56 protein-coding genes (1 of these 56 running past the window's edge) are annotated in these 57,671 nt (G+C 36.0%); 26 read left to right on the top strand and 30 right to left on the bottom strand.

Going from position 1 to position 57,671, the window contains the following annotated elements; translation table 11 throughout:
* The 6 genes in view from ACTF48_RS04145 to ACTF48_RS04120 are tightly spaced (at most 44 nt apart) and all read right to left on the bottom strand, a layout consistent with a single transcriptional unit that may run on beyond the window.
* Positions 1 to 1,216 carry the 5' portion of a methyltransferase domain-containing protein gene (locus ACTF48_RS04145; RefSeq protein ID WP_438961880.1) on the bottom strand. Its footprint begins 818 nt before the window's first position, so 1,216 of the gene's 2,034 nt are visible here — the first part of the coding sequence; its start codon is at positions 1,214 to 1,216; its stop codon lies off the left edge, out of view.
* Between the two features lie 44 nt (positions 1,217 to 1,260).
* The gene (locus tag ACTF48_RS04140) at positions 1,261 to 2,499 is read right to left on the bottom strand and encodes an ABC transporter ATP-binding protein (RefSeq protein ID WP_438961879.1); all 1,239 of its coding nucleotides are present in this window, start codon (positions 2,497 to 2,499) and stop codon (positions 1,261 to 1,263) included.
* Positions 2,492 to 3,322, bottom strand: coding sequence for a polysaccharide pyruvyl transferase family protein (locus ACTF48_RS04135; RefSeq protein WP_438961878.1), 831 nt, complete (start codon positions 3,320 to 3,322; stop codon positions 2,492 to 2,494). The genes ACTF48_RS04140 and ACTF48_RS04135 overlap by 8 nt, the downstream gene beginning before the upstream one ends.
* Complete coding sequence (locus ACTF48_RS04130; RefSeq protein WP_438961877.1) at positions 3,322 to 4,179, bottom strand: ABC transporter permease; 858 nt, start codon at positions 4,177 to 4,179, stop codon at positions 3,322 to 3,324. Before ACTF48_RS04130 ends, ACTF48_RS04135 begins: the two co-directional genes overlap by 1 nt.
* Before the next feature lie 42 nt (positions 4,180 to 4,221).
* Entirely contained in the window at positions 4,222 to 6,669 is a 2,448-nt protein-coding gene (locus ACTF48_RS04125; protein WP_438961876.1) for a polysaccharide biosynthesis tyrosine autokinase, read from the bottom strand.
* A gap of 1 nt (position 6,670) precedes the next feature.
* Positions 6,671 to 7,489 carry a polysaccharide biosynthesis/export family protein gene (locus tag ACTF48_RS04120; protein WP_438961875.1) on the bottom strand — a complete coding sequence of 273 codons (819 nt, stop codon included), beginning with the start codon at positions 7,487 to 7,489 and terminating at the stop codon, positions 6,671 to 6,673.
* Positions 7,490 to 7,833: 344 nt separating this feature from the next.
* On the opposite strand from ACTF48_RS04120, the gene ACTF48_RS04115 reads away from it, so the two are divergent.
* The 6 genes from ACTF48_RS04115 (at position 7,834) to ACTF48_RS04090 (ending at position 12,939) form a co-directional block, all read left to right on the top strand.
* A complete protein-coding gene (locus tag ACTF48_RS04115; protein WP_438961874.1) occupies positions 7,834 to 9,714 on the top strand; it encodes an ABC-F family ATP-binding cassette domain-containing protein in 1,881 nt (626 codons plus the stop codon).
* Between the two features lie 113 nt (positions 9,715 to 9,827).
* On the top strand, positions 9,828 to 10,805 hold the full coding sequence (locus tag ACTF48_RS04110; RefSeq protein ID WP_438961873.1) for a hypothetical protein: 978 nt from the start codon (positions 9,828 to 9,830) through the stop codon (positions 10,803 to 10,805).
* A gap of 99 nt (positions 10,806 to 10,904) precedes the next feature.
* Positions 10,905 to 11,096: a GIY-YIG nuclease family protein gene (locus tag ACTF48_RS04105; protein WP_438961872.1), complete on the top strand. Its 192-nt coding sequence runs from the start codon at positions 10,905 to 10,907 to the stop codon at positions 11,094 to 11,096.
* 158 nt (positions 11,097 to 11,254) lie between these two features.
* Positions 11,255 to 12,022 carry an O-methyltransferase gene (locus ACTF48_RS04100; RefSeq protein WP_438961871.1) on the top strand — a complete coding sequence of 256 codons (768 nt, stop codon included), beginning with the start codon at positions 11,255 to 11,257 and terminating at the stop codon, positions 12,020 to 12,022.
* A gap of 57 nt (positions 12,023 to 12,079) precedes the next feature.
* Positions 12,080 to 12,781 carry an ABC transporter ATP-binding protein gene (locus ACTF48_RS04095; RefSeq protein ID WP_438961870.1) on the top strand — a complete coding sequence of 234 codons (702 nt, stop codon included), beginning with the start codon at positions 12,080 to 12,082 and terminating at the stop codon, positions 12,779 to 12,781.
* Positions 12,769 to 12,939 carry a hypothetical protein gene (locus ACTF48_RS04090; protein WP_438961869.1) on the top strand — a complete coding sequence of 57 codons (171 nt, stop codon included), beginning with the start codon at positions 12,769 to 12,771 and terminating at the stop codon, positions 12,937 to 12,939. Before ACTF48_RS04095 ends, ACTF48_RS04090 begins: the two co-directional genes overlap by 13 nt.
* A gap of 262 nt (positions 12,940 to 13,201) precedes the next feature.
* Here the strand turns inward: ACTF48_RS04090 and rimO are convergent, their stop codons facing one another.
* Positions 13,202 to 14,506, bottom strand: a complete 1,305-nt coding sequence (gene rimO, locus ACTF48_RS04085; protein ID WP_438961868.1) for a 30S ribosomal protein S12 methylthiotransferase RimO — start codon at positions 14,504 to 14,506, stop codon at positions 13,202 to 13,204.
* A 130-nt stretch (positions 14,507 to 14,636) separates the two neighbouring features.
* On the opposite strand from rimO, the gene ACTF48_RS04080 reads away from it, so the two are divergent.
* Both ACTF48_RS04080 and ACTF48_RS04075 read left to right on the top strand, forming a co-directional pair.
* Entirely contained in the window at positions 14,637 to 15,338 is a 702-nt protein-coding gene (locus ACTF48_RS04080) for a class I SAM-dependent methyltransferase (RefSeq protein ID WP_438961867.1), read from the top strand.
* Complete coding sequence (locus ACTF48_RS04075; RefSeq protein WP_438961866.1) at positions 15,335 to 16,039, top strand: VanW family protein; 705 nt, start codon at positions 15,335 to 15,337, stop codon at positions 16,037 to 16,039. The genes ACTF48_RS04080 and ACTF48_RS04075 overlap by 4 nt, the downstream gene beginning before the upstream one ends.
* Before the next feature lie 68 nt (positions 16,040 to 16,107).
* Here the strand turns inward: ACTF48_RS04075 and ACTF48_RS04070 are convergent, their stop codons facing one another.
* The 8 genes from ACTF48_RS04070 to guaB form a co-directional block, all read right to left on the bottom strand.
* Positions 16,108 to 16,434, bottom strand: coding sequence for a hypothetical protein (locus ACTF48_RS04070; RefSeq protein WP_438961865.1), 327 nt, complete (start codon positions 16,432 to 16,434; stop codon positions 16,108 to 16,110).
* A gap of 221 nt (positions 16,435 to 16,655) precedes the next feature.
* Positions 16,656 to 17,609 (bottom strand): signal recognition particle-docking protein FtsY, encoded by a 954-nt coding sequence (ftsY, locus tag ACTF48_RS04065; RefSeq protein WP_438961864.1) that lies wholly within the window; start codon positions 17,607 to 17,609, stop codon positions 16,656 to 16,658.
* Between the two features lie 168 nt (positions 17,610 to 17,777).
* Positions 17,778 to 17,930: a DUF4295 domain-containing protein gene (locus ACTF48_RS04060; RefSeq protein ID WP_438961863.1), complete on the bottom strand. Its 153-nt coding sequence runs from the start codon at positions 17,928 to 17,930 to the stop codon at positions 17,778 to 17,780.
* 6 nt (positions 17,931 to 17,936) lie between these two features.
* On the bottom strand, positions 17,937 to 18,119 hold the full coding sequence (gene rpmG, locus ACTF48_RS04055; protein ID WP_339143222.1) for a 50S ribosomal protein L33: 183 nt from the start codon (positions 18,117 to 18,119) through the stop codon (positions 17,937 to 17,939).
* A gap of 19 nt (positions 18,120 to 18,138) precedes the next feature.
* The gene (rpmB, locus tag ACTF48_RS04050) at positions 18,139 to 18,378 is read right to left on the bottom strand and encodes a 50S ribosomal protein L28 (RefSeq protein WP_438961862.1); all 240 of its coding nucleotides are present in this window, start codon (positions 18,376 to 18,378) and stop codon (positions 18,139 to 18,141) included.
* A gap of 149 nt (positions 18,379 to 18,527) precedes the next feature.
* Positions 18,528 to 19,775, bottom strand: a complete 1,248-nt coding sequence (locus ACTF48_RS04045) for a competence/damage-inducible protein A (protein ID WP_438961861.1) — start codon at positions 19,773 to 19,775, stop codon at positions 18,528 to 18,530.
* 110 nt (positions 19,776 to 19,885) lie between these two features.
* The gene (locus tag ACTF48_RS04040; RefSeq protein ID WP_438961860.1) at positions 19,886 to 20,500 is read right to left on the bottom strand and encodes a fumarylacetoacetate hydrolase family protein; all 615 of its coding nucleotides are present in this window, start codon (positions 20,498 to 20,500) and stop codon (positions 19,886 to 19,888) included.
* 3 nt (positions 20,501 to 20,503) lie between these two features.
* Positions 20,504 to 21,976, bottom strand: a complete 1,473-nt coding sequence (gene guaB / locus ACTF48_RS04035; protein ID WP_438961859.1) for an IMP dehydrogenase — start codon at positions 21,974 to 21,976, stop codon at positions 20,504 to 20,506.
* A 244-nt stretch (positions 21,977 to 22,220) separates the two neighbouring features.
* On the opposite strand from guaB, the gene ACTF48_RS04030 reads away from it, so the two are divergent.
* The gene (locus ACTF48_RS04030) at positions 22,221 to 24,437 is read left to right on the top strand and encodes a TonB-dependent receptor family protein (protein WP_438961858.1); all 2,217 of its coding nucleotides are present in this window, start codon (positions 22,221 to 22,223) and stop codon (positions 24,435 to 24,437) included.
* 83 nt (positions 24,438 to 24,520) lie between these two features.
* On the opposite strand, the gene ACTF48_RS04025 is transcribed toward ACTF48_RS04030, so the two are convergent.
* Positions 24,521 to 25,318: a class I SAM-dependent methyltransferase gene (locus tag ACTF48_RS04025; protein ID WP_438961857.1), complete on the bottom strand. Its 798-nt coding sequence runs from the start codon at positions 25,316 to 25,318 to the stop codon at positions 24,521 to 24,523.
* Between the two features lie 82 nt (positions 25,319 to 25,400).
* On the opposite strand from ACTF48_RS04025, the gene ACTF48_RS04020 reads away from it, so the two are divergent.
* From ACTF48_RS04020 to ACTF48_RS04005, 4 genes are all read left to right on the top strand, one after another.
* The gene (locus ACTF48_RS04020) at positions 25,401 to 26,042 is read left to right on the top strand and encodes a flavin reductase family protein (RefSeq protein ID WP_438961856.1); all 642 of its coding nucleotides are present in this window, start codon (positions 25,401 to 25,403) and stop codon (positions 26,040 to 26,042) included.
* Between the two features lie 8 nt (positions 26,043 to 26,050).
* Positions 26,051 to 26,194 (top strand): DUF2256 domain-containing protein, encoded by a 144-nt coding sequence (locus ACTF48_RS04015; protein ID WP_438961855.1) that lies wholly within the window; start codon positions 26,051 to 26,053, stop codon positions 26,192 to 26,194.
* A gap of 246 nt (positions 26,195 to 26,440) precedes the next feature.
* Positions 26,441 to 27,769 carry a DASH family cryptochrome gene (locus tag ACTF48_RS04010; protein WP_438961854.1) on the top strand — a complete coding sequence of 443 codons (1,329 nt, stop codon included), beginning with the start codon at positions 26,441 to 26,443 and terminating at the stop codon, positions 27,767 to 27,769.
* A 182-nt stretch (positions 27,770 to 27,951) separates the two neighbouring features.
* A complete protein-coding gene (locus ACTF48_RS04005) occupies positions 27,952 to 29,493 on the top strand; it encodes a cryptochrome/photolyase family protein (protein WP_438961853.1) in 1,542 nt (513 codons plus the stop codon).
* 184 nt (positions 29,494 to 29,677) lie between these two features.
* On the opposite strand, the gene ACTF48_RS04000 is transcribed toward ACTF48_RS04005, so the two are convergent.
* From ACTF48_RS04000 to ACTF48_RS03985, 4 genes are read right to left on the bottom strand one after another with little or no spacing between them, the layout of a single operon-like run.
* On the bottom strand, positions 29,678 to 30,232 hold the full coding sequence (locus ACTF48_RS04000; RefSeq protein ID WP_438961852.1) for a type 1 periplasmic binding fold superfamily protein: 555 nt from the start codon (positions 30,230 to 30,232) through the stop codon (positions 29,678 to 29,680).
* Between the two features lie 51 nt (positions 30,233 to 30,283).
* A complete protein-coding gene (locus ACTF48_RS03995; protein WP_438961851.1) occupies positions 30,284 to 32,737 on the bottom strand; it encodes a TonB-dependent receptor in 2,454 nt (817 codons plus the stop codon).
* A gap of 43 nt (positions 32,738 to 32,780) precedes the next feature.
* The gene (locus ACTF48_RS03990; RefSeq protein ID WP_438961850.1) at positions 32,781 to 33,065 is read right to left on the bottom strand and encodes a hypothetical protein; all 285 of its coding nucleotides are present in this window, start codon (positions 33,063 to 33,065) and stop codon (positions 32,781 to 32,783) included.
* Between the two features lie 55 nt (positions 33,066 to 33,120).
* Complete coding sequence (locus tag ACTF48_RS03985; protein WP_438961849.1) at positions 33,121 to 35,094, bottom strand: putative porin; 1,974 nt, start codon at positions 35,092 to 35,094, stop codon at positions 33,121 to 33,123.
* Positions 35,095 to 35,269: 175 nt separating this feature from the next.
* On the opposite strand from ACTF48_RS03985, the gene ACTF48_RS03980 reads away from it, so the two are divergent.
* Positions 35,270 to 35,854 (top strand): ribonuclease HII, encoded by a 585-nt coding sequence (locus tag ACTF48_RS03980; RefSeq protein WP_438961848.1) that lies wholly within the window; start codon positions 35,270 to 35,272, stop codon positions 35,852 to 35,854.
* A 183-nt stretch (positions 35,855 to 36,037) separates the two neighbouring features.
* Entirely contained in the window at positions 36,038 to 38,470 is a 2,433-nt protein-coding gene (locus tag ACTF48_RS03975; protein ID WP_438961847.1) for a hypothetical protein, read from the top strand.
* Between the two features lie 124 nt (positions 38,471 to 38,594).
* Here ACTF48_RS03975 and lipB read toward each other — a convergent pair whose 3' ends face one another.
* Both lipB and ACTF48_RS03965 read right to left on the bottom strand, forming a co-directional pair.
* Positions 38,595 to 39,290: a lipoyl(octanoyl) transferase LipB gene (gene lipB / locus ACTF48_RS03970; protein WP_438961846.1), complete on the bottom strand. Its 696-nt coding sequence runs from the start codon at positions 39,288 to 39,290 to the stop codon at positions 38,595 to 38,597.
* A gap of 39 nt (positions 39,291 to 39,329) precedes the next feature.
* Positions 39,330 to 39,488 carry a YqaE/Pmp3 family membrane protein gene (locus tag ACTF48_RS03965; protein ID WP_438961845.1) on the bottom strand — a complete coding sequence of 53 codons (159 nt, stop codon included), beginning with the start codon at positions 39,486 to 39,488 and terminating at the stop codon, positions 39,330 to 39,332.
* A 188-nt stretch (positions 39,489 to 39,676) separates the two neighbouring features.
* On the opposite strand from ACTF48_RS03965, the gene lysS reads away from it, so the two are divergent.
* From lysS to ACTF48_RS03945, 4 genes are all read left to right on the top strand, one after another.
* Positions 39,677 to 41,368 carry a lysine--tRNA ligase gene (lysS, locus tag ACTF48_RS03960; protein ID WP_438961844.1) on the top strand — a complete coding sequence of 564 codons (1,692 nt, stop codon included), beginning with the start codon at positions 39,677 to 39,679 and terminating at the stop codon, positions 41,366 to 41,368.
* 31 nt (positions 41,369 to 41,399) lie between these two features.
* Complete coding sequence (locus ACTF48_RS03955; RefSeq protein ID WP_438961843.1) at positions 41,400 to 41,969, top strand: OmpH family outer membrane protein; 570 nt, start codon at positions 41,400 to 41,402, stop codon at positions 41,967 to 41,969.
* A 151-nt stretch (positions 41,970 to 42,120) separates the two neighbouring features.
* Positions 42,121 to 42,546: a hypothetical protein gene (locus ACTF48_RS03950; RefSeq protein WP_438961842.1), complete on the top strand. Its 426-nt coding sequence runs from the start codon at positions 42,121 to 42,123 to the stop codon at positions 42,544 to 42,546.
* 112 nt (positions 42,547 to 42,658) lie between these two features.
* Positions 42,659 to 43,033: a hypothetical protein gene (locus ACTF48_RS03945; RefSeq protein ID WP_438961841.1), complete on the top strand. Its 375-nt coding sequence runs from the start codon at positions 42,659 to 42,661 to the stop codon at positions 43,031 to 43,033.
* 89 nt (positions 43,034 to 43,122) lie between these two features.
* Here the strand turns inward: ACTF48_RS03945 and hemL are convergent, their stop codons facing one another.
* The 6 genes from hemL to ACTF48_RS03915 all read right to left on the bottom strand — a co-directional run bounded on the left by hemL (position 43,123) and on the right by ACTF48_RS03915 (position 49,956).
* Positions 43,123 to 44,415: a glutamate-1-semialdehyde 2,1-aminomutase gene (gene hemL / locus ACTF48_RS03940; protein ID WP_438961840.1), complete on the bottom strand. Its 1,293-nt coding sequence runs from the start codon at positions 44,413 to 44,415 to the stop codon at positions 43,123 to 43,125.
* Positions 44,415 to 45,263 carry a glucosaminidase domain-containing protein gene (locus ACTF48_RS03935; RefSeq protein WP_438961839.1) on the bottom strand — a complete coding sequence of 283 codons (849 nt, stop codon included), beginning with the start codon at positions 45,261 to 45,263 and terminating at the stop codon, positions 44,415 to 44,417. The genes hemL and ACTF48_RS03935 overlap by 1 nt, the downstream gene beginning before the upstream one ends.
* Complete coding sequence (locus ACTF48_RS03930; protein WP_438961838.1) at positions 45,253 to 46,197, bottom strand: 1-aminocyclopropane-1-carboxylate deaminase/D-cysteine desulfhydrase; 945 nt, start codon at positions 46,195 to 46,197, stop codon at positions 45,253 to 45,255. Before ACTF48_RS03930 ends, ACTF48_RS03935 begins: the two co-directional genes overlap by 11 nt.
* 142 nt (positions 46,198 to 46,339) lie before the next feature.
* Positions 46,340 to 48,151 (bottom strand): GNAT family N-acyltransferase, encoded by a 1,812-nt coding sequence (locus ACTF48_RS03925; protein ID WP_438961837.1) that lies wholly within the window; start codon positions 48,149 to 48,151, stop codon positions 46,340 to 46,342.
* 49 nt (positions 48,152 to 48,200) lie between these two features.
* The gene (locus tag ACTF48_RS03920) at positions 48,201 to 49,487 is read right to left on the bottom strand and encodes an aspartate kinase (RefSeq protein ID WP_438961836.1); all 1,287 of its coding nucleotides are present in this window, start codon (positions 49,485 to 49,487) and stop codon (positions 48,201 to 48,203) included.
* Positions 49,474 to 49,956, bottom strand: coding sequence for a GNAT family N-acetyltransferase (locus ACTF48_RS03915; protein WP_438961835.1), 483 nt, complete (start codon positions 49,954 to 49,956; stop codon positions 49,474 to 49,476). Before ACTF48_RS03915 ends, ACTF48_RS03920 begins: the two co-directional genes overlap by 14 nt.
* A gap of 118 nt (positions 49,957 to 50,074) precedes the next feature.
* Between ACTF48_RS03915 and fbp the strand changes: the two genes are divergently transcribed.
* The 5 genes from fbp to ACTF48_RS03890 are packed head-to-tail and all read left to right on the top strand — an operon-like array spanning position 50,075 to position 54,325.
* Positions 50,075 to 51,085 (top strand): class 1 fructose-bisphosphatase, encoded by a 1,011-nt coding sequence (gene fbp / locus ACTF48_RS03910; protein ID WP_438961834.1) that lies wholly within the window; start codon positions 50,075 to 50,077, stop codon positions 51,083 to 51,085.
* Between the two features lie 41 nt (positions 51,086 to 51,126).
* Positions 51,127 to 51,480: a fructose 1,6-bisphosphatase gene (locus ACTF48_RS03905; RefSeq protein WP_438961833.1), complete on the top strand. Its 354-nt coding sequence runs from the start codon at positions 51,127 to 51,129 to the stop codon at positions 51,478 to 51,480.
* A gap of 15 nt (positions 51,481 to 51,495) precedes the next feature.
* A complete protein-coding gene (locus ACTF48_RS03900) occupies positions 51,496 to 52,323 on the top strand; it encodes a cell envelope biogenesis protein OmpA (protein WP_438961832.1) in 828 nt (275 codons plus the stop codon).
* Between the two features lies 1 nt (position 52,324).
* The gene (locus ACTF48_RS03895) at positions 52,325 to 52,804 is read left to right on the top strand and encodes a Rab family GTPase (protein WP_438961831.1); all 480 of its coding nucleotides are present in this window, start codon (positions 52,325 to 52,327) and stop codon (positions 52,802 to 52,804) included.
* Between the two features lie 6 nt (positions 52,805 to 52,810).
* Positions 52,811 to 54,325, top strand: a complete 1,515-nt coding sequence (locus tag ACTF48_RS03890; RefSeq protein ID WP_438961830.1) for an ATP-binding response regulator — start codon at positions 52,811 to 52,813, stop codon at positions 54,323 to 54,325.
* Positions 54,326 to 54,335: 10 nt separating this feature from the next.
* Here ACTF48_RS03890 and ACTF48_RS03885 read toward each other — a convergent pair whose 3' ends face one another.
* On the bottom strand, positions 54,336 to 54,764 hold the full coding sequence (locus ACTF48_RS03885) for a TerB family tellurite resistance protein (RefSeq protein ID WP_438961829.1): 429 nt from the start codon (positions 54,762 to 54,764) through the stop codon (positions 54,336 to 54,338).
* Positions 54,765 to 54,816: 52 nt separating this feature from the next.
* The gene (locus tag ACTF48_RS03880; RefSeq protein ID WP_438961828.1) at positions 54,817 to 55,749 is read right to left on the bottom strand and encodes an NAD-dependent epimerase/dehydratase family protein; all 933 of its coding nucleotides are present in this window, start codon (positions 55,747 to 55,749) and stop codon (positions 54,817 to 54,819) included.
* A 181-nt stretch (positions 55,750 to 55,930) separates the two neighbouring features.
* Here ACTF48_RS03880 and ACTF48_RS03875 point away from each other — a divergent pair, with 181 nt between their 5' ends.
* Together ACTF48_RS03875 and ACTF48_RS03870 are read left to right on the top strand one after the other, a co-directional pair.
* On the top strand, positions 55,931 to 56,455 hold the full coding sequence (locus ACTF48_RS03875) for a hypothetical protein (RefSeq protein ID WP_438961827.1): 525 nt from the start codon (positions 55,931 to 55,933) through the stop codon (positions 56,453 to 56,455).
* A 54-nt stretch (positions 56,456 to 56,509) separates the two neighbouring features.
* Positions 56,510 to 57,532 carry a ligase-associated DNA damage response exonuclease gene (locus ACTF48_RS03870; RefSeq protein WP_438961826.1) on the top strand — a complete coding sequence of 341 codons (1,023 nt, stop codon included), beginning with the start codon at positions 56,510 to 56,512 and terminating at the stop codon, positions 57,530 to 57,532.
* Positions 57,533 to 57,671 lie beyond the last annotated feature (139 nt).

Below are 57,671 nucleotides of genomic sequence, written 5' to 3'. Positions count from 1 at the left end.
GCGGTATAGCCCATTGCCAATTTGAAATTTCATTAGTATTTGTGTCACTTAAAAATAGACCACCACCACCGACTACTATTGCATCATGATCATTTAAAATTTCAATTAATTTATCGTCAACATTGGAATGTATATTAATTAGTGACCATTGAATCTTTCCTAAATTGACTTCATATTCCCTTCTTACCGCTTGAAACAGTGCGATATCACCAGTATTACCAGATCCATGTAAACCAATATGAGCTATTCTAATTTTATCCGTGAGTAACGATGTTGAACTCGATTTAAAACCAGTTTTTAACTTTAATAATTTCCTTTTGGTATTAACAACAAACTTGTAAAGTTCATATTTGACCTTGTAACCTATAGAACTTCTATTATCATTATTTGACTTTTTTTCTTTTACTAAATTAGAGATTCTTAAGCACTCCTTACTAGGTAAATTAGCTGAATTTAACCTTCTTGATTTCTTAGCTATTATATTTATAAAACCTCTATGTAATTCTAAATTAATTATTTCAAACCCTAAGTCTTCTAGAAGAAATTTTAGTGTGTTGTTTGAAAATGAATTTATGTGTGGAGCCCAAAAGAAATGATCTAAACTTGGACCATACAAACTATCTAATGTTGGACATTCTATATATACAATACCATTAACATTCAGTGAATTAAAAATTTTCTGCAAAAACACTCTAGGATTACTAACATGTTCTATAACATGAAAATTTGCTATTAAATCGTATTTATCTTGACATTCATAGTTTTCAAAAAAAAGTGAATCTATTTCTAAGGCATATGTTTTTCTGCCGTAATCGGAATATACATAATCAGGTTCTATTCCCTTAACGGTTTTACCTGCGGCTTGACAGAGTCTCAGAAAAGAACCAGCACCACAACCTATTTCCAAGACTGTTTGGATATTATCAAAATCTTTTGATGGTAGAGATTCAACCAATTTAGAATAGTTCTTAAATGCGATTGATTCAGCTCTTGAGATTTTACTAGGGGAAGGTTTTTCACTTCCTCTTGCTGTTGAGGAAAAATCACCATTCAAGTACAAATTCTCATGACTTTCATTTGTAGGTCTTGGGATAACCATTACGAAACCACAATTTTTACAAATACAATTATTTAACTCATTTTGAAAACGATCTCGATTGTGCAACAATTCAAATTCCATTTTGTCGCATAATGGACATTCTTGATCTGAAAACATAATTAGTAAGTTAGTTAATATCTCTTTAAGGTAAAAAGAACCTGTTATTCCTGTTCCATTTTGATGGTGACTTTAAACTGACCTGGTCTATTTTTCCTATAGCTTAATTCTTCAATAATAGTAAAATTGAGTTTATCTTTATGTGTGGAAATCACTTTATTATACTCATCTCTAAATCCAAAAGTCACCAAATAATCACCTTCAACGAGAGTATTATTTGGGATTTTTATAGTTACAACGTTAGATTGATTTCTGATTATACTATTGTCATCTTGCGAATCATAAAAGAAAAGCACTTTATAATCCTTATCCCTGAGATAAAACGACAAAAACATTTTTTCCATTCTATTATTGAGCAAATCAAATCTGAAATTAATTTCTTCAGTAGTGTCAAATATATTTTTTAAATCTTCTGACAATATTGATACACACTTTAAAACCTTTGGAGATTCTGGTTTAAAAAAAATATTATTTCCAGCTTTTCTGGAGTCAAATTTCAAATAAGTATTTACGGCTAGCTTTGTATCACCATTAAAAGTAGAATAACCATTCTCCAATACAACACATCGAGTACACAAATCCTGTACCGCAGCCATATTATGACTCACAAAAAGCACCGTACGACCACTGGTATTTGAAATATCCTGCATCTTCCCGATCGCCTTTTTCTGGAACTCTGCATCACCTACGGCAAGTACCTCATCTACCACAAGAATATCGGGTTCTAGAAATGCCGCTACCGCAAAACCCAGTCGCACACGCATCCCACTAGAATAGCGTTTTACAGGAGTATCTATGTACATCTCACAACCTGAGAATTCTATAATATCATCTATTTTACTAGCGATCTCTGCCTTAGTCATTCCTAGGATCGCTCCATTTAAATAGACGTTTTCACGACCTGTTAATTCTGGGTGCATACCAGTTCCTACTTCTAATAAACTAGCTATGCGACCGCGTATTTTTATACTACCAGTGGTAGGTACGGTTACTCGAGATAAGATCTTTAATAGCGTAGATTTTCCAGCTCCATTTTTACCTATAATTCCTAGAATTTCACCGCGTTTTACTTCAAAGTTAATGTCCTGTAGCGCCCACACGTATTCTGAACTGGCTGTTGCACTGCGATCATTTACCGCACCTATTTTTAAATAAGGATCTTCCTTACCACGTATTTTATGCCAGAAACGATTGAGGTCATGACCTATGGTTCCCGTTCCTACCACACCTAGACGGTATTGCTTAGAAAGATTCTCTACTTTTAAAATAATATCATTACTCATGGTTCTGTGCTTTAAAAGGACACACGGCTAGTAAATTATCCTGCAATTGTTGTATTTTTTCTGGTTGTGGCACGGCATTATTATGAGCTTCAATCAGTTTTATAAAATCTGTTTGAGACCATGGATGATCTATTTTTATGGCGTCATAAGTTTCTAAACCTACTGATAAATAGTAATCGTGGTATTTTACACCATCACCATAAATACGGTCAGAAAAAGTGACTTGTACCGCAGGAATATGATAGGCATGAGCCACGATAACTCCATGTAATGAAGAAGAAACAATAGATCCACATTCTAATAGTTCTCGGGTAGTTTCCTCCACATCATTAGTTCTAAAGTTAATGACTTTTATGGAAGGATCATTTTTATACCATTCATTTACCTCTTCATAATCATTAATATGAGGAATGATTCCTAGGTGAAACTTCTTATCAACTTGCGGCTGGTAATACCTGGGCAGCAGTAAGGCAGGATCTCCATAAATTGCTGGACAGTTATAGCCCAGTTCTAAGAGACGCTCACGCGAGAGCGGACCTCTAACCGCAAGAAAGGTAGCACCAGCCACTTGTGCATCTCTAGAAATAATACCACTACCCCAAACGGTACAATGAGCACCGATATGTTCTAAAATACTACCAATGGTGACATATAATGGTGACCATAAATTTTTTAAATAAAATTTATTTGCTCTTTGCCAAATTACTTTTTTAGCAGCTATTTTTTCTACTAAATATTTACCTAGTACATCTCCATAATTCTCTTGATCCAGTTTCTGAATTAACATCTCACTCCACCAGTATAAACGTATCGTTGCAGCCATTATACAGTGTCTATAAAAGTTTTCTCTGTTCTATTAAAAATAACAAGACCTATAAAAAAGAGTACCAGTCCTACCATAAAACCTACGGTAATTCCTATCCAGTGTATTTCTAGATTATCAAACCACAGCGTGCGGTAACTTTCTATAATATGTGCCAGTGGATTCCATTCTACAGCCCAGTAGTAATCCTTTAATTTATCTCGAGCTGCTTCTAAGGAATACATAACAGCACTCAAGTACATTAATAATCCCAGCCCAAAATTAATGAGTATAGATAAATCTCGATACTTAGTCGTTAATGCAGAGAAGATCATCCCTATTCCCATACCTATTAAAATGACATTAAGAACTATGATAGGTAATAACGCAATAGAATAGGATGGTCTAACGTCCATGCCGTTATAAGCATAATAGACATAAAAAATAACGAGTATAATTAATTGAATACCATATTTAAAAAGTCCAGATAACACCTTAGAAGCTGGCGCAATAAAACGAGGAAAATACACTTTACCAAAGAGTCCAGCATTTGACCTAAAGGCATTACTGGTAGCATTTAATGATTCTTTAAAATAGGACCATAGTGTTAATCCAGTTAAGTTAAAAAGAAAATTGGGTATCGCACCATTATCTATTCCAGCGACTTCATTAAACACCAGCGTAAAAACCACACTGGTAAACAGCGGTTGTATTAAAAACCATAAGGGACCTAGAATAGTTTGTTTATAAACGGTAACGATATCTCTTTTTATAAAAAGTACTAGTAAGTCTCTATAGCGCCATATTTCCTTTAGGTTCAAGTCTATGAACTTGCCTTTAGGTTTTATTTCATAAAGCCATTCTTGTTTATCGCTCATTGATTATTGTTATTACGCTTTCGCGAAAGCGGAATGAAAAGACTACTTAGGTTTAAATATCCCTTTTATTAACTTCTTAACTCGTTCTAGCACACTGTTTTTTGCATCATTTTCATGATAACCATTTCCATAAGCACCATAGCCGTAACCATAGCCGTAACCTAAATTACCACGATCACTGAAGTAATTAAATACAAAGCTTAAGTTCTTGATCTGAGCACGCTCGTATTTCTCATTTACCACATCTAGCATTCCTTTTTTAGTATATCCCTGACGTACTAAATACAGAGACGCATCAGCATGTTTTGAAATTTCTAGTGCATCGGCCACGAGTCCTAATGGTGGTGTGTCCAGGATGATATAATCATAATCTTTTTTAAACTGTTCTATCATTTCACCAGCACGTCGCGACATGATGAGCTCACTAGGATTAGGCGGTACTGGACCAGAAAGAGCTACATCTAGATTTTCTATTCCCGTAGAACGTATCATCTCATCAAGGCTGCAATCATTTACGAGATAGTTAGAAACTCCCAGATCATTATCAACCCCAAAATCATCAAAGATCTTAGGTTTTCTTAAATCCAGACCTACTAATAGAGTACGTTTACTGCTTAAGGCAAACACGGTAGCAAGGTTGATACTGGTAAAGGTTTTTCCTTCTCCACTCACACTACTGGTTAACATAATCGTGCGCGAACCATGCTTAGAATCTTGATCATAAATAAAGTGTAGACTGGAACGTATACCTCTAAAAGCTTCGGCAATAGTAGATTTAGGCTTATCTTTTACAATAAGATTAGTAGGGTGATTCATTTTACCTATCACTCCTATAAGTGGGATCTTAGATAACTTTTCAAGCTCCTTAGGGGAATGTACATAAAAATCTAAAAGGGTAAGAACAAAACCTACACCTACAGGAATAGAAATCCCTATTAAAAGAGCCATTAAATAATTAATATTTGAATCTCTACGTGTTCCACCACCACCAGTATCTCGTGCCTCATCAATGACATAAACATCTGAGACATTTGCGGCTTTAACGAGTTCTGCTTCGGCCTTTTTGGCCATGAAAATATTATAGGCGTTTTGATTCACATCAAACTGGCGCTGTATTTTTAAAAACTCCTGTTGTTCTTTAGGTAACTTTTTTATTTGAGCCTCTAATTTATTAATCTGACCATAAAGATCACTTAACTCTTTATTTAATAAAGACTTAGAACTTCTAATATTTTCATAGATCACATCTTTAATAGCGTTAATATCACGATCTAGTTCTCTAAATACAGGAGCATCTGCCCGCATGGCAAATTCTCTTTTCTTGCGTTCTTCAGAGAGGTTTATCAATCGCGTCACGGCTCCAGCAATACTTCCTTCTTCTATCCCTACTACTGATGGTGCTTGAATGACTGTGTAGTCTGTTCTGGTTTGTAAATAAGTTTTAAGGTTATCGTAGTAATTCAGTTTATTTTGAATCCCACGTTTTTTAATTTCAAAATCGGTAAGCTTTTTATTAAAATCAGAATTTTGTACGGTGGCATCTAGTATTTGAGATTTATCTCTAAAATCTTCTAGTTCTTGCTCCGATTTTTTAAGGGCTTTTTCTTGAACAATAAGCGAGCTATCGATATACTTAATGGTACTTACCGCAAACTTATTTTTACGTTTCAACTCTCCTCGTTCTAAAATTATAGAACTGGTATTGATATAGTCGATCAACCGCTGCTTGTTTTTACCTTGTAAGCTTAGCTTTAAAATAGATGAGCCTAATGGCTCTTGACTAATAGAAATTCCTTTATAACGATTTACCGTTCCCCAATAACTGCCAAAATTAAATAACCATTCACCGGTTTTTATAGTTTCACCACGTTTCTCAATGGTAATTTTCAAAAAGGGTAGATCTACTTTCTGACCAAATGTAAAGGTTTCACTCCATGCCCCTTCTGGTACAGAAAGGCTTTTAGAAACTCTATTTGCATAGTGATAACCGCTTGCGGTAGCACTAGAAAAAGTAGTAGATAGCTCATAACGATCTTGATCGAGTACTTTAATCCTAATGTTATTACCGTAAAGCTGTGCAGCACTCGTGTCTGCATAAATAAAGAAAGGTGTTTGTTTATAAGCATCGGTATTAAAATACTCACCTTCTTTGATGTAGTTGATATAAAACTGTAATTCATCTACCACTTGCTCAGCATGCGTGCGGGATTTAAACTGTACAATGGCTGTGGTCACTTTATCAGTAGTTCCACCCCAATTAAAGGTCAAACTCTGACTGCTGGTAAATAATGGGTTTGAATTATCCTTAATACTAATTAAAGAACTAGCGCTATAAATAGTCTGTATAAACTGATTTTTATGGTAAGCATATCCCAACCCTATTCCTAAACATATCACAAACAACCACCACAGCTTGATCAACTTAGTAAAAAATTGTTTTACATCAAAAATACCCGATAAGGAATTGATTTCTTTTTCTTCTTCTTCCATCTTACAATCGTGTAAATAATAATACGGTTGTGACTAAGGTCGTTAGCACCGAAATAATCGTAGTAAAAGAGGCTAATCCAGTCGTTCCTGTTCCTAGTGATTTTTGAGGTAGTGGATCTACCACGATCATATCATTAGGTTGTATATAATAATAAGGAGAATATATCACATCTAGTTGAGTCAAATCTAAATGATGCACCTTCACGCCATCAGGATATTGTCTCACGATACGCACATTAGTTAAATCACCAGTTATAGGAACACCGCCACTATTTGCAATAGCTTCCACAATCGTAACTTGATCTCTAAAAATAACCTGTTCACCTTTTCCTCCTACTTCTCCAGCCATCACATAACGCAATCCACCGAGTCTTACGGTCACAAATAAATCTGCATTTTCTTTAAAATACTCAGTAAGCAGTCTTTTTTCAATATGTTCTCTCAATTCTTCTAAGGTTAAGCCTAGTGCTTTTATCTTTCCTAATTGAGGCACTCTTATATCACCATGTTGATCTATGGTATAACCATTAAAATATAAACCGCCTTGTGCAGGATTAATATTATTCTGACCAGCTGCAGCGGTAGCCGTATTAAACATAGAAACCAGCTCTGGATCATAAGGAGCTTTAATCTGAATACTTAAAATATCATTGATTTGTAATCGATACGGTGGCTGCACCTTTTGAATGGTAATCAATGAATCGTTTTTAACGGTATTAGACTCCTGTAAATAAGTGATTTTACGTGTAGGAACGCAAGAACATATCATTAAAGCCATCAATAAAATAAATATACCTAAATGGGAACGCATATACTTCATTAGAATAAGCGGTAAATATAAAGTTATCTCGTGAGACTGCCTATTTAGGAATCGCTAAACTCACCGTAGTTCGATAAAAAGCGAATTTAGTTTTGTTTGAGGTTCTCTGAAAAGTGTTTTTTGTTTGCTTTTTTTGGTTCAAGGTTTAAAGTTGAAAGTTCTTAGTTCTTGGTTCTTAGTTCTTGGCTCTTGATTCTTGATTCTTGATTCTTGATTTTGATTTTGATTTTGATTTTAAGTTTAAGTTTAAGTTTAAGTTTATAACCCACCACTCTTCATAGGAAAATAAAAAACAATAGCCTAAAAAACTCGTATTATTGCAATCCTTTAAAGCATAAGGTTTCATGAACTATATATCTGTTGAAAACGTCTCTCGTAACTTTGGAGAACGCGTGTTGTTTGAAAATATCTCTTTAGGGATCAATGAAGGTCAGAAAATAGGTTTTGTAGCAAAAAACGGGTTCGGTAAAACATCATTACTAGATATCATCATCGGTAAAGAGGTTCCTAACTCTGGTAGCGTTAATAGACGTAATGATTTGCGCATGGCGTTCTTACTTCAAGAACCAGATTTGAATCCTAACTCCACTATAGAAGAAATTATTCTCGCCTCAGATATTCCTACCATTCAGGTAATCGCAAACTACGAGAAAGCCTTGCAAAACATGGAAGATGCAGACAAGTATCAAGCTGCCTTTGATGCCATGGACTCTACCAATGCATGGGATTTTGAAACCAAATACAAGCAAATTCTTTCTAAACTTAAACTGGACGACCTTTCTCAAAAAGTAGCCAACTTAAGTGGTGGACAAAAAAAACGTATTGCCATGGCGATTGCTCTGTTGTCAGATCCGCAATTGTTGATCATGGATGAACCTACCAACCACCTGGATCTAGAAATGATTGAGTGGTTAGAAGAATATTTTAAACAAGAAAACTATACCATTTTGATGGTTACTCACGATCGTTATTTCCTAGATCGTGTATGTAACGAGATCATAGAACTGGATAATGGTAAACTCTATACCTATAAAGGAAACTATTCTTACTATGTAGAGAAAAAACAAGAACGCTTAGAGATTGAGCAAACTACTCAAGAAAAAGCGCAGCAACTCTATAAAAAAGAATTACAGTGGATGCGCCGCCAGCCTAAAGCCCGTACCACTAAATCTAAGTCACGTATCGACGATTTTTATCAGATCAAAGAAGCCGCTCACAACCGTCGCAAAGACCACCAAGTGGAACTCGAGATCAATATGGAACGTCTAGGAACTAAAGTGGTGGAGCTTCATAAAATCTCAAAATCTTTCCCAGGCAAAAAACTCATCGACAACTTTTCTTATAATTTCTTAAAAGGAGAACGCGTAGGAATCATCGGTAAAAACGGTACAGGAAAATCTACCTTCTTAAACATGATTACCGGTCATCTAGAGCCCGATTCTGGTAAAGTCGTTAAAGGAGAAACCGTTAAAATAGGTTACTACACGCAAGGTGGTATAGACATTAAACCTGGTCAGAAGGTGATCGATGTTATTAAAGAATACGGCGAGTACATACCGCTCAATAAAGGTAAAATCATCAGCGCGAGTCAGTTGCTAGAGCGGTTCATGTTTGATAGTAAAAAGAAACATGACTTTGTAGAAAAACTCAGCGGTGGCGAGCGCAAGCGATTATATCTCTGTACCGTGTTAATTCAGAATCCTAATTTTTTAATTCTCGATGAACCTACAAATGATCTAGATATCCCTACGTTAAATATTCTCGAAAATTTCCTTATGGATTTCCCAGGATGTTTAATTGTAGTGAGTCACGACCGTTATTTTATGGATAAGATTGTAGATCATTTGTTTGTATTCAATCAATCTGGAACCATTACAGATTTCCCTGGAAACTATAGTGATTTCCGAGCTTATGTGGGCAACACAGACCTTGCTCTTGATAAGGATGACACCGCTCAAGGCGAAAAAGTAATCGCTACAAAACCCGTAGAAAAAAAACCAACCTCATCTTCAGGTCCTACTCGCGAGCAACAAAAAGAACTCTCGAGACTCGAGAACAGCATTAAAAAACTAGAAGAACAACGCGCAAAACTTCAAGAATCATTTCTGGACACCTCACTCACACCAGAAGAACTCGCAAACAATTCTAAAAAACTGGATCAAGTAAAAGAAGAACTAGAAGAAAAAGAAATGGAATGGCTGGAACTTACGGAGTCCATTGGGTAGGACTGTTGAACTTGAATTAGAAGTATAACGCAAATGTCAGTTCGAGCGCAGTCGAGAACAGTTTTGAATCTCTAAAATTTTTATATAATTTACAGTTTTTACTTTTCTCAACTATGAAGATTTTAAAATTTATTATAGTACTTATCTGCACTCTCTTAAGTGCCTCTTGCAGAACAACTGACTTAATCAAAGTTCAAAAAAATTCTAATTACATTGTAAAACTGAACTACTTACATGAGGGTACTTCAGAGCCTTTTTATGAAAGAGAACCAAAGAGCAAAGAGGAATTAATTGATGGACAATTATACCTGCTTGAATTATTAGATAGTAGCGTTTCCGAGATTAAAATGGAATCTTTAGAAAAAGCCAAAAACACAACAGATTCTTTAACGTTATTACAAACAATAGATTCTCTATATCTAATGCTTAAAAAACCTAAAAGCGATAGGATTAAACAAATTAATGAGACTGACTTTTTGTTATCACCCATGAAATTTGACATTTATAGTAAACTATATCTTGATGCAGAGACAATTATTCAGGATTACAGTAGGTACTTAAAGGTTTTTCAAAAGAACAAAGTAAGTCATGGAGTTTTCTTGCAGTCTGCTTCATACAATAACAAAATATACTATTATGAAGAAGAGACTAAAAATAGTTTAGTAATAGATAGCTTGATTAACATAAAACTAGATAAATCGCAAACTGTAGTCTTTAATGGCATGGAAGGAAATCCGTATACAATTACAGAAAAAGGCAGTTATTATGGATCACCTACTATAATTATACACGAAGGTATAGCTAAATTAGATTTCCCTATGAGATTTAATGACCATATTAATATTGGTTTTATATATGATAATAATTTAAATGGATTGATATTAAAAAATGATCGTTACCTTATTAATAAGGATACCAAATTTGAAAAGGAATTAGAACACTCCATACAATTATTTAGCTACGAGATTCTTAACAAAAAAGATTGGTCACTTAAAAAAATAGTTCAAAATAAATATCCAAATATAAACATCGATTCCATACACATGTCCCCTGAAAATCAACCAAATCTATATTACAATTTTGATAAATAAATATGAGAAGTAGATATTCTTACAAATAAAAACAAAACAACCTTGTATTTAGGTGTGACTTCAATGTTACAATCACGCATCAGATAACATAAAAATAAGTTGTACCCAAAATCTTTTACTGCACGTTACAATCTAAACATCCTAGTTTATCATGAAGCTTACCAAATGATAGGTGACGCTATAACACGAGAAAAGCAATTAAAAGCTGGTAGTCGTAAAAAGAAGGTAGCGCTTATCAACTCTATCAATCCTAATTGGGATGATTTATATGATACACTATTAGATTATTAAAAGCAGATTGCCATGCTACAAAATCACACCGCAAAGTCGCTCGCAATGACGATCAAAAACGTTATTACGAGGAGTGAAACGACGAAGTAATCTGCTTTTATGAAATCCTAGATTGTTTTCATATAACTTTGTCTTCATCAATTTGAATTACACGCACCTTGCTCCACCAAATCAAACATTATATAAAACACTGCCTTAAATCCTTTCATCTTCATGGGATTCACTCGCCGTTTGTGTTTAATCTGGAGAAAAAATGTTTACGAGATAAGAGTCATTATGAGCCGTATGATGCTATGAAACGCTTTCGCGAAAGCGTAAAAAACAACACTACTACCTTACACATTCAAGATTATGGTGCTGGTAGCCGTGTTTTTAAATCAAACAAGCGCAAAGTCAGCGACATTTTAAAACATAATTCTAGCGATGAGAAATCAGCAGAGTTGTTGTATCGATTGTGCCGTTATTTTGAGGTGAAAAATGTTCTGGAGCTAGGAACTTCCCTAGGAGTTGCTACTCAAGCCATGGCGCTATCTGGAGCTTATGTTACGACTATAGAAGGCAGTCCAGAGGTACAAGAGTTTGCAAAAGATCTATTTAAAAACCACAGCATTAACAATATAGAGAGTGTATGCAGTACATTCAAAGACTATCTAGCTCAAGAAAAAGAAATGACTTATGACCTCATTTATATAGATGGCCACCATGATGGTGAGGCAACGATGACATACTTTGAATCGTGTATTTCTAAATCACATAAAGACACCGTTTTTGTACTTGATGATATTTACTGGTCTCCAGGAATGACTGCTGCCTGGAACAAGTTATGTGAACATCCACAGGTCACGGCGAGTGTGAATTTATACGATTTAGGCTTGCTATTTTTGCGCAAGGAACAGCTTCAAGAACGTTTTTATATCAAATTGTAACGTTAAGAGAATTGAAACGTCCTATGAGAAAGGCTACTAATTCTATATTTTTACCCTATGAGCGATAATGTAATAGATGTGCGCGGTATCGTGCGTAATTTTAAACTGGGACAAGAGGTTGTAAAGGTTCTCAAAGGGATAGACCTAGAAGTAAAACGTGGTGATTATGTGGCTCTTATGGGACCATCGGGTTCTGGAAAATCTACCTTGATGAATTTACTGGGCTGTCTGGATACACCGACTGCTGGTTCTTATAAACTGAACGGAACTGATGTTTCTAGCTTGAGCGATAATGAACTGGCCGATATTAGAAATACAGAAATAGGTTTTGTCTTTCAAACCTTTAACTTACTTCCTAGAACTACCGCTCTTGATAACGTGGCTTTACCTATGGTATATGCTGGGAAATCTAAAAAGGAACGCAACGCTCGTGCTACCGAGGTACTAGAAAGTGTAGGTCTAGGCGACCGTATGGATCACCAGCCTAATCAACTATCTGGTGGACAGCGACAGCGTGTTGCGGTAGGAAGAGCTCTGGTTAATAATCCATCCATTATCCTAGCCGATGAGCCTACAGGAAATCTAGATTCTAAAACTGGTATAGAAATTATGAGCCTCTTTGACCAGATTCATGCTGCTGGAAATACGGTGATCCTCGTAACGCATGAAGAGGAAATCGCTGAACATGCTCATAGAGTGATCCGTTTGCGCGATGGAATTATAGAAACTGATGTACGTAATAGACCATGGAAGGACTAAACAGCTATTCAGACTGGATTTATATAGGCGCAGTTGTGATTGCCTTTTTTATATTCTTATTATGGAATCGCAAAACACATGGACGTTCTAGAACTAAAGATCGTCGTAGTTTTAAACAACGCGTTGCAGAACGTAAGAAGGAAGAAAGAAAAAATTAAACTCTAAGTTTCAAGCTCCAAACCCAAGGTTTGAAACTCCAAATTCAAAATTTTCCCCTGTGGGGAAATATCCGCAGGACAATGGGGTTTTTAAGTTCTAAAATCACTTATTAACCATCTCTCTCAATTGCGCAGACAGGTTTACAAAAGAAATCACCGGAATATAAGAACAACAGTGTGTGAACTAAAAATTAATCCATGACTAGCACAACTACTTTTTAACGACTCCTGGACTGAGGACTAAAAGACTGAGCACTACAACCTACTCCACTGGAGTTCCATACAAATCAAAATCCTCTGCCTCTGTAATCTCAACATTTACAAAAGATCCCACAGATAGATAATGTTTTTCTGCATCTATCAACACTTCATTATCCACATCTGGGCTATCAAACTCGGTACGACCTATAAAATAGTTACCACGTTTGCGATCTATAATCACTTTAAAAGTTTGACCTATTTTAAGCTGGTTCAATTCCCAAGAAATTTGAGATTGAATTTCCATAATCTCATTAGCACGTTCTTGTTTCACCTCTTCAGGGACATCATCTTCTAACTTATAAGCATGTGTATTCTCCTCATGCGAGTACGTAAAACATCCCATGCGTTCAAAACGCTGGTCTTTTACCCATTGCTTTAAGATTTGAAAATCCTCTTCAGTTTCTCCAGGATATCCCACGATTAAGGTGGTGCGTATGGCCATTTCAGGAACAGTAGCTCTAAAATCTGCTAGTAAGGCATTTGTTTTTTCAAAAGTCGTTCCACGTCTCATGGATTTTAACACAGGTGTAGAGATATGTTGCAATGGAATATCTAGATAATTACACACCTTAGGTTCAGATTTCATTACCTCAAGCACATCCATAGGAAAACCAGTAGGGAATGCATAATGCATACGGATCCACTCTATTCCTTCCACTTTAGCAAGTTCTCTTAACAGATCTGCTAAGCGGCGTTTTTTATATAAATCAAGACCATAATAAGTCAAATCCTGTGCAATAAGAATGAGTTCTTTCACACCATTTGCGGCAAGTTTTTCAGCCTCAATGATTAGGTTTTCTATAGGCGTACTTTTATGACCACCACGCATTAATGGAATGGCACAAAAAGAACAAGGTCTATCACAACCTTCGGCTATTTTAAAATAGGCATAATTCTTAGGAGTCGTAGTAACTCGTTCCCCTATGAGTTCATGCTTATAATCTGCACCTAGGGCTTTGAGAAGTGATGGCAACTCTGTCGTACCAAAATACTGATCCACAACTGGAATCTCCTTTTGAAGATCTGGCTTATATCGTTCAGATAAACAACCTGACACAAAAACTTGATCCACTTCACCTCTATTCTTACGTTCTACAAAATCTAGAATCGTGTTTACAGATTCCTCTTTAGCATTATCTATAAAACCGCAGGTATTGATCACCACGACATTTCCTTCTTCTTCATGGACCACGTCTTTGCCACTGGCTTTCAGTTGTCCCATTAACACCTCACTATCGTAGACATTCTTAGAACATCCTAGGGTGATGACATTAATTCTATTCTTTTTTCTTGATTTTGTTCTCATAAGCGGCTGCAAATTTACGACTTAGAGTGGTTAAAATGATTGTTTTTATCTCGCTTTCGCGAAAGCGTATATACCAGCACCTAAAACAAGCCTACAGAATTTAAAGTGGTTTCCCTAACTTTACGGTAACTTGCACCCTAACACCTCGCTAAGAATGGAGCAAAATGAGAACGTATCCTACTATAATAAAATAGCCAGAACCTATGATTCTTCAAGGTTTAACAACTCTTATGGTGATTTTATTCACAAGCAAGAGCTGGCATTTTTTAATAGCTATGTTAAAAAACAGGATATAAAGGAACACCTAGATCTAGGATGTGGTACTGGTAGGTTTTTAGAATATGCACATTATGGTGTAGATCCTAGTAAGGAGATGCTAGCCGTAGCTCAAGAAAAATATCCACAAAAAGAATTAAAAATAGCCAGTGGAACTTCTACAGGATGGAACGACCAGCAATTTGAAAAAATTTACTCTTTTCATGTGATCATGCATTTAGATCGTGAAGTTATAAAAGATATTATTAAAGAATCCCACCGACTTTTAAAAACTAATGGCAACCTTATTTTTGATTTCCCATCACACAAGAGGAGAAAACTCATCCATTATAAAGCTGCTACCTGGCATGGAGCTACCAGTCTGGATATACAGGATGTGGAAAAACTAGCCGGCGACTTATTTACAGTAAGTTATTCTCGTGGTTTTCTATTCTTGCCCATTCATAAATTTCCAGTAAAGATACGATCCTGGTTTTATGGAATTGATCAATTGTTATGTCGTAGCTTTTTAAAATCATACAGCAGTTATATAGCCGTAATTTTAAAAAAGAAATGATACGAAAACTGCTTCCAAAATCCTTAAAAATAAAATGGCAACTTTATAAACGAGCCCAAAGAGATCGACGTAGTGGTTTTTCAAAATTACTAGCTCAAAAAAAGAGTTTCACTAACGGATTCACACATTCTATTACTATTACACAACCTATTAAAAATAATACTGGAGCTGTAAACAAGGTTCATAATATTAAACTTGCTTTTCAACATATAGAAAGGTTAATTATTGCTCCAGGAGAAACATTTTCTTACTGGAACAGTATTCCGGCACCTATTGCAAAAAATGGATTTAAAAAAGGACGCAATCTACTGGCTGGAAAATTACAAGAAGATTATGGTGGTGGTTTGTGCCAGTTATCTGGTATGCTCTACATTGCTTTGTTACGCGCTGGTGTAGAAATCGTAGAACGACACCATCATTCCATAGACATTTATACAGACCTGAATCGCTACACACCATTAGGCAGCGATGCCACCGTCGTTTATGGTTACAAAGATTTGCGTTTTAGAAATAATTTGAATCAACAGATTGCTTTTCAAATGTACTTTAAAGAAAATGAGCTCGATCTTCACTTAATAAGTGACAAACCCATAAAAGAAAAAGAAATAAGCTGGCATCTCACTTCTACTAACACTTATAAAACGGTTGAAACTAGAAATAGTAAGGGAACGGTTATAGCAGTCTCTAGGTATCAAGTTTAAGTTTAAGTTTAAAAATAGTTCGTTCTACATTTGTAACAATTTATACGACATTTAAAAAACAAATAGGTCTAACTATTAATAAACGCAACAATATCCTCAAAAAAGAATCTCGTATAAAGTGATAAAGCAATGCAAGCTACGGTTACTATCCAAAAGTACTTCTTAGTCAGGATCATGATTAGACAAATACACAACATGAACAAATGTAAACCTGCCACCACGAAGATAGGGATCTGGTACTCATCAAGAACTGTAGGCTCGGTAGCTTGAGCATCAAAAAAAGTTTTGGCAATAACGGTTATAATGTGAAATGCGGCATAAATAGCCACAAACTTAGTCATGATAACTAGACTCTTTGAACTGAAAAGTTCTGGTTTTTTAGATATGTCTCTCAAGGTGTTAGTATTTAGTTATATGCCTTAGGCATTTTGTAGCACTTGGTTCCAGTTTGAATGGAATCTATTTATTGAACTAAAGGAATGTTTTTTTCTAGAAGGAGTTTATTCATTTGAATGCTTTTGCGAAAACTTACTAACTCCACTATAAAAGATACAAAAAAACTCCTAGACCTAGATTGATCTAGTACTAAGAGTTATAAACTGTTTATGTGATAATTTTAGTTAAAAAAACTATCGACAAATTCTACTTTATTAAAGACCTGTAAATCATCCATGCCTTCACCTACGCCTATGTAGCGCACTGGAATCTGAAACTGATCTGAAATACCGATGACCACACCACCTTTTGCAGTACCATCGAGTTTAGTAACAGCTAGCGAGCTTACCTCAGTAGCTGCGGTGAACTGTTTTGCTTGCTCAAAGGCGTTCTGACCAGTAGAGCCGTCTAACACGAGCATAACGTCGTGTGGTGCGTCTGGAATGATTTTTTGCATCACTCTTTTTACTTTAGTCAGCTCATTCATGAGGTTGACTTTATTATGCAAACGACCTGCGGTATCGAGCAGCACCACATCAGCCTTTTGAGCAACGGCACTTTGTAAGGTATCAAATGCAACACTTGCAGGATCACTTCCCATAGCCTGCTTGACAATTTCAACATCCACACGATCTGCCCATATTTGCAATTGATCTACTGCAGCAGCCCTAAAAGTATCTCCTGCACCTAGCACTACTTTTAAACCTTTTTGCTTGAACTGATGTGCTAGTTTACCTATGGTGGTCGTCTTTCCTACGCCATTTACTCCTACTACCATAATAACATAAGGTCCATCCTTTTGCGGGATAGTAAAATCTGTAGCATCGCCATAGTTCACCTCACTGAGTAATCCAGCGATTTCATCTCTTAAGATAGCATTAAGTTCTGTGGTTCCTAGATATTTATCTTTTGCAACACGCTCTTCTATACGATCTATCACTTTAATAGTAGTAGCGACACCTACATCACTAGAAATGAGTACATCTTCTAAATCATCTAGCACATCTGCATCTACCGTAGATTTTCCTGCGACAGCTTTACCCAGTTTATCAAGAAAAGAAGTTTTAGTCTTTTCAAGACCTTTATCTAAGGTCTCTTTTTTCTCTTTTGAAAATATCTTTTTAAAAAAACTCATTATAGTTAGTAAATAATTCTTGCAAAGTTAGTGATATACGAGCGATTATATAAATCATGCTCTATTCTAGGTCAATTAGTACGCCATATTAAGAACACTGCCAAATGGTCCATAAAAAAACCGCTCTACTTAAGCAGAGCGGTTTTTTATAATCTTAACTAACCAACTTTATTTCTTATTCAAGAAATCCTTTACTAATTCTGGCGCCATAATAGCACTCACAAATGTGTATGCACCTGATTTAGGTGACTTCACCATCTTGATGGCTTTAGTTAATCTCTTTGACCCAGTTTGTAGGGTTGCTACTGATTTCTTTGCCATGTCTTATTATTTTATTTCTTTATGAACTGTCATACGCTTTAAGATCGGGTTGAATTTTTTAATTTCCAAACGATCTGGCGTGTTCTTTTTATTCTTAGTCGTGATGTAACGAGAAGTTCCTGGTTGCCCAGACTCTTTGTGCTCTGTACATTCAAGGATTACTTGAATTCTATTTCCTTTCTTTGCCATCTTCTAGTGTCTTAATAGATTACTTAGTAAGAATCCCATTTTCACGGGATTTTTTCATTACCGCAGTAATACCTAATTTATTGATGTTTTTTATCGCCTTAGCAGATACTTTAAGCGTAATCCACTTATCCTCTTCAGGAAGGTAGAAACGCTTTGTAAAAAGATTCACGTTGAATCTACGTTTAGTCTTATTCATAGCGTGAGAAACATTGTTTCCTGACATCGCTCTCTTACCTGTAAGTTCACAAACTCGTGACATGATTATCTGTGTTTAAAATCGGACTGCAAAATAACAAATATTAATTCAATCTCACAAGCCTAAAACAAGGGCTTTTTTATAAAAGTTTTTTTTAAGTAATTTAAAGCGCTTTAAAAAGCCCACAAACCCTTATCATATGGGCAAAAAAGCTATAATTCAATTAATTCCTTTTGAAGGAGTTCTAGAGCTTTATTAATACTTTTTTGAACCACTCGTTCTCTATGATTCCCCATCATAAAGTGCAAGCCATATACTTTTAAAGGTGTGGCAATCCCTATATATACTGTTCCTACTGGCGCATCACTATCTCCTTGAGTAGGACCTGCGTTTCCTGTAGTTGCAATAGCAAAGTCTGACTTAAACTTTTTTCTTACTTGCGCTGCCATTTGAACCGCTACTTGTTCACTTACCACACTGTATTTTTCTATAACTACAGGATCTATACTCAATATATCTACTTTAGACTGTGTAGCATAAGTAACTGTACTACCTTTAAAAACTTGAGAAGCTCCTGGGATTTCTGTGATCAAGCTTGCTATCTTACCGCCGGTACAACTCTCTGCGGTAGCAACGGTTTTATGTTTCTCTTTTAATAATTGAACGACAGAATGGACTAGACTTTCATCATTACTTTCACCTATGATAACATCGTTTATCAAGGCATAAAGCGCCTTAATTTGCTGATCTACTGTTTTTAGGATAAAACCTTTATCTGTTCCACGAGAAGACAACCTCAACCTTACCGTTCCTAAGCTAGGTAAATATGCTAGTTTGATATGGGATGGTAAATTATTTTCCCATTCCTCTATTCTAGTAGCAATAGTGCTTTCTCCCTGACCTGCCGTTAAAATCGTGCGATGATGGATAAAATTTAAATTACCTACTTCTTTAATACGTGGTAACACACGATCAGTCATCAATGATTTCATCTCAAACGGTACACCTGGCATAGAAACAAATATGGTTTCATCTTCTTGAATCCACATTCCTGGTGCGGTTCCATAAGCGTTCATGAGCACTTGTGCTTTTTTAGGAACAAGCGCTTGATCTTTATTCATATCCACCATGGGCGCTTTAACATACTCTTTAAAAAGCATAATTACATGATCTAGAACCTCTTGATTAAGCTCTAGTTCATCGTTAAAAAACTCACAGATGGTCTTTTTAGTTATATCATCTTTAGTGGGACCTAATCCACCTGTTATTAAAACGATATCTGATTGTTGTTTCGCTTTCGCGAAAGCAGATAGAATATGCTCACGTTCATCACTTATAGACAGTATTTCATAAACATGAACTCCTATTTTATTCAATTCTCGAGCCATCCATGCAGAGTTTGTATCCACGATCTGACCTATAAGAATCTCATCTCCTATAGTAATTATAGTTGCTTGCATGTAATGGCTATTTATATGTAAAAATATCTGTCATTAAAACTCCCCATAACTTTTATGAATTCTAGAGGCTCAACTGAATATTCAATTATTATTTTACAAAAGTGAATCTCTTACTTGACTTTAATACTGAATATTTCTCTACCTGAGAGCATTCCTTTTAAAACATCATTCTCTTCTACCTTTGAAACCCCAGCAGGTGTACCTGTAAATATAAGATCACCTATCTTGAGTGTAAAATATTTAGAAACATGCTCTATGATTTCATCAATATTAAATAGCATGTGGCTGGTATTACCGCTTTGTTGCAAGGTATCATTTTTATAAAGTTCAAAGGAGAGCTTATTTAAATCACCTAGATCTTCTTTTTTTATAAAGTCTCTAGACACTACACTTGCTCCATCAAAGGACTTTGCCTTTTCCCATGGCAGTCCTTTTTCTTTACAACGTTGTTGCACATCACGGGCTGTAAAATCTATCCCTAGACCTATTTCATCATAATATTTATGTGCAAATTTCTTGTCTATATGCTTACCTATGCGATTGATACGCACTACAACTTCAACCTCATGATGGACATCATTTGAAAACGACGGAATAAAAAACGGCTGCTTGTGCAGTAAAATTGAGGTATCTGGCTTTAAGAACACAACCGGTTCTTCTGGACGTTCATTTTGCAACTCAGCAATATGATCTGAATAGTTGCGTCCTATGCATATTATTTTCATAATCTAGCGGCTGTAGTTAGGAGCTTCTTTAGTAATAGTAACGTCATGAGGATGACTCTCCATCATTCCGGCATTAGTAATTTTAATAAACTGACCCGTTTCTTTTAAGGTCTCTATGTCTTTTGCACCGCAGTAGCCCATTCCAGCCCTTAATCCACCTATAAATTGAGTCATACTTTCTACAAGGTCTCCTTTATAAGGAACACGACCTACTATTCCTTCTGGAACCAGTTTTTTAATGTCATCTTCTACATCTTGAAAATAACGATCTTTAGAACCATGCTGCATAGCCTCTACAGATCCCATGCCGCGATAGGACTTAAATTTACGACCGTCATATATAATGGTTTCTCCAGGTGACTCAGTTGTTCCTGCTAGCATGGAGCCTAGCATCACAGAATCTGCTCCAGCGGCAATAGCTTTAGGAATATCACCAGTGTAACGTATACCACCATCAGCAATTACCGGAACTCCTGTTCCTTTAAGAGCATGTGCCGCCTCCATAATTGCACTTAGTTGAGGAAAACCTACTCCTGCTACTACTCTAGTCGTACAAATAGAACCAGGTCCTATTCCTACTTTAACAGCATCGGCACCAGCATCGGCAAGGTATTTTGCAGCTGCTGCTGTTGCTACATTACCTACTACGACATCTAACTGAGGAAAAGCTGCTTTCACTTGTTTTAACACATCTACCACTCCTTTAGTATGACCATGAGCAGTATCTATCACCACGGCATCTACACCAGCAGCAACAAGAGCTCCTGCTCTATCTACTGCATCTCCTGTAACTCCTATGGCAGCAGCTACACGCAATCTACCATACTGATCTTTATTTGCATTAGGCTGTAGAGTGAGCTTAGTAATATCTCTAAATGTAATTAAACCTTCTAATTTACCTTCATCATCAACTACGAGTAATTTTTCAATTTTATGTTCTTGAAGTATGATCTCTGCTTCTTGCAGTGAGGTACCAGCTTTAGCGGTTACTAATTTTTCTGAGGTCATAACCTCAACAACAGATCGAGAGTTGTCGTTTTCAAATCGCAAATCGCGATTAGTAATAATTCCTTTTATAAACCCTTTACCATCTACTATAGGAATACCACCTATACTGTGTTCTCTCATACTAGCTTTAGCATCACCTATGGTAGCAGACTCAGTAAGCGTTACAGGATCTATAATCATCCCACTTTCTGCACGTTTTACACGTCTTACTTTTTGTGCTTGTGCCTCAATAGACATGTTTTTATGCAGTATACCTATCCCGCCTTCTTGAGCCATGGCAATAGCCATGCGGCTTTCTGTCACAGTGTCCATTGCGGCACTTATAACTGGCAAATTAAGTGTAATATTTTTAGTAAACTTAGTTTTAATACATACTTCTCGTGGCAATACTGCGCTATACGCAGGTACTAGAAGGACATCATCATAGGTTAAACCTTCACCTAGAAATTTAGAATTATGGGAGATCATGCAATAGAATTTTATTGCATGCAAATATACATTATTTAATTAGTCTCTATTACCCCATAAAATCACAAACTTTTAGACGTTTTGTAAATTATTTAGAACTATTCTTAATAAGTTATCCTAATAACATCGCTACACAGTATCAAAAAAATCGATTAACAAAATAGTTGTTTATTTTTATTTAATCTAAATAAGGTTTTAGTTTTGCAGGCGTAAAATCAATATTATTTATATTAAGTCTAAATAAATGCAGAAAATATCTTTAGTTTTAATCAGTTTATTTTGTTTCGCTTTCGCGCAAGCGCAACAACCACAACCTACAGCACAAGATTCTATCAACAATTTATCGGTCATACTCTTGCGTCCATCTTCCGTATTCGGTAGTAAATATGAAGCTACAAACAGAACAGGTAGTTCTTATTATATGTCAAAACAGGACTTATCTAAATTTAATTATACCGATGTAAATAGAGCCCTATTGAGCATTCCTGGTGTAAATATCACAGAAGAAGATGGCTATGGATTAAGACCTAATATCTCCTTAAGAGGAACACAAGCAGAGCGTTCTTCAAAAATAACACTCATGGAAGATGGCGTGCTTATCGCTCCAGCGCCATATAGTGCGCCAGCAGCTTATTACTTTCCTAACGTGGCACGCATGGAAGCTATAGAGGTCCTTAAAGGAAGTAGCCAGGTGCAATATGGACCGTTCACTACTGGTGGTGCGATCAACTTTGTTTCTAGCAGTATAAGCAATGAACTAGAAGGATACGCCAGACTTAACGTAGGGAACTATAATAGTAAACAAACAGAATTGCGCATCAGTGATAGTTCTGATCGTTTCGGTTATGTAGCAGAGTTTTTAAACTTTAATGCAGATGGTTTTAAAGCACTTGATGGTGGAGGGAACACTGGTTTTGACCGTAATGATTATTCTGGTAAATTTCGTTACAACAGTGCTGCCAGTGCTAAGGTTTACCAGTCATTAACCTTAAAACTGCAATTTAGTGAAGGTGTTGATAATGAAACCTATCTAGGTCTTGCTGATGATGATTTTAAAGTTAATCCATACAGGCGTTATCTCGCTAGCGCCGTAGATCGTATAGATACAGAGCATGATCAGATACAGTTGACTCATGTCATCCAGCCAGTAAAGAATGTGATCGTTACCACTACGGCTTACTCTAATAACTTTGCACGTAACTGGTATAAACTAAATGATGTTGATACTGGAAACGGAAAAGTAGGTATAGCAGCTATTCTAGATGACCCAACCACCTTTGCAGACGAGTACAATGCCATGGCGAGTGGCAATGATACTAGCGCAGATGTTTTTCTAGTAAAAGCAAACAATAGAGTTTACTATTCTCGCGGAGTTCAAACTAAGGCAAACATCAGTTTTGGTAGTAAAGTGCTAAGTGACTTAGAAATAGGTTTACGCTATCACACAGATCAAGAAGATCGTTTTCAATGGGTAGATACTTATGGAATCACAAATGGTAGATTAGCACTGAATACTCCAGGAACACCAGGAACTGATGCTAATCGGGTGAGTGATGCTCGTTCTATTGCCGCTCATGCGCTCTATAAAGCAAACTTCGGGAAATGGACCGTCACTCCAGGAATAAGATATGAAGACATTAACCTTACTCGTGATAATTACGGCAGTAACGATGTAGCAAGAACAGGTGTAGATCTAAGTTCTAGAGAAAATAATGTACAGGTATGGATTCCTGGTGTAGGAGCTCATTATAAAGTACATCGTGATTTATCATTTTTCGGTGGTGTGCATAAAGGGTTTTCGCCGCCTGGCAGTGCACCAGATGTAAAGGAAGAAGAAAGCATCAACTATGAATTAGGAACCAGGTTTCTATTCAAGGGAATAAGAGGTGAAATAACGGGTTTCTTTAATGATTACAGTAACTTACTGGGCAGTGATCTAGCTGCAAGCGGTGGTGGCGGCACAACAGATATGTTCAATGCTGGAGAAGTGAACGTGGGCGGAATAGAACTCGCTGTTACCTATGATTTTATGGAAGATAAAACAGAATGGTCTTTCCCATTAACTTTTAATTACACTTATACAAACACAAGTTTCCAAAACGCATTTGACAGCGACGTTTACGGTACTGTAAACATAGGTGATGAAATACCATATATAGCAAAGCACCAGTGGAACATTATTGCTGGAATTTCTCATGGTAAATGGGATTTTAACACAAATGCTCGTTTTGTAGGTGCCATGCGCACACAAGCCGGAACTGGAACTATCGCAGCTGCCGATAGAGTAGATAGCAATTTCATCATAGATGCCTCTGCTAGATATAAGATAAATGATCACCTAACACTTACCGCAAATATGATTAATCTTTTAGATGCTGAGTATGCGGTTTCTAGACAGCCAGCTGGTTTGAGACCAGGACATCCTTTTGGTATCAATACAGGACTTATTGCGAGATTTTAAGAATTTAAAACGCGAGCTAGTGTACTAAAAAAATCAAATTACTTTCCCCTAAAAATGCCTAACCTCATAAGTTGGGCATTTTTTTATGCCTTACTCGCGAGCACCTCAAAAATCATAGGATATAATCCGTCTTTGAGGTAATACAATTCATCTGGACCTTGCTCCATATTAGGAAACACATTATAAGGACTTCCATCATGCTCAGCTACTCGATTAATTTTTAAACCTGCATCGATCAGCGACTGTATGACCTCGCTCAAGCTATGATTCCAGCCATATTCTTTGGAAATCATAGTAGATGTATCATCACCATAAGTTCCTTCATACTCATCATAAATAGCCTCTTCTTGAGCATAATGATATTTCATTTGAGGTGGAGAAACGGTATAATCATACATCCAGGCGATGGGATGAAACTCTACTATATAAAAAATACCGCCTGGTTTTAATCGCTCTGCGATCATTTGTGCCCACGGTTTTAAATCAGGCAACCAGCCTATAGTTCCATAGCTTGTAAAAACGATATCAAACTGTTCCTGAACATATTGCGAGGTGTCGAGTACATTACAACAAACAAATTGAGCTGGTAATTCTAAATCGCCACTTAATCGTCTAGCTAGTTGAATAGCTTCATCACTTATATCTACTCCAGTAACCACAGCTCCTTTATGTACCCAGCTTAGTGAATCCTGTCCAAAATGACACTGCAAGTGCAACATGGATTTACCAGTAACATCTCCTAGGGCTTTTAGTTCATAAGGGTTTAGTGAGTTTTTCGCTTTCGCGAAAGCGTGCTTATCATAAAAATCGCTTTCATAATGAACCGCCGTTTTCTTATTCCAGGTATCCTTATTTAAATCAAATGCTTTCTGTAAATCCATGTAGCAATTTAGCAAAGTTTAAACAATATAAAGCTGAGCTGGTGAAAATTTTGTTTTAACTTTGGGTCAAATAATTAAACAAATGAAACATATTGATATTGCTCAAATTAATGACATGGACCGCTTTTACCGCGGTAATCTTATCAATAGTGTGACCGGTTATAAAAGTGCAAATCTACTTGCTACACGTTCTAAAGATGGAGTGGATAATGTCGCTGTATTTAGCAGTTTAACACATTTAGGTAGCAATCCAGCCATGTTTAGTTTTGTCCAGCGCCCACTGGGTTATGGAGTAGGACATACTTATGAAAACCTAAAAGCAACTGGGAAAATCACGCTCAATCATATGAATATAGATTTAGTTCATCGTGCTCATCAGTCCAGCGCAAAATACACGACTGAAGTCTCTGAATTTGATATTTTAGATATTGAAAAAGAAATTAAGAATGGGTTCCACGCACCATTTGTAAAAGAATCAAATATCCAGATTGCTGCTGAGTATGTGAACGAGTATTTTCTTGAAGAGAATAACTGCATACTGGTTATATGTAAAATCACAGACATCTTTTTACCTGAAACAGCCTTACAAGATGACGGCTTTATAAACCTAAGCAAAGCCCAATCCATGACCATTAACGGGTTAGACGCTTATGCCACCGCTCACATAGAGCAACGATTAAGTTATGCTCAAGTAGATAAAGAATTAGAACAATTACAATACTAATTTACTAAATGAGACACAAGGCAAGAAACCAGCATGACTTACCTGTTAAAATATGTCCTGAATGCAACCGTGAATTTACCTGGCGCAAAAAATGGGAGAAAAACTGGGAAAACGTAAAGTATTGTAGTAAAAAATGTAGCGGAAAGAAATGAGGTATGAGGTATGAGGTGATTTGCAAAATGTCAGTTTAAGTAACAAGGGAAAAACATGATTATAACCCAATGTTTTCAACGATCGAGAAACACCAAGCCCACTTGAGCAGTAGCACATAAAAAGAACGTCGTAAAATGACATAATAATTCATAACGGCAAAATTTACTCTAATAGCTAGCTAGCGAAACGATTAAGACTATAAGAATCTAGAGCCGTTGATAAACGGCTTGATAAAATTAATTATAATGAACAACCTCGTCTGGTTTAGAAATGATTTAAGAATACAGGATAACCACTCTTTAAAGTCTGCTTGTGATCAAGAAGGTGATGTGATTGCGGTTTACTTCTTTGACCCTAGATTTTATAATAAAAGTGATTTTGATCTAGATATAAATGTAACCTTGCCGTTTGGTAAAACGGGTAAATACAGAGCTCAATTTATCAGAGAAGCAATTGCCGATTTAAAAGCTGGATTAGAAGAACATGGTATTCCTTTACTGGTTTTTAATGATCGTCCAGAAAATGTAATTCCTAGGCTAGTTCAAGAATATGATATTACAGACATCTATTTACAAAAAGAGTGGACTCGTGATGAAGTAGAACAAGAAAACGCACTTGGTAAAGCTTTAAGTGAACTAGAAAACAAACCTCAAGGCCATCGCGTTTATGACCAGTTTCTTTTTCATCCCGATGATGTTCCTTTTGAAAACTGGAAGCAAATCCCTAGAGTTTTTACAGAATTCCGTAAAAAGTGTGAAAAGCAAAGTGAAGTAAGAGATATCGTAGACATTGCTGGCTATAAACAAGATATCCTTAAAGTTGAAGAAACAGAAATCCCTACCTTACCAGAATTAGGACTAGAAACCTTTACAAAAGATACTCGCAGTGCTTTTCCATGGACAGGTGGAGAGATAAGTGCTTGGGAACGCCTGGACCATTATTTTTGGGAAACAGAAAAACTCAAATTTTACAAAAAAACAAGAAACGGTTTAGTAGGTATAGATTACAGCAGTAAATTCAGTGCGTGGTTATCCATAGGCTCTATAAGTGCCAGACAAATCTACTGGGAAGTAAAACGTTTTGAAAAAGAAATCAAGAAAAATCAAGATACCTACTTGCTCATATTTGAACTGATTTGGCGAGATTTCTTTAAATATGTTTCTTTAAAACATCACAATGATATCTTTAAAATCGGTGGAATTCTTCATAAAGATTATGAATGGAAATCTAGCGAGCGAGAACTCAAAAAATGGATCAATGGAGAAACGCATGAACCATTTGTGAATGCAAACATGAAAGAACTTGCCGCTACAGGATGGATGAGTAATCGTGGAAGACAGAATGTAGCCAGTTACTGGTCCATGCATAAAGAACAAGACTGGCGCATAGGCGCGGCCTATTTTGAACACATACTCATAGATTATGATGTGCATTCTAACTATGGCAACTGGATGTATAATAGCGGCGTGGGAAATGATCCTAGAAACAGAACTTTTAACATACAACTACAAGCCAGTCGCTATGATGGTGATGGAAAGTTCCAGCGATTATGGTTGCAGGAAGGATTGTTTTGAGAATATGGTATGTGGAGTTTAGATGTTAGAATTTAAAAAATAGATTGCTTTATCGTGCAAACTTCGTTTAAAATAGACCTTGATTTTTGGGTTGAAGATTTGAGGATTAAAGTTTAAACCCTACAAATACCTAAAAAAATAAAGAAGAGCCATCTTATAACGACCGGCACATTAAAAAAAATATGAAAACACTACGACTTATACTAGGAGATCAATTGAATCATAAACATTCATGGTTTGATGGCGATCAAGAAAATATTATTTATTTCATGGCCGAAATGCGTCAAGAAACAGATTATGTTACCCATCACATACAGAAAGTGGTGGCCTTTTTTATGGCCATGCGCAGTTTTAACGATTGGATAAATAGTCGTGGCTGGAAATCAATTTACTATCATCTAGACCATAAGGAAAATGAGCAGGATTTAGTTAAAAACCTGAATCAGATTATACAGGAACATGAGATTAAAAAATTTGAATACCTCGCACCAGATGAGTGGCGACTGGATCAACAACTTAAAGAATTCTGCACATCTGTAGATATAGAGTGGCAAGGTTATGATACTGAGCACTTTTTTACTAAAAGAAAAGATGTAGCAAAGTTCTTTGACGGTAAAAAAAGGATGACTATGGAATACTTTTACCGTGATATGCGCAAGAAGCACGCTATCATGGTAGACATAGACGGCGAACCAGAAGGTGGCAAGTGGAACTATGACCACAACAACCGCAACCAGTGGAAAGGTGAAACTGAAATACCGCACGAGCTAGGTTTTAGAAAAGATGTTAGTGAGATCGTTAAACTTCTTGAAAAAGAAAATGTAAAAACCATAGGTCGCATCGATAAGAAAAACTTCAACTGGCCTACGACTCGACAAGATGGACTGGATGTTTTAAACTATTTCTGCGAGCATTTATTGGTTGAATTTGGCACTTATCAAGATGCCATGCACACAGATCAAGTTTACCTCTACCATTCCAGACTCAGTTTTGCTATGAATAGTAAACTACTCAGTCCTCGTGAAGTGATAGAGGCTGTTTTAGTACGCTTTCGCGAAAGCGAGAAAGAAAAAATAGATATCTCTCAAGTAGAAGGCTTTATAAGACAAATACTGGGATGGCGAGAGTTTATGCGAGGTATTTACTGGAAAGAAATGCCTAATTATCAAACTCAAAATCAACTGGATAACCAAAATTCATTACCTGAATTTTACTGGACTGGTGAGACTAAAATGAACTGCCTGAGTCATGCGATTCATAACTCACTGGATCATGCTTATGCACATCACATACAGCGCTTAATGGTCACTGGAAACTATGCGCTACTTACCATGACTGAACCTAGTTATGTAGATGAATGGTATCTAGGAATTTATATCGATGCCATAGAATGGGTGGAGATAACTAATACACGAGGAATGTCACAATGGGCAGATGGCGGCATCGTTGCGACTAAACCTTATGTCTCCAGCGGTAGTTATATCAACAAGATGAGTAATTACTGTAAAGACTGCGCGTACAAGGTCACAAAGAAAAATGCTGAAGTTGATGCGTGCCCATTTAACTCGTTATACTGGAACTTTCTGGATGAGAAAAAAGAACATTTTGAGAGTAACCACCGTATGGGAATGATGATGAACTTGCTCAAAAAAATGGATCCTATAAAGCTAGACGCCCATAAAAAAAGAGCTCAAGATGTCATTAAGAATCCTACTCAGTATTAATAAAACGACACCTAAACTAAAAAAAGGCTGCCATAAAAGTTGTTATTAGTATCATTTATTAGATTCAACCTGTTTTAAAAACCAATGATATTTCATGGCTTTAAATGACAACAAGTTCAGTCACATAATGAATTAACGACTTTTAAGCAGCCTTTCTATGGATACAACAGTAGTATTTATAGGGCTATTGCACGGTTACATTTTCAAAGGTAACCTCAACATCAGTCTCTCCACCAGCATTTGCAAGTGTACCATTATTAGGTTTCATAGGCTCGTGACGCAGTACTATCGTTAAAGCTCCAGAGCCAGTGTTTCCTGTTTGAAAAGTAGTCATCAACCCTAGTGGATTGCCGTTAAGGTCATTATCATCTTTAGAAACACTTAAGTCAGTGATGCTGGTTACATAAAACACTTCATGCTCATCTCCTTCTTCTTCTACCTCTTCTGTAATATTCTCTGCTGGAGTTTCTAACTCATTTAAGAATTTAACGGTACCACTATAAGTAGCATTTGCCATAAAAGTTCCATTAACTGTATTTACTGGTTCATTAGGTCCATCACCATCATTATCTACAGATAAGAAAGTAACCACATTACCAGTATCGGCAGTGTTTGTTAACTCTAACTCTACTGTTGTAATAACCTCTTCCTCATTAACTTGTACTGGATCGTCATCATCACAAGAGATAAATACAGCTGCGGTTGCTAGAATTGCTAGGGTTTTAATCGTTGTTTTCATAGTTGTTTTTTCATTGTTATTTTTTTCATTGTTACTGTTGTTTCATTGTTTTTAAATGTGATATATAAATTGTAATTGAACATCGCGCCCTATATCATCGGCATAGAAACGCTGTCTGTTTAGGGCATTGCGATAATTAGTATTAAATAAGTTGTTTATGGTTAAGCTTAATTCTGCTTTTACAAAAGCGTAACTCATACCAGCATTCCATAAACTATACGCTGCTGGAGTTTGAGATATCCTTACTCTAGCCTCTTCAAAACCACCTGAGTCAAGAGGGACATTCACGGAGAAATCGTTATCAGGGAATCGCGTTTGTTGCCATACGGTTTGATTTGAAACTTTCAGGTCTAGTCCTGAATGAAGAGCGTTAAACCAAGTGAGCGTATTATTAAATTGTGCTGGCGGCATGTCTATAAGTGGCTCATCATCTCTAATATTAGTACCGTGTATATAAGAGAAATTTGAAGAAAGGTTAAAGCGCTTTGTGACACTATAATCTATTTCTAATGGATCTGCTTGTGGTAAGGGTTTCTTTATCCAGAAATCATAACTAGCACTAACATCTATTCCGTAGAGTCGTGCGTCCAGCTGTTCATACTGATACACGACAAAATCACCTCTCGTGGTGGTTTCAATGTTAGTAGGTACTAATTGCACAAAATCATTTACAAAATTAATATAAGGATTCACCTCTACGTCTAGCGTACCTTTTTGAATATGGAAAGTGGTATTAAGTTTATAGGACTGCTCCTTATTTAAATCCAGCCTACCTAACTCTATGGTAGCCAGTGCATGATGTAAACCTTCACTAAACAATTCACTGGGATTAGGAGCTCGATTTGCAGTACTTAGATTAAGAGCTATATCATAGTGATCATTAAAAAAGTATTTACTTCCTACTGTAAAGGCAAATAAATCATAATCAAGGACTGGATTTGTTAATATTTGGGTTCCTCTGGACGCTACTTCAAATTGCGGAAACTGCTGGTCATAACCCAGCGCATCCCAGCGGCTCTGTCTGTAAAACTTTTTAGCATCTATATGATAGCGGTCATAGCGCATACCGGCATCCATCAACCAGTTTTCTTTAAGTTCATGTGTAGCACTAGCATATAGCCCAGTTTTAAAAGCACTATAGTCAGGAATTAAACGACGTACACCTGTGTCTGGATTAGGCGTGTTTACTTGATACATCCCATCTACCCCTAAGTTAATAGTTGTTTTATCGTATCTATCTATTAATAAGTTTGCCGCTGCAATATGAGTTTGTAAGTCTATATCTAGTGAGGCACGACCAGCATTTGCACCTCTTCTTATATCATACTCTTTACGATTGTTCCATTGAAAACTATAATCAAATTCCAGTTTCCCTAAAGCAGCAAAACGTTTAAAAGCTCCTAGCTGTAGGCTGTGGTGATTCACCTCTTGACGTGGTGCATCTATAGCATAAGTAAAATCGTTAACTACGGTAGGAATTCCAGTATTAATACTATTTACCAGATCTGCTGTATTACCTATATGCGAGGCTCGCAAAATCCCTAGAGCCGATTTATAAAATGTATATTTTAAATGTGCTCCGTATTCAAAACTTTTAAACCCTAGACCTAAATTCATTGCAGCAGTTTCACTGCCTGTATTACTCAACACATAATCTGGCGACTCAAAATCTCCTAGTCTTTTATAAGTAGCTGTTGCTTGTTGATACCATCCTGATTTGCGATAATTATTAATAGTTCCCGTAATAGAGCCACCACGACCATTAGACTGCAACTGACTGATAATGGATCCTTTTAAAGTGTCTTGTGAGATAACTCTTGCTGGCTCTATAATAATGGTTCCACCTACGGCGTCTCCACCATATCTTAAGGCTGTTGCGCCTTTAACCACTTGAATACTATGTGCAGTATTTACATCTATATTAGGTGCATGCTCGATTCCCCATTCCTGATCTTGCTGTCGCATACCATCATTTACAATAGCTACTCGACTTCCATAAAGCCCATGAACTATAGGTTTTACTACGCTATTACCCGTTTTTAAAGCATTTACTCCAGGTACACTAGCCAGTGCATCTCCTAGGGTTGCGCCACTATAGCTTGCTATGGTTTCTTGATGAATACGAGTAGCAGACTGGCTGCTGTTATGATCATCGTGTACATCGGCAATGACTTGAACGGCTTGCAAATCTTCTACGTGATGTTCTAACAGAACTTCTATTTTCTGTGAACGATTTACTTCTAAGGTCACTAATTTAGGTTCACAATCTATGTGTGAAATTCTGATGGTATAAATTCCAGCACAAAGTAGTTCTATCTTAAAATAGCCCTGATCATTGGTCGTAAATGTTTGTTGTAAAGGCTCCACATAAACTTGTGCTAGTGCTAGTTTACTGTTATCGTGGAAATCTTTTACAGTACCTTCTAGTGTATAGGTACAGTTTTGTGCGGTCGTTTTTAACGCTATAACAAGCATCAAAACTAACCACATATAATGTGATTTCATCTTGTTGAATTAACTGTTTATCTAATTAAAAAAAGCAATAAGATTATACAGCTGGCGGCGGCCTTATGGAAAGATGTGAGGTTATTGAATACGCTTTTGCAAAAGCGTGGTAGTTATAATTCTCCTGTTTCAATACAGGAATTTGAATATATGAAACAGCCACTGCTGTAGCTGGAACTTCATAAGAAGTAGACTGTATGTCGTGCGCAAGCATGCAAATATCACAACTATGAGCACTGTCATCATGCTCTAACTCATGCAACACAGAAACTTGAACCATTACAAAAATGGCCAATAGTAAACGCGATATGAAGGTCTTACTTTTCACTAATCCAAAGTTAGTCTTACTTTTTGAAAGTAAATCTAAATATAAATATAAAAGTTTATAAAAAGAAATTCCATACAACACCAAAACGAAGCGTAAAATCACGGTAAGGTGTTCTGGGCGCACTGAAGTAATCGTCTCCACTAGCGAGGAGCTGACTAAGGTGTTCTAGTTTTAAAAAGATACGAGTTTGTCGCACCTTAGCATTTACAAATAGATCAACCATAGGAAAAGCGCCTAACTCCTCATCAGTTTGCACGATAAACTCGCCTAGCACTGGATCATAAGCGTCCATAAAATAGGGGTCAAAATATTTTACCGTTAGACCGGTTTGTAATAAAAGAGCCTTCTTAAATAAACGATCTTTAAAATAAAAGGAATTACGAGTGGTAAAAGTGGGAACGTTAATAATATTATCAGCTTGACCTACATTTTGAAACATAATGGTATTATCTAGACCAAATTTCCCGAATTTAATATCCTTATGAGCTTTTATCTTTAAGTAGGTAATATCTTCTGTAAACTGCTGTGGTGTTGCATTATACCCAGTAACTTCATTATCAGAATTTAAGACCTGGTTTTGCCCAAAATATAGATGATCTTGAATCGTAGTAAAGGTAACGTCTAGATCTAGGTATTTATCAGACTGGGCACTGAAAGTGAACTGTTGTTTTTCAATATTACTAAAACTGTTTTGCCAGTTATAATTTACATAATCGCTCTGAAAAAGCTGATAATTAAAATCTGGAGCTCTTGAGCTTAAGGCTAGTCCAGCCTGGATTTTTATATTCTTAAAATTATAACTAGCAGCACCATTTAAATACTGACCATCTAAATCTCCTGCAATATTTACTCCTAGGTTTGCGTTCACATCAAATTTACCGATGCGCTTTTCAAATGCTCCTTTAAATTGATATACTTCTCCTTTTAACCTATTAGTTATAAAATTATTGGCTCCTAAATCAAGGACTCTATTGTATCCATAATTATATACCTGTCTAGCAACTCCAGCTTTAAAAAAACCTAAAATATAGTGATCATAAGTCATTCCTACTTCTAGAGCGCCTTGTTCTAAGTCTGTTTGATCTTTTAGATTTGAATTTACGTAGGAATCTCCTAGAAAATCACTGGATGCGGTAGGTTCTTCAAAACGGTACAGTTTATCCTCATAAAAGGCTGTATTATAGACTCGAGCACTATAGAAAGAAGTAGAATCTTGATGTCCTAATATTTCATAATCATGATTAAGGTAATATCTTTTACCATCTAGTAAACTGCTGGCATCTGTCAGGTTAGGTTCTAGGCGACCTCTATCTTGCAAGTCTTCATTACCGGTAATAAATCCTTCAAGGGATTCTGGCTCTAAGCCACCATTCTCTTGGTTAAACAAATCTTGAAAAGTAGTATGAAGTCTTAAGCGGTAACGATTATTTTTAGAAACGTAGTGAGTCGTAAATTTAAAATTACCAGTACTTGTTAAGGTATTTACATAATTTCCAGCACTACGCATTCCTTTATAGGAAATCGAAATATTTAATTCTGGAGATATATTAGTGGTAAAAAGAGCGTCCAGCTGCTGGCCTTGATTAACTACTGTTTTAAAATATAATTCAGTAAGTGGTGTGGGCACATGGTAATCATAAACATCATCTACTTCTAAATAATTAAAATGCCTACCGCGAGCACCCATGCGTGGCATTAAGATTTCTAGATCAAAGTTTTTACCTAGACTATTATAAGGTCTTCCTATATTTTGAAAAGGCATTAATTCAAAATCATCCCGACGCAGGTAATTATATTTATAATCCTTACCCATGGTAAGAGTAGTATCTACAAAGGTTGTATCACGACGCTGTGAAATGATTAAATAATCTGTAATGGGTGGTTTTTCTCCTTCTACTGTTAGATCTTTTTCTTTACCGAATTGTGGTCTACCGTTATTCAGTCCTTGATTCCCATTTTGTGTAGGCGTGAGCACTTGAGTGCTCGCCCATAATGGTATTAATAAAAAAAGTAAAATGTATTTATTCATGTGCATAGCTGCTCAAGGCTTCAAAAGTAAACATAATAACGGTTTTATCTCACCGGTATTATTAAAAAGGGGAAACGCTTTATCCTAAACTTGAATCACTAGTTACAGAACCCAAAGTTCAAGTACTCACAACTCTCCACAGTTTAATTCACCAACTAAATCACTAATTTTGTGCATGCTGTTACATAAAATCCATCCAGAACTTATAGAATGCGGCACTGATGAAGCAGGGCGTGGCTGTCTTTGTGGACCAGTAACGGCCGCTGCTGTTATTTTACCAGCTAACTTTAAAAGTGAGCTGTTAGATGATAGTAAGAAGCTTTCGCGAAAGCGTAGATATGAACTGCGCACCGTTATAGAAAAACATGCTCTTGCTTACCATGTTTCTCATGTAATGATGGAAACCATAGATAAGATTAATATTCTTAACGCAAGTATTCTCGCCATGCATCAAGCTATAGATGGTCTATCCCTAAGACCTGAACATATAGCGGTAGATGGTAATCGCTTTAAAGACTTTAAAGACATTCCAGCCACTACGGTAGTTAAAGGCGATGGGAAATACTTGCACATCGCTGCGGCATCAGTACTAGCTAAAACCTATAGGGATGATTATATGGAGCAAATCGCGCAAGAATTCCCGCAGTATGACTGGCACAAAAATCAAGGCTACCCTACACTTAAGCATCGAGATGCTATAAGAAAACATGGAACTACACCTTATCACAGAATGAGTTTTAAGTTACTACAGGGCAGTTAAAAATGGAGTTGTGATGTTGCAAAGCATAAAGTTCAAATCGCAAATCACAAAATTCCACACACCACAAACCTCACCAACTCAAAACTAAAAGACTTGCAGCTAAGAGCTAAAAAAACCAAAATGATTTCCCTGTAACGTTCTCTGATCATTAAGAATAAGTATTTTTGTAGAAACACTTGAACTATGCGTGGCCTAATTGCCGTTTTATTTTTAAGCCTTTTTATCACCAGCTGTGATGAAGATATCGTTATCAATCAACAAATTTTAAATCGCATACCTACTGACTCAAAAATTATTATCGCCACAAACGATGTGGAGCATATAAATGAGTTATTTAGATCAAGCTCTTTATTTAAAAAAGTTGAAAAACTAGAACGCATTCAAGAGCTTAAAAATGCGAGTTCATTTTTAATGGATTATGATTTAAAAGGTGAAAGTCTCATAACCATAAGTCCTGAAGGTAAAGATAAGACCGCTATTACTTTAATAACTCAAGTTCTAGAATCTAAATTAATCATGCCTGACAGCATGAAAACACACACCTATAATAAAATCACATTTGTAGAGGACAACTCTCATAACACACCTTATTATTATATTAATTATAATGGTTTTCATCTAGCCAGTAGTTCTAAACTCGTTATAGAAAGTCTCATAAGACGTAATGTAGATGACTATATATTTAATGAGGAGTTTGCCTCCATTTATAACCGCACCTCAAATACAGATTTAAGTATTTACATTAATGGTTCTCACAAGGACTGGTTGCAAGGTTTTCTGTTTAAAAACTATAGTTCTACTTCAAAAACGCGTGGACACTGGTTCCAGCTTGAACCACGTAAAACAGAGCATGCCTTTAACGTAGATGGAATCTTTACCTATGCAGATTCTTCTCAGCACTTTCACGCTATTTTTAATGGAATTAAAGCACAAGAAAATAAAGCTACTGCTATTATTCCTAGTAATGTGAATCAAGCTGTTTTATTTACTTTTCATGACGTAAAAAAACTACATCAACAAGTAGCGCGATATAACAATCAAGCTCCTAAAAAGCTGGATAAAACATTCCAACTCATTCTAGATAATAGTACTGAAATGGCGCAAGTCTCCTTACCTAAATCAGATGGTGTCGTTTTTTCATTAAAACCTTTTGAAGCCTTATTTATGGATATGGATAGCGCGACTACTGCAAAGTTTGAGTACCGCAACTTTACCATCTATGAACTTAGAGAACCTGTAAACACTGCTGGAATGCAGCCGCTATTACCTTTAAACAACTATAAGTTCATGACGGTAATAGATGAATTTTTAGTACTCTCTACTACAGCAACAGCGCCCGAAGATTTTATAGTAAGTTATCAAAACAAATCTGGTTTAAAACAACAAGCATGGTGGGAAGATCTCTCAAATAACATCAGTGACTCTAGCACCATTATGTATTTTACCAGTTTAAGTACGATCCTGGATAAGGCAAAGAATGAAGCTGATATTAAAATATTAAATAAAATAGCCTCTAGTGATTTTCCTTTTATGGTAAGTCAGTATGTGCACGAGCAAGGCTATGCACATTATCACAGTAGTATTCCACAAATAGACGCGAGTGCAAGTGGCGCTGGAATAGTTCAAAGTGGCTCTTATAAATCACCTCGCAAAATCATTGCAGGTCCATTTTTGTTTCCTAATCATTTGAACGGTAAACACGACGTGGCTTTTCAAGATGAAGACTTTAACCTACACCTTATTTCAGATACTGGTAAAAAATACTGGAGTAAAGAACTAGACGCTTTAATTCTAGGTGAAATTAGTGTTGTAGATGGCTATAAAAATGGTCGTAAGCAGCTGGCATTTAGCACTAGTAAATCTGTTTATTACCTGGATCGCAATGGTAAGGATGTTAATTCATATCCTAAAACCTTTAAAAATGGAATTACCCAGCCGTTAAGTGTTTTTGACTATGATAATAATCGCAACTATAGATTTCTAGTGACACATGATAAGTCACTGACCATGCTAGATATTAATGGTAAAAAGGTTAAAGGATTTGCATACAAAAAAGGAGCTAGTATCAAAAGTCAACCGCAACATTATCGAATAGGCACTCGTGATTACATCGCTTTTGCAAAAGCAGATAACACCATCTCGCTGCTCAGTAGAACTGGAAAAGTAAGAACCAAAGTCACTAAAAAAATAGCACTCAACGGAGCTATGAATTTCCAGAAGAATTTAATTAAAATGTTAGATAACGACCAGCTTATCTATTTAAATCCAGTCACTGGAAAGATCACGAATTCTGGAAAACAAATATCAGAAAATCAACATTTTACAGCCGCACACGGCTTAGAAATCATACAAGCAAATAACAAACTTGTGATTAATGGTACAAAAGTAGAGCTGCCTTATGGAACTTATAGTAATGCTAAGATTGATCAATTAAGAGGCAACAAGTTTATACACTTAATAGACTCAGGAGCAAACCTCGTATATGTAATGAATAAAAGAGGTGAAATGACAGATTCATTTCCAGTATATGGAAAGGGAAAAACTGCTATGGCACAATCTAAAAGTAATTATCTCACTACCCTAGATGGTGATGATGTGATTATTTATAAGTTCTAGAGTTTGCCTATCTATCATTTAAATTTATTAAAAATAAATTGAATTATTTATAGATACAAAGAACTAAAGACTAAATACTTAAAAAGAAACTAATTATATATGACATCTAAATGATGAATTGGTATTAGTTCAACTCAGCCTCAAAAAGCTCTGAGAAATATTTTTTAATTTTCTCTTTCACTTCGTTTTCATCTACGGGACGTTTTAACTCGGCCGCAAGAGAAGTAACCGCTTTATCATTAATTCCACAGGGAATAATATGGTCAAAGTAACCTAGATCTGTATTTACATTAAACGCAAACCCGTGCATGGTTACCCATCGACTGGCACGCACGCCCATCGCACAAATCTTGCGAGCAAATGGTGTTCCTACATCCAGCCACACACCAGTCTCTCCATCACTGCGCTCTCCTTTAAGACCATAGTCAGCTAGAATTTTAATAAAGATTTCTTCTAGGAAACGTAAGTATTTATGAATATCAGTAAAAAAGTTTTCTAAATCTAGAATAGGATAACCTACTATTTGACCTGGACCGTGATAGGTAATATCACCACCACGATTGATCTTATAAAAAGTAGCGTCTATTTTTTTGAGTAAAGCCTCATTTGCCAGTAAGTTCTCTAGATCGCCGCTTTTACCTAAGGTATAAACATGATCATGCTCTACAAAAAGTAAGTGATTTGCGGTTTCCAGACCAGCATCTTCTCTCCTATTCTTAATTTTTATATCGAGAATATCTTTAAAAAGCTGCTCTTGAAAATCCCAAGTTACTTTATAATCCTGCCTACCTAAATCTTTAAACTGAACTTGTTTATTCATGGTGCAAAGATACAGTAGCTACAAGTAATAAATAAACGGTTAATCGTTTCTGTTATTCAATATAATCAAGGCAGCAATAACACCAGGAACCCATCCTAAACAGGTAAGAATAAATACGATTAATATAGAACCACAACCTCTTCCTATTACTGATAATGGTGGGAAGATAATTGCAAGAAGTACACGCCAAAAGCTCATAGTTAATTTAATATTTAGTTTTTAAGTCATCAGTACTCAGACTCAGTATTGACATATTGTTAATACACATATGACTATCAATTGACAAAAATGTTACCATTATCATTGATTAAAATTCATTTCAAGTTCAAGATCAAGTTCGATTTTGAGTTCATTTATTTACCTTTGCAGGCTTAATAAATGAAGACATGAATCCACTTTCTGAGCAAGAAATCATACGCCGTGAGAAACTAGGCAAATTGCGTGATATGGGAATAGATCCTTATCCAGCAGCTTTATATCCAGTTACAGATACTGCCACATCTATTAAAGCAGATTTCAAAGAAGGTACACCCGTAAACGTTGCAGGACGTTTAATGTCTAGACGTATCGCTGGAGCAGCATCATTTGCAGAGTTGCAAGACAGTACAGGACGTATTCAAGTATATTTTAATCGTGATGAGATCTGTCCAGGAGAAGATAAATCACAGTACAATGATGTATATAAAAAACTCCTAGATATAGGAGACATTATAGGTATAGAAGGAGAACTTTTTAAAACTCAAGTGGGCGAAATGACCATTATGGTTAAAAAGTTCACCATACTCACTAAAGCCCTTAAACCCTTACCACTTCCTAAAGTAGATGCAGACGGTAAGGTGCACGACGGTTTTGTAGATCCAGAAATGCGTTACCGCCAGCGCTATGCAGATCTGGTAGTAAACCCTACAGTTAAGGAGGTTTTTGTAAAACGTACCAGGCTTTTTAACGCCATGCGCAACTTTTTTAATGAGCGTGAGTATTTTGAAGTAGAGACACCTATACTTCAACCTATTCCAGGTGGAGCCGCAGCACGTCCTTTCATCACACATCACAACTCGCTAGACATACCGCTTTATATGCGTATAGCAAATGAGTTGTATTTAAAGCGACTGATTGTAGGTGGATTTGACGGTGTATATGAGTTCAGTAAAAACTTCCGTAATGAAGGTATGGACCGCACGCATAATCCAGAGTTTACCGCTATGGAAATCTATGTAGCTTATAAAGATTATAACTGGATGATGGACTTTACAGAACGTCTTCTTGAGCACTGTGCCATGTCAGTAAATGGCACAACCAGCAGCCAGTTTGGTGAGCATCATATCGAGTGGAAAGCACCATATCCTAGAATCACAATGCGCCAGTCCATCATTGATTTTACAGGATTTGATATTGATGGAAAAAGTGAGTCTGAGTTATACGCTTTCGCGAAAGCAGAAGGAATAGACGTAGATGCCACCATGGGCAAAGGGAAATTAATAGACGAGATCTTTGGAGAAAAGTGTGAAGGCAACTACATCCAGCCTACCTTCATTACAGATTACCCTAAGGAAATGTCACCTTTATGTAAAGCACATCGCGATAATCCAGAGCTTACAGAGCGTTTTGAACTCATGGTTTGCGGTAAAGAAATCGCAAATGCTTACTCAGAGTTGAACGACCCGATCGACCAGCGCGAGCGATTTGAAGCTCAAGCAGCACTAGCAGATCGTGGAGATGATGAAGCCATGTTTATAGATCAAGACTTCTTAAGAGCACTGGAATACGGAATGCCACCGACTAGTGGACTAGGAATAGGAATGGATCGATTGATCATGTTCCTGACTAATAATCCATCTATACAAGAAGTACTTTTCTTCCCTCAAATGAAACCAGAGAAAAAAGCACTAGACCTTACTGAAGATGAGAAAACTGTTTTTGACATTCTTAAAAAGGAAGCTGTAATGGACTTGAACATCCTTAAAAGCCAGGTTGAACTCAGTAATAAAAAATGGGATAAAGCCGTAAAAGGCTTAACTGGAAAGAAAATCGCAAAAGTAGAAAAGACTGATGACGCTTTACTTATTAAAGTACTTTAAAAAAAGTAATAAAACACAAAAAATAACATACATGAAAAAATTAATCGCAGTAGTAACCATCGCCCTAGCACTTGCATCTTGTCAAGAGTCTCAAAAAATAGTTTATGTAGATAATGCTAAGGTTTATGAAGAGTATCAAGAGAAAATAGATATTGAAGCAAAAATTAAAGAAAAACAAGAAGCTTTTAAAAAGAAAACTGATAGTATCGCCATGGCTTATCAGATAGAGGCAGGTCCTTTACAGGCCAAAGCGAGTAAAATGTCTCCACAACAGCAACAAAATAATGCTGAAATTGCAGCCTTCAGCCAGAAATGGCAAATGATAGAAGGTCAGATTAAAGCCGAAGAACAAAGCATGCAAGAGCAACTTGAAAATGACTTAAAAGAGCTAGACACTCATGTAGAAGAGTTTATTGCTAGTCATGCTAAAAAGAATAATTATGCTTTTGTTTTAGGTAAAAATAAATCTGGTGGTTTAATGTACGGTATTGAAGCTAGTGATATCACAGAAACTATTATTAAAGAATTAAATGCCTCATATAACGGGAAAAGTGAAACAGTAAAAACTGATAACACTGCTACTGAATCTACTGAGGAATAAAGAGTTACAAAGAATCAGGTTTTAAGCCTCATACTTTCACATTCATTTTTTTCAAAAAAGTCAAGCGCTTGCTTGACTTTTTTTATGCTTATCATTAAACCTTTTTAAACATCACGTAGTCATAGATGTATAACTTTTAAAAAATAAAAAAATGAAAAAGATAATAGTTTTAATAGCCTTAATGGCTGTAACGTTTGCACAGGCTCAAGAAGGTAGAAAAGGAGAAAGAAGAGATCGCATGAAAGATGTAACGCCTGAAGAAATGGCGACGATGCAATCTAAAAAACTGACACTCGCTCTAGATCTTTCAGACCAGCAAGAAAAAGAAGTATATCAAATTCTTTTCAAGCAAGCCGAAAAAAGAAAAAGCAACAACCTTTCTAAAGAAGAACGTGAAAAACTCACCGTAGATCAAAAAAAAGCAGCACGAATAGCTATAATGGATGAAAAGATCGCGGTTAAGAGAAATATGAAAAGCATACTTGATAAAGATCAATATGTAAAATGGGAGAAAATGATGCAAAAAAGAGCAAACAAGCGCAGTAAAGATAGGAAAAGAAGAAAAAACAGAAGGTAAAATGAGATAGTAGCATAGTTATTTTAAAAGTCCTTATCATGAGAATGTTAAGGACTTTTATTTTTTGATACTATTTAATTTCTTACTTTTATATTCTTGAAATTAAACAACTATGAAAAAAATACTTTTTATTATAGCTCTTGCTGTGTCAGGACTAGGATATGCACAAGCTCCGCAAATTACTCAAGCACAACTAGAAAACAGTCGTACAGTTAAAGAAAAGACCGATAAGTTCAACGCATTAATAGACCAGAAAGTTGATGAGATTATGACTGCTGGAAATCTAGACACAAATAAAAGAGGTGCTTTGCTAGAGATCGTTATGAATAAAGAGTCTCATACAGCAAGTATAGAAAGAGAAAATATCTCTGATACTATGAAGCAATCTAAACTAAATGCAGTGCATGATGGCTTTAAAAAACAACTTATATCTTTAATAGGCGAGAAAAAATACAACCTTGTTGAAAACGCCTTAAATTCTAAATAACAAGAATTCATGCTATTATATAAAAGCCGTTTCAAAATTGAAACGGCTTTTTATTTTAACGACATTATAAACACATTGGAATTAAAAACTTACCACTCTGCCACTACTTCTCTACTGGCTTGAATGGTCTTATCGATGTCCTCATTACTCAGCGCATCATTTAAAAAGTAGCTTTCAAAGGCACTAGGCGGCAAGTAAATCCCACGATTTAATAAGCCATGGAAAAACTTCTTGAACCATTCATTATTTCCAGTAGCAGCGCTTGAAAAATCTATCACAGGCTGATCTGTAAAATGTACCGACATCATAGAACCGTATCTATTAATTTGATAGGGCATTCCTTTTTCTGAAAGAACCTGATCTATTCCCTGATGTAAACGTTTTGTTTTTTGAGCTAAGCTTGTAAAAATATCTGGATGATCATTCAAATGAGATAACATAGCAATCCCAGCACTCATAGCCAGCGGATTCCCACTCAAGGTTCCTGCTTGATAAACTGGTCCTAGTGGCGCAAGGTGATTCATAATTTCCTGTCGAGCAGCAAATGCTCCTACAGGCAGTCCACCACCTATTACTTTTCCATAAGTAACTATGTCTGCACGCACACCAGTCGTTTCTTGAGCACCACCACGAGCTAGCCTAAAACCGGTCATTACCTCATCAAAGATAAATAAGGCACCATGCTCGTCACATAAACTTCTTATACCTTCTAGAAAACCATCCTGTGGCACGATACAGCCCATATTACCTGCGATAGGTTCTATGATAACACAAGCGATCTCGCCTTCATTTTTCTTAAATATATCAGCTACTTGCTCCAGGTTATTGTACTGAGCGAGTAAAGTATCTTGAGCAGTTCCTTGAGTAACTCCTGGACTATTAGGACTACCGAAGGTAACGGCTCCACTACCAGCTTGAATTAAAAAGGAATCACTATGACCGTGATAACAACCGGCAAATTTTATAATCTTATCACGTCCTGTAAAGCCTCGTGCTAGACGCACAGCGCTCATACATGCCTCAGTTCCAGAATTAACCATACGTATTTGATCCACGTGTGGCGCCATAGAAACGGCAAGCGCTGCTATTTTAGTTTCTAGTTCTGTAGGCATTCCATAGGATGTACCTTTTTCGGCAGCAGCTTTTACGGCTTCTACCACTGGTTCAAAGGCGTGACCTAAAATCATAGGTCCCCATGAAGCGATGTAATCTATAATCTGGTGTCCATCTTCTGTATGTAAATAAGCACCTTTTGCGCTTTCTACAAATACTGGATCTCCACCTACAGCATTAAAAGCTCTTACTGGTGAGTTTACACCACCTGGAATATATTTTTTGGCTTCATTAAATAAAGCACTACTACGTTGATAAGTAAATGACATTAAAAATCTTTAGGAATGGGTTTTAAAAATAGGACTTGCCCTATAGTTAATGATGTAGAAGTTAAACTGTTATAAGTTTTTAATTGATCTACAGTGACATTATATTTCTTTGAGATGTTATAAAGTGTATCGCCAGCTTGAACTAAGTGACGATCTGTTTTGTTCTCTACGGCTTTAGTAGGCGCATCTGTACTAGCATTTAATGATCTAGAAGCTGCATTACCTAGTACGATAGCGTCATACTGAGATAAGTTATAACGTTCTATAAGACTGATGAGTTTTTGCGGATATTTTTTATCGGTCGCATAACCTGCTTTGCGCAAACCTCTTGCCCAGCCTTTATAATCATCTTGATCTAGATTAAAAAGACTTTCATACCTCTTGCGCTCAGTTAAAAATAGAGAATGATCACGATAAGAATAATTAGGCGACACATATTTTCTAAAACATTCTTGATCCTCATCATCATCATGATAAATGCGTTCTCCTGTCCAGGCCGTATGACATTTAATCCCAAAATGATTATTTGCCTCTACAGCTAGTCTTCCTTTACCAGAACCACTTTCTAAAATTCCTTGTGCCAGTGTAATACTCGCTGGAATTTTATACAGTTCCATTTCCTTCATGGAAACATCTTTAAACTGCAACACATAAGCAGCTACTTTATCTTTAGGAACCTCTGTAGATCGATTTGTTTTTACAGGTTTTTCATTTACTACCACTGGCTTGCTCACCGTTTTTGTGGTGTTGCGGTCTCTCTTTTTAGTGGTAACTATTTTTTTATTTGAACCACATGAAGCTATGAATAAACTGATCATAGCGATATAGAATAGTGACTTAAATCTCATGAATATAATCTAAGGTTATTTTGCCTTTCTTTTTTAGTTTAGCGTTGTATCCTACCATACTTTGCAAACCGCCCGTATGAATGGCTAAAATACGAGTTTCTCCAGTAATAACGCCAGTCTTAACAAGATGTTCTAATCTATACATCATTTTTCCTGTGTAAATAGATTCTAGAGGAATACCGCTTTCGCGAAAGCGGCCATTCATAAACTTAATCAATCCATCACTAGATTTTGCATAACCACCAAATCTATTTTCTTCAAACACCATAAAATTTTCCCGGCTTGTATAACGAGCAATTTCATCAAACATAAAATCACCTTTCAAAGCCGAAAAGACCAAGACTTTCTGATGTGGCGCTGTGCTATTAATAATTCCGGCAGCAGTTCCTCCAGTTCCTGCTGCTACGGTTATAAAATCATAGTTTTCTTGATCGCTTGAAGTAAGTATCTCTTGAGTTCCTTTTACGGCTAGTTCATTAGTACCGCCTTCTGGGATGTTATAAAATGAGCCAAATTCGTTTTTCAAATCTTCTTGAAAAGCAGTTTCATATTTATCTCTGTAAGCGTAACGAGATACAAATTTAAACTGCATGCCTAGTGCGTGAGCTGTTTGTAACGTATGATTGTGTTTTAAAGTTTTTTCTAGGTTCTCTTCTAGCTCTTCACCTCTTATAATACCTATAGTTTTAAAACCACAAATATGTCCAGCAGCTGCGGTAGCTGCAATATGGTTAGAGTATGCACCACCATAAGTGAGTAAGGTGTCATGTTTTAGTTCTTGAGCTTTTAACAAATTGTATTTAAGCTTGCGCAATTTATTACCTGAAACTTGAGGATGCAGCAAGTCATCACGCTTCATGTCAATGATAATTTGCCCATCATTAAATTCTTTGTATCGTTGATTTATGGCATTCTGTACTTCAAAAAGATTCATAATCGATACTTTTTTCCATAAAAACGCATAAAGCTCCACATTTTACGAGACTTTAAATAGTTTAAATTTTCTATAATATTCTGTGCTAAACTAAAAGAGACGCATAAAAATGTAAAAACAAGGTAGTAAAAGAACTTCATTTTTACTCCTCATTATTTCTAAAGTACTTTGCCTCCATCTCTGCCTGAAACTCTTCCATTACAGGTTTAACAGTGCTTTCTGGAAGGTCTGCTATGCGTATGTACATCAACCCGTCAATAGCATTATTAAATAATGGATCTACATTAAAAGCGATTACTTTTGCATTTTGCTTCACATACTTTTTAATGAGAACCGGTAAACGCAATTCATTAGGCTCAAGCTCGTCAATTAGACGATCAAATTTATTCAAGTCTGCCTCAGAGGAGTCAAAGATGAAATCCTTATCTGCATCGGCTAGTTTTACTTTAAACTCTTTTTTAGGAGTAATGTATTGAGCAATATATGGATCATAATAATTACTCTTCATAAATTCAATCATCAGCGATTTAGAAAAATTAGAGAATTTATTACTGATACTTACACCACCTATCAAGTATTTATGCTCTGGAAAACGTAATGTACAATGAACAATTCCTTTCCAAAGCAAGAATAAAGGCATAGGTTTTTGTTGATACTCTGGAATGATAAAAGCGCGCCCCATTTCTATGGACTGGCTCATCATTTTGTGCAACTCTGGTTCAAATTTAAAGAGCTCCTTTAAATAAAACCCATCCATACCATAAGCGGCAAATATTTCACTTCCCATTCCCATGCGGTAGGCGCCAGCAACTGCTTTTGCTTCATTATCCCACAAGAACATTTGATGATAAAAAACATCATAATGGTCTAAGTCTATAGCCTTATTAGTTCCTTCTCCTATTTTTCTAAAGGTAATCTCTCTTAAACGCCCGATCTCATTCATAACATGAGGCATGAGGTCACTTTTTGCTAGAAAAACTTCATAATTTTTAGATTCCAGCAATCGCTTATCATTCTTTCTTAAGAAATCAACCTCTTGAATCATTTTATATGGATCACCAGGTTTAGCAATTTCCTTAGGCGATTTAGGTATTTTTATAGTTTTAGAAATATCCTTAAGCTTAGAAGTTCCTACATCATAAGCCTTAGAAAGCATATAGGTCTTACGTCTTAAAAAGTCTGTAAAATCTGTAAGCTCAGTGTGAGCTTGTTGATCTTTAACAGTTATAGGATTTCCTATTCTTACTTTTATAACTCTTCTTTTCTGAGTTAAAAGTTCTGATGGTAATTTAGCTGTTCTAAAGGTGTCAGAGATCTTTGCGAGCCTGTAGAAAAGACTGCTGTTCTTTGCATGAAAGTAGATAGGAATTACGGGAACCTGTGCTCGTTGTACTAGTTTCATAGCCGTTTCTTCCCATGGCTTATCCACCACAAGTTTACCATCTCTATAAGTAGAAACCTCACCAGCCGGAAAAATCCCGAGCGGCATTTCTCCTTTTAAATGCCTAATAGCCTGCATAAATCCTGCCGTAGAAGACTTAGCATCTTTACGCGTCTCAAAAGGATTTACTGGCATAATAAATGGTTTTAAAGGCTCTATGCGATGCAGTAAAAAATTTGCTATTATTTTATAATCTGGTCTTTTATCCAGTAATAGTTTCATTAATAATATCCCGTCTATTCCTCCTAATGGGTGATTAGATATAGTAATAAAGGCTCCGTTTTTAGGAATACGACGCAAATCTTCTTCTGGAATTTCAAATTCGATTTGTAAATCCTCTAATAATGATGTTAAAAACTCTACATCACTTAAATGTTTGTGTCTATTGTAGATTTTATTGAGTGTAGAGAGGCGCAGCAACTTCATGAGTAACCAGCCTCCTAGAGTACCCAAGAACCCGTATTTATCAATATGAATCGCTTTTGCGACCTCTTTTGCTGTTACCAGACCCATTATTTTATTTAGAAAATAGAGCTACAAATATAGTATAATTGAAATCTGATTATTCTTTACCTGCCACAACAAGTTGCAAAGTTTCTTGTGTGCGCTGTCTTAATAATACTTTTTTACCATTTTCTATAGCCTCTATAGTATCATCATCATGGTGTCTTATGGTATATAAATCTACATTTTCTATAGCACTTACTTTATATCGCTCCTCTAAGTCATTTAATAATTCACTTAAATTATGATACTTATCTTCCAGACATATCGTGAAACTTATCGCAGAGTTCTGTAATAAACCTACTTGCATTTTATGCTCACTTAACTGGTGAAAGATATCGCTTATATTATGTTCACCTATAAAACTAAAATCTCTAGCCGAAACTTCTAGAAAAACTAAATTCTTGCGCACTATATAGCAAGAAGTCATAGGGTATAATGCAGGACCTTTTTTAATGACTGTTCCTTTTTCAAGCGGATTCATAAACGATTTAACGCGCAGTTCAATTTGCTTACCTTGTAAGGGTTGTAAGGTTTTAGGATGAATAACACTTGCCCCATAAAATGCTAGCTCAATAGCCTCGCGATAAGAAATTTGTTCTAGTAGAACAGTGTTTTCAAACACTCGAGGATCTCCATTTAACACTCCTGGAACATCTTTCCATATAGTAACATCACTAGCATCTAGTGCATAAGCAAGAATAGCAGCCGTATAATCACTTCCTTCTCTACCCAGCGTGGTGGTAAACCCATTATCATCTGACCCTATAAAACCTTGTGTAAGAAATAAGGAATGGCTCGCATTTTCCTTAATAGACGCTACTGTGGTCTTCCAGTTTACCGCAGCATCTCTATACTTTTGATCTGTCTTAATCAGGTTTCTAGCATCAATCCATTGAGCTGGTAATCCATAAGCCTTAAAATAAGAAGCTACTATTTTTGTAGAAAGTATTTCTCCATAACTCACCACTTGATCATATAAAAACGCATGATTTTTACTCTGATTGAGCAACATTACACCTTTAAGAGATTCTAAAATTGCTTTTAGTTCTTTTTTGAGTCCGCTTTCGCGAAAGCGTAATAAAACTTCATCATCTGCACCACTCGCTTCTAAATCCTCTACTATCTTAACATGCTGGTTAAAGAGATGATCTATAAGTATCAAGTACCGACTGTTATTCTCTAGGTATAGCTTTATAATTTCTTCTAGAGCATTAGTCGTTTTACCCATAGCAGAAACTACAATTCCCAGACCATTATAGCCCATAGTTTGAACTACATTTAAAATATTACGTACTCCAGCAGCATCTTTAACTGATGCTCCACCAAATTTAAATATCCTCATTATAAATATAATTATGAAGTGCTTGCTCGTCCATTTGAGCTAGATTCCAATCTTCTAAAATAGTTGCACCTGTATGCTTATAAAACTCAATAGCACTTTCATTCCAGTCCAGAACTACCCATTCTACACGTCTAACCTTTTGTGCATGAGCATAAACCATCACTGCTTTATATAGCGCTTTTCCTAATCCTAGTCCTCGCATTTGTTGAGTAACTATGAGGTCTTCTAAATGAATGGTTTTTCCTTTCCATGTAGAAAATCGTGGATAGCAAAGTGCTATGCCTTCTATCTTTCCGCTATAAAAACCTACAAAACATTTAAAAAGTGGTTGTTCACCGGTACCATTTGTAATGAGCTCATCTAATGTGATCTCCACAGCATCGGGCTCTTTTTCATAAACGGCTAGTTCCTTAATAAGTTCAAGAACTCGAGGATAATCATCTAATGTCGCTTCTTTAATTTCAATCATAATACTAAAGTTATGTAAATATATAATAGAGTTATGTACAAGTTCTTAAAACTATCTTACTACATCGTTATAGTAAGATGGTTTTATTTATGATATTTGCAACATACCTCAATAAAACATGGCTCGTAAAAATCAAACCCTAGGCGAATTCATCATAGAAAACCAATCTGAATTCCAATATTCTAGTGGTGAACTATCCAGACTTATAAACTCTATAAGACTGGCAGCAAAGATGGTAAACCACGAAGTTAATAAAGCTGGACTAGTGGACATAACAGGTAGTGCAGGAGAAATTAACACTCAAGGTGAAGATCAACAAAAACTAGATGTTCTAGCTAATGACACATTTATAAGGTCACTTACTAACAGAGAGATCGTCTGTGGAATAGCTAGTGAAGAAAATGACGATTTTATTACCATAGAAGGTCACAAAGAGAACCATTCAAACAAGTATGTGGTTTTAATTGATCCACTAGATGGTAGCTCTAACATAGATGTTAACGTATCTGTAGGAACTATATTTTCCATTTATAGACGCATTACACCAGTAGGAACACCGGTTCAATTAGAAGATTTTCTACAACCTGGAAATCTACAGGTAGCCGCAGGTTATATTATTTATGGAACCTCAACCATGCTCGTTTATACGACAGGACATGGAGTAAATGGGTTTACACTAAACCCAGCGTTAGGCACATATTATCTTTCTCATCCTAATATGAGCTTTCCAGAGGATGGGAATATTTATAGTGTAAATGAAGGTAATTATGTCCATTTCCCACAAGGTGTTAAGGACTACATTAAATACTGCCAGCAAGAAGAAGGTGACAGACCTTACACGAGTAGATACATAGGTAGTTTAGTATCTGATATCCATAGAAACATGATTAAAGGTGGTATTTACATGTACCCTAAAAGCTCTAAAGCAGCTACCGGTAAATTGAGATTATTATATGAGTGCAACCCTATGGCATTTATAGTAGAACAGGCTGGTGGTAAAGCAAGTGATGGCCATACACGTATCATGGATTTAAAACCTTCAGAACTTCATCAACGGGTTCCATTCTTTTGCGGAAGTAAAAATATGGTTACGAAGGTCGAGGAGTTTATTCAAAAGTACCGTATGTAATATTTTTCTAGTATTTTTTTTCCTATAAATGTGAAATGAAAATGAGCAAAGAACCTAAACCCGAAAATATTAATATTGATGGTGTAGATAGTAATTCAAAAATAGAGGCGATTAAAAACCTCATTTTTGGAGAAAACATCCAGCAGTATAACAATGAGTTTGATGACCTTAAAGCTGATCTTTTAAAGAAACGTCAAGAGTTACAAAACTTCATAGACGACACACGTGATGAGTTAAATAAAAGCATAGATAGTCTTTCTACAGACTTAAACATACGTATTACAGATCTTGAGAACAAGATTGAAGATCGTTTAGAAACTATTGAGGACGAAAAAACGAGCAGAGCTATGCTGGGAGATGCTCTTATAGACTTGGGTAATAAAATCAAGGCTTAGAAATAACTACTCGCCATGAACGAAGACGAAAAACTGGCGTTGTTAAAAACCATCTTACTCACAGATGAACGTGAGTATGCTGAAAATATATCAGCAAAAATTAACATTCTTGAAGAAACCCTAAGAGAAAGGCAGAAATTATCTGAAAAGATTAACCCAATTATTCGTGACGAGTTAGAAGAGTTTAGCGCAAGTATCCCGCAAAGACTTGGTCCTACAATAACTGAAACTCTAAAAATACAGATAGCAAAGTCTAAGGATGAAGTGGTAGAGGCTTTATACCCTATTATGGGTAAAATGATTAAAAAGTATATTTCTCAAGAGTTAAAAATGCTCACTGAAAAAGTAAATGCCACAGCAAAAGAAACTCTATCCCTTGCAGGACTAAAGCGTAAGATCATGGCTATATTTACAGGAGTCAGTGAAAAAGAGATGATTCTTAGTAATATGGTAAACGCTCAGGTAGAACAAGTATTTTTAATAGAAAAAGGGTCTGGAATTCTACTGGGTAGTTATCAAATGAAGGATACCGTAGATAAGGATATGCTCAGTGGTATGTTAACCGCTATTAAAGGTTTTGTAGAAGACGCCTTTAAAGAAAAAGGTCACGATTTACAATCTATTGAATATGATCTTTATGTAATTCACTTACATAGCTTTCATAAGTATTATATTGCAACTGCAGTTAGTGGTACTTTTACAGAAACATTAGAAGGAGAACTGGAAAGTTTTAATCTAGAGGTTTCTCAGGAAATTAATAAAAAAGACATTATTAATCATCGTGATCAACTAGAAGAACTACTTCTTAAAAACTATTCTAATCTCAAATTCAGTAATCAGTAATATGGTATCAAAAAAAATAGTTATTGTTGGTCATTTTGGCGTTGGTAAAACTTCATTAATAAGACGTTTTGTAGAAGATGTTTTTACTGAAGATTATAAAGTAACTATAGGTGTTCATATTTTAAAAAAGACGTTAATAGTTAATGACCAAGAAGTGAATCTTATTTTATGGGATACAGAAGGAACAGATACTATTGAAGATATAAGAAAAGCTTACTTACTAGGAACTCACGGTTTTATCTTTGTTTGTGATATCACTAGACCTAGTACATATGAAAATATAGCAGCTCAAAAAGAATACCTATCCTCTAATTTTAATAACGTACCTATTTTAAGTATAGGTAACAAAACAGACTTATTACCTAAGGGCAGCATCTCTGACAAGAAAGAAGAGCTCGACTTTTTAGACATGTTAGTAAGTGCAAAAGAAGGAAATAATGTCAATAGGCTTTTTGAAAGAATCGCAAAACTTCTAATTTAAAAAACCATGAATCAACTCCATAGAGAATATCGTAATAAAGGGTTACAATTTATCACCATAGATAAAGCTGGAGTTATTCTAAGCAGCGATCAGCAATTAATTGATTTTGAAAAAGGATCTCTACTTAAAGATGTTCATCCTTTTTTTGAAAACATAGGAGTTTATTTTGAAGATGATTCAGAGTACGCAAAACTAGAATGTATTCATATTGAAGACCGTATTTTTGATATAGACTTCATTTTAAATGACGACCACACCGCAGTCATTATACTCAGAGAAGGAACTGATTTTTACAAGCGTGTTCAAGTCATGACACAAAAAAGAAATGAATCTCTAATATTTCAAGAAAGATTAGAGTTAAAAAATCAACTTTTAAAAGAACAAGAAGAATTTAAAAATAGGTTTATAGCTAACTTTTCTCATGAATTAAGAAATCCACTTACTTTAATAAGTTCTTTCTCTTCCATGTTAATGAAAAAAGACATTAACCTAGATCAACAAATGCTTATAGAGGCTATAAAAAGCCAGAGTGAAAAATTACGAGGTATATTAAACGATATTTTAGATTTATCCATTTTAAAAAACAGTTCGTTATCCCTAGAAAACGCTCCTTTTTCTTTACGCAAACTTCTTAAAAACCTTCAACTTAACTATACCACAAGTCATCTTGATTTAAACTTTAAGGTAAATATTGATACAAACGTCCCTAAAACCATCATAGGAGATAAGAGAAGGTTTGAACAGGTGATTACTAATTTTATTGATAACGCCCTAAAACATAATAAAGGAGATAGCATAGAAATTAACATCCAAGAAAATCAAAGACGAGCAAATAAAGTAAGTCTAAGAATAGAGGTAACTAATAATGAAGGGATCATACCAGATATTCTTAGTGATCCAAAACTAGAAAACTACACCACAATAGGTCATGGAGATATTGAGAAAACTACTGGGCTTAGTTTTTCAATCGCAAGAGAACTGGCGCAACTCATGGATGGAGATATTCGCATAAAACACTGTGAAAATGGTGGTACCACGCAGGTTGCTAATCTTAAACTATCCTTTCCCATTCACGACGAAGAAATTGAAGAGCAAGTTGAAAAGAAAACTAAACCTAAAGTACAGCTTTCAGAAAAAATCAGAACTATTATTGCTGAGGAAAATAGTGTCTCTAAAATGACAGCACTAAAAATCCTGGTAAGCACAGGGAATTTTGACACACAAGTATTTACAGACCCTAAGAACTTATTAGGTGCCGTTGAAAATGATGAATATGACCTTATCCTCATGTCTTCTTCTATTTCTCAATTAGACACCATAGAACTTATAAGCCTTATTAAGGAGTTTGCAAACGACCACAATAAAAAAATCCCGATCATAGGAGTTACTACACAAACAGCTCCAGAAGACATAGCCGCGTTGCGCAAAGCTGGTTGTAAAGACGTCATAAAAAAGCCTTATACAGATGACGAGTTAACAAACACCATCTATAAAAGGCTCAATCTTAAAAAGTTTAAATAATCTTTATTTACTAACGATCTTTATTCAGTAAGTATCTATAATCCTCTAGGTTTAAATGGCCTGAAAATATCTCAACAGAACGCTGTACTAGATATGCAGCATCTTCATCGTTGTAACCTATTGCAGTAGCATATCTTCTTAATAATTTATGCTCATTTTCATCCATATTGTGGTCTGCAAAAACGATTTTAAATAAATCATGTAACCACTGTATGCGCTCTTCACTATCTGTAGGAGGAGTAACGGGATATGCAGCAGGATCCTTTAATATAACATCGTAGTCTGAGTCTGAAATATCTAACTTAGACTTTAAACGCTGTAAAACTGCCGTCTCCTCGGGAGAAATAATATTATTAGACTTTGCCAAAGCTACTATGGTAGCAAAATGACTTTTATTTCTGGCTCTTGCACCAGATTCAAATAGACTTGAGAATGACATAACTTTAATTTAATAACGCAAATATAAGAAACACTACTAGTGATATTGAGACTTATTTTAGGTTATCTATCATCTCTATAACCATTTTTTTAAGGTCATAATCATTATTCCAGGACCAGTCTTTTCTAGCCTCACTATCATCTATAGAACCTGGCCAGCTGTCTGCAATTGCCTGTCTAAAGTCTGGCTTGTAATTAATGGTAAAATCTTTTAAATGCGTTTGGATCTCGGTAGCGATTTCTTGTGGTGTAAAACTCATCCCTGCCAGGTTGTAGGAGCTGCGCTGTTTTACATTTTCTGGTTTAGTTTGCATGATAGAAACAGTTGCTTTAATAGCATCTTCCATAAACATCATTGGTAAATTAGTTGTTTCACTTAAAAAGCAATCATAATGATTGTTTTTCAGTGCCTCGTGAAATATTTCTACCGCATAATCTGTGGTACCACCACCAGGAAGCGTTTTCCATGAAATTAATCCTGGGTACCTTATAGAACGCACATCTACTCCATACTTATTATGATAGTATTCACACCAGCGCTCACCAGTTTGTTTAGAAATACCATAAACGGTACTCGGCTCCATTATAGTTTGCTGTGGTGTGTTTTCCTTAGGAGTAGTAGGCCCAAAAACAGCAATACTAGACGGCCAGAAAATCTTTTCTATTTTTCCTTCTCGCGCTAGATTTAAGACATGAAAAAGAGAATCCATATTAAGATTCCATGCTTTTTTAGGGTACTTTTCTGCCGTTGCACTTAGCATCGCAGCCATAAGGTAGACCTCACTGATCTCATAATGCAAGCATACATCCTCGATAGAATCCCTATCCATAGCATCTAGAATTTCAAAAGGCCCAGAATTCATCAACTCATCGCTTCCTTCTCTTATATCACCAGCTATTACACTTTCATTTCCGTATAGCTCACGTAATCTCATAGTAAGTTCTGTTCCTATTTGACCACAAGCACCTATTATCAGTATTTTCATGACTTTTTTCTAGTTTAAAGTTGGTAAATATAGCAACTCTATTTTCTGAATTTCTTAATATTTCCTTTTAAAAATTAAGATTTTGACAATCCCGCTTTCGCGCAAGCGTGTTTATTAAAACCTATTTAAAACACAGATTAATTATAATAATAATAGCACCTTTGTAGTTCTAATTATGATTATGAGATACGTTTATACAATTTTATTCATATTCTTAGTTTCTTGCGGTGACTCTCAAGAAACACCTCCCATAATAGAAGAAAAAAAAGAACTAACCTTTGATCCAGCAATTTCCCAGATGCAAGTAAGTGGCAAGGCCACAGAAACGGCAAACTCATGGATTGCTTACCAAAAGTTCATTACAGAACTGGAGAATTTTGACCACAGTACGGCTGCAGCATTGCGTTTAAACAGCACCATAGATGATATGGTGGCGAGTATTCCAGAAAAGTGGACCAGTCAGCCCGTTAAATCACGATTAAAAGTTCTAGAAACAAGAGTAAAAGCTTACCATGCCTTACTCACTCATAATAGGCATGAAACCATGGTGCAACAAAAACGTTTTGACCAGCTCATACTAGCCCTAGACCAGTTTAAAATCCAAATCATGGAAGCTTATGAACTGGAAAAATCAGATAAAGATCTTATAAAAAATCTTGAAGAACTAGAACTCGATCTAGAAGAAACTGACACTATTAACCTTTAATAAAATTCTCTTAATACAGCAAGGTGTTACCTTTTCAGTGCTTAATTTTAGGCAATGGGCAAACCCTTACTTCAATTTACTAAAAAAGGAATCTACTGCGATGTCGCTGGCGTGTATCTAGATCCATGGCGACCAGTAGATAAGGCACTCATAACACACGGACATGCTGATCATTCTAGATGGGGACACAAAAAATACATTACCCATCATGATAACGTACCTATCATTACGCATCGATTAGGAGATATTAATGTTTCAGGTATCGCTCACGGCGAAAACTTGCTCATCAACAACGTAAAATTTTCATTCCATCCTGCGGGACACATACCAGGATCTAGTCAGATACGTGTAGAACACAACGACGAAGTTTGGGTATTCACAGGCGATTATAAAACCGAAGATGATGGGATTTCCACTCCTTATGAACCTGTAAAATGTGACACATTTATTACGGAATGTACCTTTGGATTGCCAGCATTTAAATGGCAACCACAATCCCAAGTCATGCATGATGTAAACACCTGGTGTGCACAAAACCATGCAGATGGTAAGACCTCTATCCTATTTGCTTATTCGCTAGGAAAAGCACAACGGCTCATCAAACATCTCGACACTTCTCAAATGAAAATTTATTGTCATGGTGCCGTTTATAAAATGACCGAAGTTCTTAGAGAACTCATTGATTTTCCGCCTACGTATTTGATCACTAGAGACACTACTAAGGAAGAAATCGCAGGAAATATTGTTGTCGCGCCACCTAGCGCACATGGATCATCATGGATGCGTAAAATGGTTCCTTATGTGACTGCAAGTACTAGTGGCTGGATGACTTTCCGTGGTGCGAGACGCAGGCGAGCGATGGATAAGGGATTTGTTTTATCAGATCATTGCGATTGGGATGGATTACTAGAAAGTATAGACGCCACAGGTTGTGAAAACGTGATTACGACTCATGGCTATCAAGAGATTTTTGCTCGATACCTGCGCGAAGAAAAAGAACTCAACGCCATCAGCGAACGCACACAGTATGAAGGAGAAAACCTGGAACAGGAAGAAAAAGTAGAAAAAGAAACTTAAACTTAAACTTAAATCTAAATCTAAGATTCAAAAAACGCAACACATAAGAACACATTTTAAGCTTTTGCAAATGACTTTACAGAATTATCATAACTTCAAATTGTTTTTAAATTTCAATTTAAGTTCAGATTCTGGTTCG

This window comes from Nonlabens sp. (assembly GCF_965660805.1).
GTDB lineage: Bacteria > Bacteroidota > Bacteroidia > Flavobacteriales > Flavobacteriaceae > Nonlabens.
The sequence above is the reverse complement of the archived record's forward strand: the minus strand, read 5'-3'. Positions and strand labels throughout refer to the sequence as shown.

Coding starts and splice junctions, on each gene's coding strand:
- ACTF48_RS03935 (WP_438961839.1), bottom strand. CDS start 45,263: ATGAGATTTAAGTCACTATTCTATATCGCTATGATCAGTTTATTCATA.
- ACTF48_RS03945 (WP_438961841.1), top strand. CDS start 42,659: ATGAAAAAAATACTTTTTATTATAGCTCTTGCTGTGTCAGGACTAGGA.
- ACTF48_RS04135 (WP_438961878.1), bottom strand. CDS start 3,322: ATGGCTGCAACGATACGTTTATACTGGTGGAGTGAGATGTTAATTCAG.
- ACTF48_RS03980 (WP_438961848.1), top strand. CDS start 35,270: ATGCTGTTACATAAAATCCATCCAGAACTTATAGAATGCGGCACTGAT.
- ACTF48_RS03885 (WP_438961829.1), bottom strand. CDS start 54,764: ATGTCATTCTCAAGTCTATTTGAATCTGGTGCAAGAGCCAGAAATAAA.
- ACTF48_RS03900 (WP_438961832.1), top strand. CDS start 51,496: ATGAACGAAGACGAAAAACTGGCGTTGTTAAAAACCATCTTACTCACA.
- ACTF48_RS04025 (WP_438961857.1), bottom strand. CDS start 25,318: ATGGATTTACAGAAAGCATTTGATTTAAATAAGGATACCTGGAATAAG.
- ACTF48_RS04020 (WP_438961856.1), top strand. CDS start 25,401: ATGAAACATATTGATATTGCTCAAATTAATGACATGGACCGCTTTTAC.
- hemL (WP_438961840.1), bottom strand. CDS start 44,415: ATGTCATTTACTTATCAACGTAGTAGTGCTTTATTTAATGAAGCCAAA.
- ftsY (WP_438961864.1), bottom strand. CDS start 17,609: ATGAGTTTTTTTAAAAAGATATTTTCAAAAGAGAAAAAAGAGACCTTA.
- ACTF48_RS03950 (WP_438961842.1), top strand. CDS start 42,121: ATGAAAAAGATAATAGTTTTAATAGCCTTAATGGCTGTAACGTTTGCA.
- lipB (WP_438961846.1), bottom strand. CDS start 39,290: ATGAATAAACAAGTTCAGTTTAAAGATTTAGGTAGGCAGGATTATAAA.
- ACTF48_RS03890 (WP_438961830.1), top strand. CDS start 52,811: ATGAATCAACTCCATAGAGAATATCGTAATAAAGGGTTACAATTTATC.
- ACTF48_RS04095 (WP_438961870.1), top strand. CDS start 12,080: ATGAGCGATAATGTAATAGATGTGCGCGGTATCGTGCGTAATTTTAAA.
- ACTF48_RS03875 (WP_438961827.1), top strand. CDS start 55,931: ATGAGATACGTTTATACAATTTTATTCATATTCTTAGTTTCTTGCGGT.
- ACTF48_RS03920 (WP_438961836.1), bottom strand. CDS start 49,487: ATGAGGATATTTAAATTTGGTGGAGCATCAGTTAAAGATGCTGCTGGA.
- ACTF48_RS04110 (WP_438961873.1), top strand. CDS start 9,828: ATGAAGATTTTAAAATTTATTATAGTACTTATCTGCACTCTCTTAAGT.
- ACTF48_RS03995 (WP_438961851.1), bottom strand. CDS start 32,737: ATGAAATCACATTATATGTGGTTAGTTTTGATGCTTGTTATAGCGTTA.
- ACTF48_RS04045 (WP_438961861.1), bottom strand. CDS start 19,775: ATGCAAGCAACTATAATTACTATAGGAGATGAGATTCTTATAGGTCAG.
- ACTF48_RS04030 (WP_438961858.1), top strand. CDS start 22,221: ATGCAGAAAATATCTTTAGTTTTAATCAGTTTATTTTGTTTCGCTTTC.
- ACTF48_RS03965 (WP_438961845.1), bottom strand. CDS start 39,488: ATGAGCTTTTGGCGTGTACTTCTTGCAATTATCTTCCCACCATTATCA.
- ACTF48_RS03880 (WP_438961828.1), bottom strand. CDS start 55,749: ATGAAAATACTGATAATAGGTGCTTGTGGTCAAATAGGAACAGAACTT.
- ACTF48_RS04090 (WP_438961869.1), top strand. CDS start 12,769: ATGGAAGGACTAAACAGCTATTCAGACTGGATTTATATAGGCGCAGTT.
- ACTF48_RS03925 (WP_438961837.1), bottom strand. CDS start 48,151: ATGGGTCTGGTAACAGCAAAAGAGGTCGCAAAAGCGATTCATATTGAT.
- ACTF48_RS03870 (WP_438961826.1), top strand. CDS start 56,510: ATGGGCAAACCCTTACTTCAATTTACTAAAAAAGGAATCTACTGCGAT.
- ACTF48_RS04000 (WP_438961852.1), bottom strand. CDS start 30,232: ATGAAAACAACGATTAAAACCCTAGCAATTCTAGCAACCGCAGCTGTA.
- ACTF48_RS03915 (WP_438961835.1), bottom strand. CDS start 49,956: ATGATTGAAATTAAAGAAGCGACATTAGATGATTATCCTCGAGTTCTT.
- ACTF48_RS03955 (WP_438961843.1), top strand. CDS start 41,400: ATGAAAAAATTAATCGCAGTAGTAACCATCGCCCTAGCACTTGCATCT.
- guaB (WP_438961859.1), bottom strand. CDS start 21,976: ATGATCTCCCATAATTCTAAATTTCTAGGTGAAGGTTTAACCTATGAT.
- ACTF48_RS04075 (WP_438961866.1), top strand. CDS start 15,335: ATGATACGAAAACTGCTTCCAAAATCCTTAAAAATAAAATGGCAACTT.
- ACTF48_RS03985 (WP_438961849.1), bottom strand. CDS start 35,094: ATGAATAAATACATTTTACTTTTTTTATTAATACCATTATGGGCGAGC.
- ACTF48_RS03895 (WP_438961831.1), top strand. CDS start 52,325: ATGGTATCAAAAAAAATAGTTATTGTTGGTCATTTTGGCGTTGGTAAA.
- ACTF48_RS03930 (WP_438961838.1), bottom strand. CDS start 46,197: ATGAATCTTTTTGAAGTACAGAATGCCATAAATCAACGATACAAAGAA.
- rpmB (WP_438961862.1), bottom strand. CDS start 18,378: ATGTCACGAGTTTGTGAACTTACAGGTAAGAGAGCGATGTCAGGAAAC.
- fbp (WP_438961834.1), top strand. CDS start 50,075: ATGGCTCGTAAAAATCAAACCCTAGGCGAATTCATCATAGAAAACCAA.
- ACTF48_RS04040 (WP_438961860.1), bottom strand. CDS start 20,500: ATGAAAATAATATGCATAGGACGCAACTATTCAGATCATATTGCTGAG.
- ACTF48_RS04010 (WP_438961854.1), top strand. CDS start 26,441: ATGAACAACCTCGTCTGGTTTAGAAATGATTTAAGAATACAGGATAAC.
- lysS (WP_438961844.1), top strand. CDS start 39,677: ATGAATCCACTTTCTGAGCAAGAAATCATACGCCGTGAGAAACTAGGC.
- ACTF48_RS04005 (WP_438961853.1), top strand. CDS start 27,952: ATGAAAACACTACGACTTATACTAGGAGATCAATTGAATCATAAACAT.
- ACTF48_RS04015 (WP_438961855.1), top strand. CDS start 26,051: ATGAGACACAAGGCAAGAAACCAGCATGACTTACCTGTTAAAATATGT.
- rimO (WP_438961868.1), bottom strand. CDS start 14,506: ATGAGAACAAAATCAAGAAAAAAGAATAGAATTAATGTCATCACCCTA.
- ACTF48_RS04120 (WP_438961875.1), bottom strand. CDS start 7,489: ATGAAGTATATGCGTTCCCATTTAGGTATATTTATTTTATTGATGGCT.
- ACTF48_RS04115 (WP_438961874.1), top strand. CDS start 7,834: ATGAACTATATATCTGTTGAAAACGTCTCTCGTAACTTTGGAGAACGC.
- ACTF48_RS04140 (WP_438961879.1), bottom strand. CDS start 2,499: ATGAGTAATGATATTATTTTAAAAGTAGAGAATCTTTCTAAGCAATAC.
- ACTF48_RS04060 (WP_438961863.1), bottom strand. CDS start 17,930: ATGGCAAAGAAATCAGTAGCAACCCTACAAACTGGGTCAAAGAGATTA.
- rpmG (WP_339143222.1), bottom strand. CDS start 18,119: ATGGCAAAGAAAGGAAATAGAATTCAAGTAATCCTTGAATGTACAGAG.
- ACTF48_RS03975 (WP_438961847.1), top strand. CDS start 36,038: ATGCGTGGCCTAATTGCCGTTTTATTTTTAAGCCTTTTTATCACCAGC.
- ACTF48_RS03905 (WP_438961833.1), top strand. CDS start 51,127: ATGAGCAAAGAACCTAAACCCGAAAATATTAATATTGATGGTGTAGAT.
- ACTF48_RS04125 (WP_438961876.1), bottom strand. CDS start 6,669: ATGGAAGAAGAAGAAAAAGAAATCAATTCCTTATCGGGTATTTTTGAT.
- ACTF48_RS04130 (WP_438961877.1), bottom strand. CDS start 4,179: ATGAGCGATAAACAAGAATGGCTTTATGAAATAAAACCTAAAGGCAAG.